The sequence below is a fragment of the Bacillus sp. GS3m_15504 genome (assembly GCF_055825275.1).
This window is the reverse complement of record NZ_JBVVNL010000008.1, coordinates 57,127-102,916: the sequence shown is the minus strand read 5'-3', so window position 1 is coordinate 102,916 and position 45,790 is coordinate 57,127. Positions and strand designations below refer to the sequence as shown.

Sequence of the window (45,790 nt, the reverse complement as noted above, 5' to 3'; positions counted from 1 at the left end):
TTCACGGCGGTAACACGGGTTCGAATCCCGTACGGGTCACCACTTTTGGAGGATTAGCTCAGCTGGGAGAGCACCTGCCTTACAAGCAGGGGGTCGGCGGTTCGATCCCGTCATCCTCCACCATATATATTTAAAATGTCGGAGGGGTAGCGAAGTGGCTAAACGCGGCGGACTGTAAATCCGCTCCTTCGGGTTCGGCAGTTCGAATCTGCCCCCCTCCACCATTTTCTTTAAAATAACCTGAGAGGGTTTATTTTTTTGAAAAGATAACCATACTAGTAAATATTAATGGGCTATAGCCAAGCGGTAAGGCAACGGACTTTGACTCCGTCATGCGCTGGTTCGAATCCAGCTAGCCCAGCCATTTACGAGCCATTAGCTCAGTTGGTAGAGCATCTGACTTTTAATCAGAGGGTCGAAGGTTCGAGTCCTTCATGGCTCACCATTTTCGCGGAAGTAGTTCAGTGGTAGAATACAACCTTGCCAAGGTTGGGGTCGCGGGTTCGAATCCCGTCTTCCGCTTAATTACTAAGGGGCCTTAGCTCAGCTGGGAGAGCGCCTGCCTTGCACGCAGGAGGTCAGCGGTTCGATCCCGCTAGGCTCCATCTAATAGAGAAAGCTTACATCATATGATGTAAGCTTTTTTTGTGTTTAAAAAGACAACTTTCATACTTGTCATTTAAAATGGAGAAAACGTGAAAATAAAGGATGGAGATAGTTATGAAAGTTGTTATTGCATCTGATTCATATAAAGAAAGCTTAAAAGCTATAGAAGTATGTGAGGCTATTGAAAGAGGTTTTGAAGCAATTTTCCCTAAAGCAGAGTATGTAAAAATACCAATTGGAGATGGAGGAGAAGGAACGGTTGATTCACTTGTTGATGCCGCAAGGGGGAGAATTATATCACTTCATGTAACAGGGCCGCTTAGAGAACGTGTACAAGCCTTTTACGGTATGTCTAAAGATAAAAAGACAGCGTTTATTGAAATGGCAGCAGCATCAGGATTACAACATGTTCCGGTTAAAAAACGAAATCCACTTGTTACAACGACGAAAGGAACAGGAGAACTTATACTACATGCGCTAGACGAAGGCGCTGAGCATATCATTTTAGGACTTGGAGGAAGTGCTACAAATGATGGAGGAGCGGGGATGTTGTCAGCTTTAGGAGTCAGGTTTATAAATGGAAAAGGAGAAGTAATAGATCCATCTGGTGGAACGCTACATTCGATTGTCTCTATTGATTTTTCACAAATGGATTCACGCTTAAAGCATATAAAGATAGAAGCAGCATGTGATGTAGATAATCCGTTAGTTGGAATAAGGGGAGCATCTTTCGTGTTTGGGCGACAAAAGGGTGCGGATGAAGAGATGATGAAAGAGCTGGATGAGAATTTAAAGCATTATGCGCATATTCTTAAACAATACCTATATTGCGACGTATCTAAAATACCTGGTGCAGGAGCTGCGGGAGGTATGGGAGCAGCTGTTATTGCAGTGCTAAAGGGAAACTTGCGTAGAGGAATTGAAATTGTATTAGATTATACAAATTTTGATAAGCATATAGAAGGTGCAGATTTAATTATAACTGGCGAAGGAAGAATAGATGAACAAACAGCATATGGAAAGGCCCCAGTAGGTGTTGCGGAGCGTGCAAAGCATTTTCACATTCCTGTCATTGCTATTGGAGGATCTGTATCTCCGAATTACACCGCTGTTCATGAAAAAGGAATTGACGCAGTATTTAGTATTACACCAAGTCCGATGACATTAGAGGAGGCATATAAAGTAGCAGAAGAGAATATCGAAATGACAGCGAAGAATATTGCAGCAGTGTGGAAAATAGCATCAGAAAAACACTTCTAAATGGGGGAGTGTTTTTTATTATTATTTAATAATAATGATGGTAGTTGCTTCATTAAGTTAACTTTATACATAGAATAGTCTTAACATTTGGATTTTTAAGCGGATATAAGTGAATAATTTGTATATCCATACAGAAAAATGTCGAGTTGAGTCAGACTATATAAAAGATTTAAAATATTTAGTGAAGGCACAGAAGGGGGATACTATCTATGAAAAAAGAAATTTCGGTTATTGGAGTTCCAATGGATTTAGGGCAGATGCGTCGTGGAGTTGATATGGGACCGAGCGCAATCCGTTATGCAGGTGTAATTGAAAGAATTGAAGAAATTGGATATGACGTTAAAGATATGGGAGATATATGTATAGAGAGAGAAAAAGAAGTAGATGTAAATACAAGCTTAAGAAACCTTACACAAGTTGCAACTGTATGTAACGAATTAGCAAGTAAGGTAGATCATATTATAGAAGAAGGGCGTTTTCCACTTGTATTAGGTGGCGATCATAGTATCGCTATTGGTACATTAGCTGGTGTGGCGAAACATTATAAAAACCTAGGTGTTATTTGGTACGATGCACATGGTGATTTAAATACAGAAGAAACTTCACCATCTGGGAATATTCACGGTATGTCACTTGCAGCAAGTTTAGGGTATGGACATCCCACGCTTGTAGATTTATACGGGGCATATCCAAAGGTGAAAAAAGAGAATGTTGTCATTATCGGTGCACGTGCATTAGATGAAGGAGAAAAAGACTTTATTCGCAATGAAGGTATTAAAGTATTCACAATGCACGAGATTGATCGTATGGGTATGACAGCTGTTATGGAAGAAACAATTGAATATTTATCTCATACTGACGGTGTGCATTTATCATTAGATTTAGATGGTCTTGATCCTCATGATGCACCAGGAGTTGGAACACCTGTAATTGGTGGCCTATCTTATCGTGAGAGCCATTTAGCAATGGAGATGTTAGCGGAAGCTGATATTGTTACATCTGCGGAGTTTGTTGAGGTAAATACGATTTTAGATGAGCGAAATAGAACGGCAACAACAGCGGTTGCTTTAATGGGTTCTTTATTCGGTGAAAAACTAAAATAAATGTAAGAAAAGCAACTGAGAAGTTGCTTTTTTTATTTGAAAATAGGCGTATAATAATGATTTATATTATACTGTACGATAAGAATGTTTGACATCTTACCAATTTAGACTAAAGGGGGTTGTTTGTAATTGTCGTTTGTTTCATGTATGGTATAATTAACTAGTTGTTGGAAATACATACAGATAGAGCATAAAACAATATTTCAATATATGGATAGAATTGCTCGTAAGTAGGAGGAAGGGTTAGCATGCCTTTTGAAGATACGACCATTTTGAAATATCTTAGTACGGCATTAGATATTGCCGTTGTATGGTTTATTATATATAAGCTAATTCTCATAATCCGAGGGACGAAAGCTGTTCAACTTTTAAAAGGGATTACAGTTATTATTGTCGTTCGGATGATCAGTATTTTCCTTGAATTGCGAACGCTATATTGGCTAACTGAACAAGTATTAACGTGGGGATTTTTAGCCGTTATTATTATTTTCCAGCCAGAATTGCGAAGAGCACTTGAGCAGTTAGGACGCGGGAGTTTATTTTCGCGTACTGGAACTCATGAGGATGATGAGCCTGAAATGGTTGCAACAGCGATAGCGAAAGCAACGGAATATATGGGTAAACGTAGAATTGGTGCGTTAATTACTTTGTCAAAAGAGACAGGTATGGGGGATTATGTAGAAACGGGTATTCCGCTAAATGCAAACGTATCATCGGAATTACTCATTAATATTTTCATTCCAAATACACCTCTTCATGATGGAGCAGTAATTATGCAAGGAAGTACGATTAAAGCAGCAGCTTGTTACCTTCCGTTGTCGGAAAGTCCATTTATCTCTAAAGAGTTAGGAACTAGGCATCGCGCTGCAATGGGGGTTAGTGAAGTTACTGATAGTATTACAGTAGTTGTGTCGGAAGAAACAGGCCAAATTTCTCTAACGAAAAATGGTAAGTTGCATCGTGATTTGAAGACAGAACAACTGAAAGATATGTTGTTAGCTGAATTTAGTGCGAACGAAAAAACGACTTCTTCGTCTTTATGGAATTGGAGGAGAAAGCGTCATGGATAAGTTAATGGAGAATCATTGGTTTTTAAAAGGAATCTCATTACTATTGGCGTGTATGCTTTTTATGTCAGCGACTTTAACTGAAAAAAATACGACATCGGGGATATTACCTTTTGCAAATGATGCGAAAGAAACACTAACTAATTATGCTATTAACGTTAAGTATGATGAAGAGAAATATATTGTAAGTGGTATTCCGGCAGAGGGCGTTAAGGTGAAGTTAGAGGGTCCAAAAGCAGCAGTTGCTACAGCAAAGGCGAAAAAACAATTTGATATACCAGTTGATTTGAGAGATAGCGAAAAAGGAACTTATGAAGTTTCTTTGAAAACGAACGGACTTCCAGATGATGTGAAAGGAACAGTTCAGCCATCAACAATTAAAGTTACTCTTCATGAAAAGGCGAGAAAATATGTTCATGTAGATCTGAAATTATCAAATGAGGATCAGATGCCAGCGGGGGCTATTCTCGAAAAATCAAGCCTTAAACCGGATACTGTTGAGGTAGTTGGGACGAAAGAAGAAATTGAAAGTATTTCATCTGCCAAAGCGTATGTTGATTTAAAAGGTGTTAATAAAACTGTTACAAAAACGCCCGAAGTTACATTATACAATAAAGAAGGAAAACGTTTAAATGTAAGAACAAGTCCATCTAAGATTAGTGTAACGTTGAATGTGGCGACGCAAGCTACGGCCAATAATACTGAAAAAACTGTTCCTATAGCATATACGAAAAAGGGGAGTTTACCGGAAGGATTGGCTGTTACAAATATTAGCGTTGAGCCGAGAGAAGTAACGATAGCAGGTCCAAAAGATATATTAGATAATATACAATCGATAGAGGGGATCGAAGTAGATCTTAGTCAATTGACAGAGTCTACAACATTCGATACCTCTGTTTTATTACCAAAGGGTGTAACAAGTGCGAAACCAAATCAAGTTAAGGTTTCAGTAGGCGTACAGAAAACAAAACAAACGAAAACAAGAACGATTGATGGTATATCAATTCAAAAAAATGGACTTTCGAAAGACGTTACGGCCCAGTTACTTTCGCCGCAAGATGGGAAGATAAGCGTTGATATTTCAGGAGAAACAAGTATAGTAGATAAAATAACAGCTAATCAAATAACAGCAGTGATTAATCTACAAAATGTGTCTCCTGGGACGAAGGATGTTGCCATTCAAGTGAGTGGCCCTAGTAATATTTCAATAGAGCCAAAACAAAAAAGTGCTAAAGTCACAATTGTGAAGAAAGAAAATCCCGATAAAGAAGTACAGGGTAATGGTGAACAACCAAATTCAAATAATAATCAAGATAATCAAACTGAAAAACCAAAAAATCCTGAACCAGAACCTAATCCTGATCCTGATCCGGAAAAGGAGAAGGAACCGGAACAAAATAAAGATAAAGAAACTAGCCAAGAGCCAACAGTAGATAATCAAAAAGAGCCAGAAAAAGGAGCGAATCATAATGGGTAAATATTTTGGTACAGATGGAGTACGCGGGGTTGCGAATAAGGAGTTAACACCTGAATTAGCGTTCAAAATTGGACGTTTCGGTGGTTATGTATTAACAAAGGATACAGATCGCCCAAAAGTAATTATTGGCCGTGATACACGTATATCAGGACATATGCTAGAAGGAGCTTTAGTAGCAGGTCTATTATCAACTGGAGCAGAAGTAATGCGTCTGGGTGTTATTTCTACACCAGGTGTTGCTTATTTAACAAAAGCGTTAGATGCACAAGCAGGTGTTATGATTTCTGCATCTCATAATCCAGTACAAGATAACGGAATTAAATTCTTCGGTTCAGACGGTTTCAAATTAACAGATGAGCAAGAAGCAGAAATTGAAGCTTTATTAGACAAAGAAGTTGATGAATTACCACGTCCAACGGGTACTAACCTTGGACAAGTGAGTGATTATTTTGAAGGTGGACAAAAATATTTACAATACATTAAACAAACTGTAGAGGAAGATTTCTCTGGTTTACATATCGCTTTAGATTGTGCGCATGGTGCTACGTCTTCTTTAGCTCCGTACTTATTTGCTGATTTAGAAGCTGATATCTCAACAATGGGAACTTCACCAAACGGTATGAACATTAACGATGGAGTAGGTTCTACACATCCAGAAGTATTAGCTGAATTAGTAAAAGAAAAAGGTGCTGATATTGGTCTTGCTTTCGATGGTGATGGTGACCGTTTAATCGCTGTAGATGAAAAAGGAAACATCGTTGATGGCGATCAAATTATGTTTATTTGTGCAAAGTACATGAAAGAAACTGGTCAACTAAAGCACAATACAGTTGTTTCAACAGTTATGAGTAACTTAGGTTTCTACAAAGCACTTGAAGCTAACGGTATTACAAGTGATAAAACAGCAGTTGGTGACCGCTACGTAATGGAAGAGATGAAACGCGGGGGATATAACCTAGGCGGAGAACAATCAGGTCACATTATCTTACTTGATTACATTACAACTGGTGATGGAATGTTAAGTGCACTTCAACTTGTAAACATCATGAAAATGACGAAAAAACCATTATCTGAGCTTGCAGGAGAAATGACAAAATTCCCACAATTACTAGTAAACGTTCGTGTAACAGATAAAAAACTAGCATTAGAAAACGAAAAAATTAAAGAAATTATTCGTGTTGTAGAGGAAGAAATGAACGGTGATGGCCGCATTCTTGTTCGTCCATCTGGAACAGAACCACTTATTCGTGTAATGGCAGAAGCACCAACACAAGAAGTTTGTGATGCATATGTGCATCGCATTGTAGAAGTTGTGAAAGCGGAAGTTGGCGCTGAATAATTTGATAAATTTATTGAAAAAGGAGCACAAAAAGTGCTCCTTTTTCATATGTTTTATAGATGATGAAAAAAATTTCATTGACGGTTTATCCATGTTTGTTATAAGATGGTCTTGTTCTTTTTCTCAAAGGAAATATTGTAAATTATAGAAGCGCCAGAACTACAAGTAGTGTAGTTGACGAGGTGGGGTTTATCGAGATTTCGGCGGATGACTCCCGGTTGTTCATCACAACCGCAAGCTTTTACTTAAATCATTAAGGTGACTTAGTGGACAAAGGTGAAAGTGTGATGAGAGAAAAGGAACGGATACAAACTAGCTGTATAAGTATATACGGACTTAAACCCAATCGAGAGGAAGGTGAAAGCCGTTACAAGCTTACAGGGCTAGCAATATGTAATCCGTTTTTTAGTATAAATAAAAATGGTATCGGACTATGTCGTTACATGTTCGCAGAGCAGTGTAAGCATTTGTAACGGCGACTAAACATGTGTGGAATCGTAGGATTTATTGGAGAGCAAGATGCAAAGGAAATTTTATTAAAAGGTTTAGAAAAGCTAGAATATCGTGGATATGATTCAGCAGGTATTGCAGTACAAGCAGAGAACGGTGTTGTTGTATACAAAGAAAAAGGCCGTATCGCAAAACTTCGCGAAATCGTAGATGAGAACGTAGCAGCAAGCGTAGGTATCGGACACACACGCTGGGCTACACACGGTGTTCCAAGTAAAGTAAACGCGCATCCGCATCAAAGTACATCAAAACGCTTTACACTAGTTCATAACGGTGTTATTGAAAACTATGAATTAGTGAAAAAGGAATATTTACAAGATGTAACGTTCGTAAGTGAAACGGATACAGAGGTTATCGTACAGCTTATGGAACAACAAGTGAGCACAGGACTAAGTGTAGAAGAAGCGTTCCGTAATACGCTATCTCTTTTACATGGCTCTTATGCAATCGGATTACTTGATGCTGAAAATCCAAACATGATTTATGTTGCTAAAAACAAAAGCCCGCTATTAGTAGGTGTTGGTGACAACTTTAATGTTGTGGCGAGCGACGCTATGGCGATGTTACAAGTTACAGATCAATTTATTGAATTAATGGATAAAGAAATCGTAATTGTAATGAAAGAAAGTATTACAATTAAAAACTTACAAGGTGAAACGATTGAACGTGCACCGTTTACAGCGGAATTAGACGCAAGTGATATTGAAAAAGGAACATACCCTCATTTCATGCTGAAAGAAATCGATGAGCAACCACTTGTAATCCGTAATATAATCCAAAAGTATCAAGATGAAAATGGCGAGATTGAATTAGATCAAGACATCCGCAATGCTATTTTAGATAGCGATCGTATTTACATCATTGCATGTGGAACAAGTTATCATGCAGGTCTTGTTGGAAAACAATTTATCGAGAAGTTTGCAAAAATGCCAGTTGAAGTGCATGTAGCAAGTGAATTCTCTTATAACATGCCATTATTAACAGAAAGACCATTCTTCATTTACATTTCACAAAGTGGTGAAACAGCTGATAGCCGTGCAGTACTTGTACAAACAAATGAAATGGGTCATAAAGCATTAACGATTACAAACGTACCTGGTTCTACACTTTCTCGTGAAGCGGATTATACACTTCCGTTATACGCGGGACCAGAAATCGCAGTTGCATCAACAAAAGCTTACACAGCACAGCTTGCAGTACTTTCAATTTTAGCTGCGGATATTGCTAAAGCAAAAGGTGAAGTTCTTGGTTTTGATTTAACACATGAACTAGGACTTGTAGCAAATGCAATGATAGAACTTTGTGATCAAAAAGAAGAAATGGACGCATTAGCAAAACAATTTTTAGCAACAACTCGTAACTGTTTCTTCATCGGACGTAGCGTTGACTTCTACGTAGGATTAGAAGGCGCGTTAAAGCTAAAAGAAATTTCTTACATCCAAGCAGAAGGATTTGCTGGAGGAGAATTAAAACACGGAACAATCGCTTTAATTGAAAATGGTACACCAGTTATCGCACTTGCTACACAAGAGCACGTAAACCTAGGAATTCGTGGTAACGTGAAAGAAGTAGTAGCACGCGGAGCTAACCCATGTATCATCTCAATGAAAGGCTTAGAAATGGAAGGTGACAGCTTCGTACTACCAGCTGTACACGAAGCACTAGCACCGCTAGTAGCCGTTATTCCATTACAACTTATCTCATACTACGCAGCACTTCACCGCGAGTGTGACGTTGATAAGCCACGTAACTTAGCTAAGTCTGTTACGGTTGAGTAGGAGATTAGTAGGTTAGTAAATATAGTGTAGTTTTGAAATAAAGTTAAGACGTTTATAAAAAAGGTGCGATGCTTTATCTCTTTAATCAAAGAATTGTAAATAAGCTATGATCAAACTTTTTTATAAAACATAAGCATACACCTGTTGGATAAGAAACCATTTTGATTAGACTTTTTCAAAATGGTTTCTTTTTATTCATCATAGAATACGGTTTAACACAATATTTTTAATCAAACTTTATTTTAAAGCCACACATTGCTTTTTCTTATGGTGAATTTGTTTCTTAGTTATTTCCTGCATTTTATATCGTTCACCAATCATGTAATGTTAAGGGAGATGACAAAAGAAAGGAAGAATGTACAAATGAGTATAGTAAAAAACGGAACATTGCAAGTAATTGGAGCAAGCATCTATTATGAGGTGCGTGGCTCGGGTCCAATTCTTCTTTTGATTCATGGTGGGGGTGGTGATGCCGACAAGTTCCATAATATCGCCGACCATCTTGCTAAATGGTATACCGTTGTTACTTACGATCGTCGTGGTCATTCCCGTAGCAATCTCGTCAATAAAAATGAGGATTACCATGTGCACACGCATAGCGAAGATGCTCATCGGTTGCTAGCTAATCTGACCAAAGAACCGGCTTATGTATTCGGAAGTAGTTCTGGTGCTGTTATCGGACTTGATTTGTGCATACGTCATCCTGAGCAGGTACAGTTACTAATTCCACACGAACCGGTTTTATTACAACTTTTATCTGAAAATGAGTTGAAGCAGGCTATAAATTTCCTGGAAGACCTTAAAGGGAATCATCAAAATGAGGTCATGAAGTTATTGTCAAATATTGATGATAGTAATTCCGAACCATCGAAGGATATGCTAACAGAGCGACTACTTGGCAATTCGATGTATTTCACTGAGTATGAAATCCCGGGAATTCTCAGCTATACTTTAAATATCGATGCATTAAAGTCCCTATTAAAACCTGCATCGATACAGGTACGTCCAGCTGGTGGAAGTATTTCAAGAGAAACTTTTCCTTATCATTGCGCATTCAACTTAGCAGAGCACCTCGGAACAGAATTCGCAGAGTTTCCAGGACATCATGTGGGTTATAACACAGTGCATCATAAAGAGTTTGCTGAGAGGTTACATGATGTTATTGAGAATTAATCGGGAAACTATCAATGAGCAGTATATAAACACAATAGCGCGAATAGATATTCATGGAGTTACAAGACAATACGTAATTTAGGGTTTTGCTTCTATGTCTAAATTGATTTCAAAGCATCAGCAGAATATGAACAACTAAAAAAGCAGCTACCTCTCCATTTAAAGGTAGCTGCTTCTTTTTACATAGATGCTATAATTATTTGTCTTTCATACCACTTGTTTAGTTTTCCATTCCCTAAATCTTCTTTATCAACAATAATAGTTTTGGGGTGACTTGTTTGTTAGCTTAATAATTATGGGCTTTCCTCTAATAGAACCAAAGTAAACGATAAAAGCGCTTGCATAATTGAAAATCCGAGTTATAATACTTGTATACAAGTATACTTGATTAACACGAGGTGGGTTTATGACGAAATCAATGGAATTTCTTTATCCTGAAAAATGGCTTTCAAAAGCTTCTACAGGTGATCGTGTTGCGAGCGAATTGAGAATGCGCATTATTGCAGGTGTGATTGAAAGCGGTACCATACTGTCAGAAAATAAAATAGCTGCCGATTTTTCTGTAAGTCGGTCACCCGTTCGTGAAGCATTAAAATTACTAGCTTCTGAAAATATTATTCGCTTAGAAAGAATGGGCGCAGTTGTCATTGGTTTAACCGAGAAAGAAATTGAAGAAATATATGATGTTCGTTTACTTATAGAAACGTTTATCTTTGAGCGACTTGGAAAGATGGACACAAATGATTTAGTAAGAGAACTAAATAAAATAATGGAAATGATGAAAATCGCCATTAAATATCATGATTCTGATGAATTTTCTTATCAAGATCTCTTATTCCATGAAACGATTATTCGAACCATTGAGCATTCCTACATCCTGATGATTTGGAATAATTTAAAGCCTGTTATGGAAAGCTTAATCCTTTTATCAATGCGTACTCGTTTCAAGGAAAAGTACGAAGACTTTGAACGGATTATTAAAAATCATGAGCTTTATATAAAAGCAATCGAATCAAAAGATCGAGCCCTCATGATTGAGGCCTTACATCAAAACTTTGATGATGTTCAAGGGAAAGTCGAAGACCTCTGGATGTCACAACAAATGTTATCTAAAGGAGTTGAGCAAGGACATGAGTAGCTATATGTTAGGTATAGATATCGGTACAACAAGTACGAAAGCAGTTTTATTTACTGAAAAAGGCGAAGTCATTCAAACCGAGAATATTGGTTATCCACTTCGCACACCGGATATATCCACAGCGGAACAAGATCCAGAAGAGATTTTCCAAGCTGTTTTACAAGCGATATCAAATATAACGAAACAGCATTCAGATAAAAAACCATCGTTTATTTCATTTAGCAGTGCTATGCATAGTGTCATTGCTATGGATGAAAATGATCAGCCGCTGACACCTTGTATCACTTGGGCAGATAATCGCAGTGAGGCATGGGCGCATAAAATCAAAGATGAACTGAATGGCCATGCAGTTTATAGACGAACAGGAACACCTATTCACCCAATGTCACCATTAAGTAAAATTACATGGATTGTGAATGCCCATCCGGAAATTGCTATTAGAACGAAAAAATATATTGGAATCAAAGAATATATCTTCAAAAAATTCTTTGATCAATATGTTGTTGATCATTCCATCGCCTCGTGCATGGGTATGATGAACTTAAAAACGCTAGATTGGGATGAGGAAGCTTTAAAAATTGCTGGTATAACATCAGCTCAATTATCTAAACTCGTACCAACCACCAAAATATTCAGCAACTGCAATCCAGATTTAGCCCAAAAGATTGGTATCGATTCCCAAACACCGTTTGTCATTGGTGCCAGTGATGGGGTGCTTTCTAATCTAGGTGTGAATGCAATTCGGAAAGGGGAGATTGCTGTCACAATTGGAACAAGTGGTGCTATTCGGACCATTATTGATAAACCACAAACAGATAAAAAAGGAAGAATATTTTGTTATGCCTTAACCGAAAAGCATTGGGTAATTGGTGGACCGGTAAACAATGGAGGGATGGTCCTTCGCTGGATTCGTGATGAACTTGCTTCATCAGAAGTAGAAACTGCGAAAAGACTAGGAATTGATCCATACGATGTATTAACTAAAATAGCAGAACGCGTGAGACCTGGTGCAGACGGATTATTATTCCATCCATACCTCGCAGGGGAACGTGCACCATTATGGAATCCAGATGTACGTGGCTCCTTCTTTGGTTTAACGATGTCACATAAGAAGGAACATATGATTCGTGCAGCTTTAGAGGGTGTTATATATAATTTATACACTGTATTTTTAGCATTAACAGAATGTATGGATGGTCCTGTAACTCGTATTCAAGCAACAGGCGGCTTCGCAAGGTCTGACGTTTGGCGACAGATGATGTCCGATATTTTCGCATCTGAAGTCGTTGTTCCAAAGAGCTACGAAAGCTCTTGTCTAGGTGCATGTATATTAGGTCTCTATGCCACAGGAAAAATTGATTCTTTTGAAATCGTTTCCGAAATGGTTGGTAGTACCTACAAACATACACCGAAAGAAGAAGCAACAAAAGAATACAGACAATTACTGCCTATATTTATTAACCTATCAAGGGCGTTAGAAGATGATTATACACGCATTGCAAATTATCAAAGAAATTTAATAAAGTAAAACTTTCATCAGTAACCTCCCACGCCTCGCTTCTATCTAAATCTCGAGGTGATGGGGGCCTTACTGCCCACGAATAGCGGGATAAATACAAATACAGCTAAGATTAGGGGGGAACTACGATGCCATTAGTCATTGTAGCAATTGGGATTTTAGCATTACTTTTACTGATTATGCGCTTTAAATTAAATACCTTTATTTCATTAATCATTGTATCCGTCGGGGTTGCTTTAGCACTTGGAATGCCACCAGAAAAGATTTTTAAAACCATTGAAGCGGGATTAGGCGGAACACTTGGGCACTTAGCACTCGTTTTTGGACTTGGTGCGATGTTAGGTAAGTTGCTTTCAGATTCTGGGGGTGCACAACGCATTGCCATGACCCTTGTGAAAAAATTTGGTGAAAAGAACATTCAATGGGCTGTTGTGACTGCCTCATTTATTATAGGGATTGCATTATTTTTTGAAGTAGGATTAGTATTATTAATTCCGATTGTATTTGCAATTTCAAGAGAATTAAAAGTTTCTATCTTATATCTCGGTATCTCGATGGCAGCTGCTTTATCTGTAACACACGGATTTTTACCACCACACCCAGGACCAACTGCTATCGCTGGTGAATTGCATGCAAACATCGGTGAAGTATTACTTTACGGTTTTATGATAGCGGTTCCAACGGTTGTGTTAGCTGGACCTGTATTTACTAAACTTGCAAAAAAACTAGTACCTGAGGCGTTCACAAAAACCGGTAATATCCAATCATTAGGTGAGCAGAAAGTATTTAAACTTGAAGAAACTCCTGGTTTTGGAATCAGTGTTTTTACCGCTTTACTGCCTGTTCTTTTAATGGCAGTCGCTACAATTATTACTTTGTTGCAAAAAACAATGGGATTCAAAGATAATAGTTTACTAGCAACGATCGAGTTTATTGGGAATGCGGATACTGCCATGTTGATATCCTTACTAGTTGCGATCTATACAATGGGATTGGCAAGAAATATTCCAATCAAAAGCGTGATGGAATCTTGTACAACAGCGATCTCGAATATTGGGATGATGCTCTTAATTATTGGTGGAGGCGGCGCTTTCAAACAAGTATTAATTGATGGCGGCGTTGGTAACTATGTAGCCGAATTATTCAAAGGAACTTCATTATCACCGATCTTGCTCGCATGGATTATCGCTGCCATCTTACGTATTTCATTGGGGTCTGCTACGGTTGCTGCATTAACAACTGTCGGTTTAGTGATTCCGATGTTAGGTCAATCTGATGTTAACCTTGCTTTAGTTGTCCTTGCAACAGGGGCTGGTAGTTTAATTGCTTCACACGTGAACGATGCTGGTTTCTGGATGTTCAAAGAGTACTTTGGTTTAAGCATGAAAGAAACATTTGCAACATGGACTTTACTTGAGACTATCGTTTCTGTAGCCGGATTAGGGTTTACTTTATTATTAAGTTTATTTGTATAGATCTTTCTAAACAGTAAAAGGGATACGGAAGCTGTTTAATGTGATTTTTCATAATTAACCAGTTATTTTTCATGATTGATTAATAAGGATGAAAATTTCTCTTTATTTTTTAACTTGATAGTGATGTGCCGTGTCCCTTTAACCTTTTGCACGAATACTGGCAGAGCCTATTGAAATGAAAAAGTTGGATTATTTGATTAAAATGTTATTTTAGGTATATATACTATAATACAGAGTAACATACATGGAAAGGAACGATAGAATATGGAAAAGTTACAAATTGGAGTTGTTGGTGTGGGTGTTATGGGAAAAAGCCTCGCACTTAACTTTGAGAGTAAAGGGTATTCTGTTGCCCTATATGATATTTCAAAGGAAAAAGTTGATGAAACCATTGAGGAAAACCGTGGTAAAAACTTAGTTGGTACTCATATAGTTGAAGAGTTTGTTAACTCACTCGAATCACCTAGAAAGATTTTATTAATGGTTAATGCGGGGGAAATTACAGATAAAGCGATTGATTCTCTAGTCCCTCACCTCGATAAAGGTGATATTTTAATTGACGGTGGTAATACATACTTTGTCGATACAATTCGCCGAAACAAACGTCTTGCCGAAGAAGGAATCAATTTCATCGGGGCAGGTGTGTCAGGCGGCGAAGAGGGTGCATTGAAGGGACCATCCATTATGCCAGGCGGACAGAAGGATGCATACGAAAAAGTAAAGGATATGCTTGAAAACATCTCTGCAAAAGTGAATAACGAGCCTTGCTGTTCTTATATCGGACCTAATGGGGCAGGACACTATGTAAAGATGGTTCACAATGGTATTGAGTATGGAGATATGCAATTAATTTGTGAAGCATATTTCTTCTTGAAACAAACACTAGATTTGACTGCAGAAGAGTTCCATGAAATATTTGCTGAATGGAATAAAGGTGAACTGAACAGCTATCTAATTGAGATTACAGCCGATATTTTCAAGAAGAAAGATGAAGAAACTGGTAAGCCATTAGTGGATGTTATTCTTGATACTGCAGGACAAAAGGGTACAGGGAAATGGACAAGTCAAAGCGCACTTGATTTAGGTATCTCTCTGCCTATTATCACGGAATCTGTATTTGCACGTTGCATTTCTGCTTTAAAAGAAGAGCGTGTGAACGCAAGCAAAGTTTTATCTGGCCCTAAAGATAAAACGGCAATTGGAGTTGAAAAAGCCGAATTAATTGAAGCGGTGCGCCAAGCTTTATATATGAGCAAAATTTGTTCTTATGCACAAGGATTCACGCAATTGAAGGCAGCTTCTGAGGAATATGATTGGAACCTTGATTTTGGCAGCATTTCTATGCTTTGGAGAGGTGGATGCATTATCCGTGCTGCCTTTTTACAGAACATTAAAGAGGCTTATGAGACTAACACTGACCTACCGAATCTTTTACTTGATCCATACTTTAAAGAAATTGTAGAGTCATATCAAGGTGGATTACGCCAAATTATCTCAATGGCGGTACAACAGGGCATTCCGATACCTGCATTTTCAGCAGCAATTTCTTATTATGACAGCTATCGTACTGCCAAACTACCTGCAAACTTATTGCAAGCGCAGCGCGATTATTTTGGAGCGCATACGTATAAACGAGTAGATAAAGAAGGTACATTCCATACAAAATGGATATAAAATAATAAATGGACTAAGATTAAATTCTTAGTCCATTTTTCATTCCATAATTCGTAGGCTATAAGACTCCCACTGATGGAAGTTCACTTTAAACGAATGTATGAATCAAGATGCGTTTATTTTTCCCCTTTAGATATTTTATCTAAAGGGGGTGTTTTTATGTCCAAAAAGAATATCTAAAATTGGTAAGTGGATAGAACCCTATAGATTAAAATTTTACTTTATCGGATCTACTTTTATTTATCTGAATTTTCCGTTACTATTTTAAGTGTCCGTGAACAATTTCCTTTATTATGAAAAAAAGAGACGAGAGATTTATGGACATTACAAGGGGGCATATTGATGAAAGTGAGTGAAAAAACATATTTAAGTATAGAAGAGATTATTTCATTACCAACCGTATTAAGTACAAATATAAGCGATGATGGCAAAAATGTAGCATTTGTTAAGAGAACAGCTAACTGGGAAGACAATACATATAGAAACCATGTATGGATATATGAAAAAGATAAAGGGAAGAGTTATCCACTAACAACTGGAGATATAGATAGTATACATCCATTATGGTCTCCAGATTCTAAGAGCATTGCTTACCTTAGCTCAGGTGGTGACGGGGATATGAAAAATCAGATCTTTGTTAAATCACTAGACGACTATAGTGAGGTTAAAATTACTGATGAGAAAGAGGGAGTCAGTAATTTTAGATGGGATCCTACCGGTAAAGGTTTTTATTATATTACACAGTCAAAAGAATGTGAAGAAATAAAGAAACGTAAGGAGCTATATGGAGATTTTCAACATGTAGGTAAGGAACATCAGAATAATTGTTTATGCTACATTGAAATAGAAAAAGTGATACAAAATGATAAAGAGGAACGAGAGATTAACGGTGTTTATCAATTAACTGGTGGTAAGGATTTTTATATCCATGGATTTGATATTTCAGATAATGGGAAAAAGGTTGTATGTATGGCTACACCAAGCCTAAACGATCATATGAATGGTGATCTATATATATTAGATGTCGAAGCCAGGGAACTACAACAGATGAATGTAGATAAGTTGTTGGGCGGGAGCGCTTGTTTTTCTCCAGAGGGCAACAAAATATGTTACTCAGCAAGCATAAGAGAGAAGGATTATTATAGAAACCATATACAAGAAAGTACATTAGAGATATATGATATGAATACTGGGGAGGTAATTCAGCCCTTAACAAACTTTGATAGTACGGTTATGCCATTACAGTGGACAGCTAAAGGAATTTTAATTCGATGGCAGGACAAGACGAATTACTTTATTGGTTTGCTAGCTGAAGATGGCACGGTAGAAACATTAAGGGAAAAAGTAGATGGCTTTATAATGGATGCCTCTATAACAAGAGATGGAAATCATATAACCTATAATAAGGCTATAACAAATGAAACCTTTGAAATCTATTTGGATGATAAAAAGATAACGAATGAAAATAGCCTTTTCGAGGGGAAGCTTAAAAGTAACAGGGAAATCATTTCATGGCGAAGTAGTGATGGTCTGGAAATAGAGGGGGTTTTATCAACACCAGTAGAGTTTGACGCAAATAAAAAGTATCCTTTATTAGTAGTAATTCACGGTGGTCCGGCTTGGGCATCCTTTCCGATATTTTCAAACTGCTTCAATGAGAAATATCCGATTGAACAGTTTGTTGAAAAGGGCTTTATCGTTTTAGAGCCAAACTATAGAGGAAGTTCTGGTTATGGTAATGAATTTTTAAAAGCAAACTATAGAAAACAAGGACTTGCTGATTACGATGATGTTATATCTGGAGTGGATGAACTAGTTGAAAAAGGGATGGTAGATAAAGATAGAGTAGGAGTTATGGGATGGAGTAACGGAGGATATATATCAGCTTTCTGTTCTACATTTAGTAGTAGATTTAAAGCTATTTCAGTTGGGGGAGGAATTACTAACTGGAGTACTCATTATGTAAATACAGATATCCCTTATTTTATTAGAATGTATTTAGGAAATACTCCATGGAATGATCCAGATATATATAAGAGAACATCACCAATGACATATATTAAATCAGCCTGTACGCCTACCTTAATCCAACATGGCGAAAAGGATGCAAGAATACCAATTACAAATGCATATGAATTACATCAAGGGTTAAAGGATATGGAAGTTGATACAGAACTCATTATATTTAAAGGAATGGCATATAGTTCTGACCAACCAGGAGTTCATGTGGCTATTATGAAGCAGAACTTGATGTGGTTTTCACATTATATTCTTGGAGAAAGTATGGAGGATTTTAGTACTATATAATGGATATCCGCACAGGGATTATTCGTTGTGCAATTGGGCCAGATTGTTGTAAACTGCAAGTAAACCATTATTGAGAAGATTTAAGTGGTTATAAGGAAGCTTAATTCGGAGGACGAATATGACAGAGAATAAAAATGAGTTATCTGTAGAACAACGTGAAGAACTATTAAAAGTATTACAAGACCGTTTTGAGAAAAACATGAACCGCCATGAAGGTCTTGAATGGGCTAAAGTTGAAACGAAGCTAGCTACTAATAATGAAAAATTGTGGACACTTAATGAAATGGAAGTAACAGGCGGTGAGCCTGATGTTGTTGGTTATGATGAAGAGAAGGACGAATATACTTTCTATGATTGTTCAAAGGAGAGTCCTAAAGGGCGCAGAAGTCTCTGTTATGATCTGGAAGCGTTAGAATCAAGAAAAAAACATAAGCCCGAAAATAACGTTATTGATGTTGCAAATGCTATGGGTATTGAACTATTAACAGAAGAACAATATCGGGAATTGCAAAAACTTGGAGATTTTGACATGAAATCATCAAGTTGGGTACAAACACCTTCAGATATTCGAGAACTCGGTGGTGCGCTATTTTGCGATTATCGCTTCGGGCATGTTTTCGTGTATCACAATGGGGCAGATTCTTATTATGCTGCCAGAGGTTTTCGTGGCTCGTTAAGAGTTTAAATTTGGAGTAAACAAAAAAGAGCCTATACGCAGGCTCTTTTTCTTATTTATATTTTAAGAGTAAACCGTTACTACGCAGTTTTGCTTAATTTATATGTTCCGTGGCTGTTTTTACGGAAAAGTTTTGGGAAAACATAGCCATCTAATCCAATACGTCCGGCGTTCTGTCCTGCAACTAAAATGAACATAGTTAAAATAAGCAGGTTTGGGTTTACACTAACAGTTCCGCTTAATAAAAATGCAAGATTCATTATGATTCCGAAAAATGCAGCTGTTTTTGTTAATCCGCCTAAAATCAAACCTAGACCTACTAAAATTTCTCCCCATTGAACTAAAAAGCTAAATAGGTCTGCATTTGGAAGAACAAAGTGTTGAAGGAAATCTGCCCACCAACTTTGTACGGCAGGGTGGTCACCTGATGCTTGAGCAATAGCGCCCTTTAGAAAACCACTTGCGTCAAAAGATTGTCCAAAGACTTTGCCGATTCCAGCAGCGAGCCATGTATATCCTATGTAAAGTCGTAAAAATAATAATATGAAAGCAGCACGTTTATCAGTTCTTAAAAAATTGATAACCATTGAAATCCCTCCAATATTGTATTTACAAGTTTATTATATATCCATTGTGAAAAAATTCACAATGGATATAATGTGAACAAATATATGATTTTTTATTTATAAAATTGCACCTAAAATATTATGAAGTTTATTTTTGAAAATTAAGCAATAAATGAGAGATGGGAGCTATCTATTGTAGCGGATAGCTCCCGTAGTAAACAGGTTTATGTGTGTTCTTTAAGTTCATCTGGGCGTTCCTTATTATTTCTCTGGTTTTATATAAGGAACAATTTGTGCAGTAACCCCTACAGAAGCACCACGAATAAAGTTTTGGTTTTCTAATGCCTTAAAGTTTTCCGTTTTTCCTGTTAGCATAACACCTAAAATTTTCACTTGATCAAATGGTTTGTTTTCATTTGATTTTAAAAACTTTTGAATGTCCTTGTCATACCCATCATTATATTGTTTAAGGGAATCAAAGAACCCTTTGTACGATTCTTCGAGAGGGGTTCCTGGCTCAAATCCATAAACTGGCATACCGGCAGGACCTCCGCTTTCATCTCTAATAGGTGAGACCATATATAGCCATACGATATTTAAGTTGTCTGGTATTTTTGTTTGAATTTCTTTTAATGTATAAGGTTGATCGAAAGAGATAGCGACTTCTGCAACATAGTTTTCCATTTTGGAAACTGCACTTAATTCATTTTTGACTCCATCGTAATATTCCTTGATAGCTGGATTATAAAATGTGGCAACTTTATTTTTCGTTTGTTTATCGTAATTATAAGACTCTGTATTAGACCTCCCCCAATGAGTTCCTGGTATTACCTCATTGTAATCGATGTTAGAGCGAAACCAATTGTAAGGGCTTGTCAGTGTATTCCATTTCACTACGTAACCATTAATATTTTTAGAACGATTTGATGTAATATTGCCGCCAAACATAGAGGAGCTACTCGTTACTTGAGAATCAATTTGTACATTCGGTTCTGCAATTGAATTATATAAAAAGAGTTGTTCGTGAAGCCTCATAGAGCCTTTCGCTGCGAAGTAATTACCTACTTTATAAATGATAGGGATAAGTATGATGACAACGAGAATAGAAGTAATGATGATTTTAAGTAACTGTTTCCTTTGCGCTTTTTTTAATGCATTTTTTAAAGAAGTATCCATTAAGGTTTTCCCCCTACTGTAGAATGAATTGTTTTACGTGCACGATGTAACTTTTGTTTGACGCTATTTACTCGAATATCTAGTATTAGTGCAATTTCTTCATATGTAAAATCGTAATAATACTTTAAAAAGAAGGCTTCTTTATATTCTAGTTTTATATCTTTTAATAGATAGAAAATCTCATCTTTATTTAAAACAGCATCCAGTTCTCGGTCTGTATATTGTAATTTTGAATAAATCTCTTCAGTTAAATAGATGTTCTGTTGCTCTTTTTTTCTCTTCAAGTCAATGTATTCGTTTAATGCAACCCTAAAAAACCATGGACGTATGTTATTCTCTGTTAGGTCATCTAGCAACGTATATACTTTATAGAAAGTATTTTGGATGATGTCTTCTGCGTCTTCTTTTATAGCCCCTTTCGCTAATAATAGTTTGAACACTTCCTCCCCTAAATTGATAAGATAGGAGGTCAATATATTTTCTTTTCCCATCATTTTTCCTCCCTACACTTATACAACGAATAGGTAATAGTAAATGTATACACTTAAATTAAAGTTTTGTTCTTGATACAAATAAAAAAGGCATATAACAATCATATGTTATATGCCTTTTCTATTATATATTTAGTAATTTATTTAGGTAATGTAAACTTAGCTTTTTTACCTTGTGAAATATCTTTAGCTTCTTTATTTCTCATAGGTCCTAACTCAATCTCGAAGCTTTTTTCCTTCCAAATCTTCTCATACTGCTCTTGATCTAAAATAAATACTTGCAGTAACTCTCCAGATGTTCCCGTTTTGACTGAAGCGTTATAGTCGTAATTTAGTAGCATACCTTCATTAATCGTATATTGTGTACCATCATTCACTCTCAATGTAGAGCTTATAGGAGATAGTGAAACGTCTTGAGTATCTTTGTTATCAAGCTTGAATTTCACCGTTAATAGAACAATACCGTTTTTGAAATTTGCAAAGCGCGGTGCTTCGACGGAATTTGGTGTGAATTGAGTAAATTGGTATCCATCTAATGTAACATTAACAGCGCCTAATTCTTGGCTGTTATTAATACTTGATTTCTCTTTTAACATTTTTTTATCGCCCATGTTATTAGCTGTAGCTTTATCTTGGTAGAAAGCTTTATCTGTTGCAACCTTTTCAGCACCTTGTTTGTTTAAACTTAATGAAAAGCTTCCGGGACTGCCGATTGGAGCATCGAATTTTCCTTTATTAGCTTGTGCAGTTGGGACTGTGACTGAGACTGTTGAGAGACTTGAAATTTTTGCTAGATCATCTTTTCCAAATGGATACGCGATATAACCAGAAATAGTTTCTCCTGCTTTTACTAAGTAATCATTCGTTGGAGCAAGCTTAGTTGGCAGTTGATCTTCTTTTGGAATTAAATCTTTATAGTTACTATATACTTTCTGCGCACCAGTAAACGATATGTCCAATGCTGGCATATAATAAATATCTTTAGCTGAACTATTTTTTACGCTATAGTTCACAAGAATAACTCCGCCCTCTGTTTGACGGTTAAATGGAATATTAAAGTCCGTATGGAATCCATTTAATTCAACTAATGTATAACTGTTCATCGATACTGAAACATCTTCAGATTTATAGACTTGTGGTTCCTTATTTTCAAAAAGAACTTTTGTTTTTCCGCCTGTTTCTTTTTCCATGTAGGAAATAAGTTTAGAATAATCGCTGGAGCTAGTAGCGGTATTTTCCGTCTTTTTATCTTCAGTTTTCTTGTCTTCGGATTTTTTTTCTTCAGGTTTATTTTCTTTTGTTGTATCCGTTTTTTCTGTTTTGTTTTCTTTGGCTGCATTTTCTTTTTGTTCTTTATTTGTCGTATCGCTTTGACCACAGCCGGTTATTACAAAAGCTGCTACGATTACTGCAGAAAATAAAGAAAGTAATTTTTTTGACATGTTTCTTCCCCCTATTTGTTTAAAACTAAACTCTCATATTAGCCCCACGTTTTATTATAAGAAGGCTAGTCAATATTTACCAGTGTTTTTTCTATTTATTTCCATTATTTAAATATTATAATATAATAAATTTGATAGAAGTTTGGAATGGAATATTGGTTTTTATTTTTTTATCATTTGAAATATTACACCATATTGTTATGATAGAAATAGAGGTATATGGAAAGGAGACAAGGACTCAATATGTGGATGAACTTGTAATGATTAGAAATTAGATAGATGAATTTTTCTCTCATAAGTGAGGGATTATTTGGCTATCTGTAAATCATGCAAGGACTGCATATTTGGCTTGTGCGTCCCCTTTGTAAGGATAGATACTTATGTGGGGAAATTCATATCTCTTATATAAAATATGCGTCCTTTAAAACTGGAGGAGTATATGATGAATCAATTAAAAGATAAAGTAGCAGTTGTTACAGGTGTAAGTCGTTTAGATGGTATAGGCGCAGCAATTTGTAAAGAATTAGCTGAGGCTGGATACAATATATTTTTTACGTATTGGACAGAGTATGATAAAGAGATGCCTTGGGGCGTTGATCAAAGTGAACAAATACAATTACAAGAAGAGTTACTAAAAAACGGTGTGAAAGTATCGAGTATGGAGTTAGATTTAACTCAGAATGATGCACCGAAAGAGCTTATAAATAAAGTTACTGAACAACTAGGCTACCCTCATATATTAATTAATAATGCAGCGTATTCTACGAATAATGATTTCTCTAATTTGACTGCTGAAGAATTAGATAAGCACTACATGGTCAATATTCGTGCGACTACATTATTAAGTAGTCAATTTGCCCGAGGATTTGATAAGAAATCTGGTGGTAGAATTGTGAATATGACTTCGGGGCAATTTCAAGGGCCTATGGTTGGAGAACTGGCGTATGCAACAACGAAGGGGGCTATTGATGCTCTTACTAGTTCGTTGTCAGCCGAGGTAGCTCATTTAGGAATAACAGTGAATGCAATTAACCCAGGTCCAACTGATACAGGCTGGATGACTGAAGAGATAAAGCAAGGATTAAAACCAATGTTTCCTTTTGGCAGAATTGGTGAGCCAAAGGATGCAGCAAGACTCATTAAGTTTTTAGTAAGTGAAGAAGCAGAGTGGATTACGGGACAAGTTATTCATTCAGAAGGTGGATTTAAAAGATAAGAAGAAGGTATCTCACCAGGGTGAGATACCTTCTTTTTTAATCTTTCTTCAATCTTCGTGCAATACCATTCCCTAAAGACTGTAATCCTTGAACGAGGATAATTAAAATAAAGACAGTTGCATACATTACTTCAGGTTCATAGCGTAAATGTCCGAAGCGATATGCTAAGTCCCCTAGCCCACCAGCGCCTACAAGACCAGCCATTGCTGTAGCACCGATTAAGCCAATCGTTGCAATTGTTAATCCAAGTACAAGGGAGGGACGAGCTTCTTTCACCATAACGTGCCAAATAATTTGTATAGTAGAAACGCCCATCGCTTGGTAAGCTTCAATCACACCACGATCGACTTCTAATAAAGCTGTCTCCATCAATCTTGCGATATAGGGAGCAGTGAAGACGACAAGCGGTACGATAACACCTTGCACACCAATGGATGTTCCCATTAGAAACTTTGTAAAAGGTAAAATGAAGAATAATAGAATGATAAATGGAAGAGAGCGAATGATATTAATAATTGTATTAAGAATTGAGTAAATGATTTTATTTTCGTGCTGCCCACCAGGTCTTGTTAAAACAAGTGTGACACCAAGTGGTAGTGCAATAAGGATAGAGATGAATAGTGAAATAGATGTCATTTGAAATGTTTGAATGGTTGCTTCCCATATGACTTTACCCCATTCATCCAAAAAGGACTTGTTTTCCATAGTCTGTTCTACCTCCTTCTACGATGATTCCTTGTTCTTGTAAAAATGATAAAGCGTGGTTGATTTCATTTTGTTCCCCTTGCATATGAATGACAAGTTTCCCGTATGCCTCATGTTTTAATTGAGTAATATTACCGGATAAAATATTTGGATATACTTGGAATCGTTTTGTGGCAACAGCTAATGCTGGTTCACCAGAAGAATTTCCTATAAAAGAAAGAGTTACGATTTCTCCGGTTCTTTGTAGTTCTTTTTGTACTTCAGCTGGGATTTTTGCTGCAAATGCACTATTTACAAATTTCTTCGTTGTTACATGTTGTGGGTTTGTGAATATATCCTTCACAGTCCCGCTTTCGACTACTGCTCCATGTTCCATAACAGCAACTCTGTCGCATATACGCTGGATAACGTTCATTTCATGTGTAATTAATAAAATTGTGATTCCGATTTCCTCATTAATCTTTAATAATAGGTCAAGAATAGAATCAGTTGTTTCTGGATCTAAAGCACTCGTTGCTTCGTCGCTTAATAACACTTCCGGTTCATGTGATAGTGCACGGGCGATAGCCACACGTTGTTTCTGGCCACCAGAAAGTTCACTCGGATAGGCATCTTTTCGATTAAAGAGATCGACAATACGTAAATACTTTTCTACCCTTTTTTCAATTTCTAATTTTGGAACGCCAGCAAGGCGTAACGGTAATGCGATATTTTCATAAACGGTAACAGTTTTAAGTAAATTGAATCCTTGAAAAATCATCCCGATTTTTTGTCGTGCTTTTGCTAGTTCTTTTGTAGACAGTGTTGTTAAATCTTGCTCGTTTACAATAATATTTCCTGTCGTTGGTTTTTCTAATAAATTTACACAGCGAATTAATGTACTTTTGCCAGCGCCACTATATCCAATGATTCCAAATACTTCGCCCTTTTTTACTTGGAGGGAAGTAGACTTAAGAGCTTCCACATTCCCCTTTTTTGTTGTAAATACTTTGGATACATTTTTTAATTCAATCATTATCGTCAGCTCCTACCAAGACGGTAAAACAGAACCATCAAATTTTTTCTCAATAAATTCTTTTACTTCTTTAGATTGATAAGCTTTCTTTAATTTATTTACAACCGCATCATCTTTATTTTCAGTACGAACAACGACCCAGTTTACATATGGTGAATCTTTTCCTTCACGGAAGATAGAATCTTTCGCAGGGCTTAATTTTGCACCTAATGCAAAGTTTGTATTAATTGCAGCTGCTTTTACTTCACTTAGTTGTGTTGGTAATTGAGATGCCTCTAATTCAACGATCTTTAAATTTTTTGGATTTTCAATTACATCTTTCGCAGTCGCTTTTTCTGTCGCTTTTGGATCCACTTTTAAAACTCCTGCTTTTTCAAATAGTTTTAAAGCTCGAAGTTCATTCGTTGGATCATTTGGTACAGCAATTGCATCACCATCTTTTAAGTCTTTTACATCCTTTAAGCTTTTTGAATATACGCCCATAGGGAATGTTACTGTTGAAAATACTTCGGTTAATTTCATATTACGTTCAGCTTTAAACACGTCTAAATATGATTTTGTTTGATAGCTATTTACATCAAGGCTTTTTTCATCGAGGGATACGTTCGGTGCTACATAATCATTAAATACTTTTACATCAATTTCGAGACCGTCTTTCGCTGCCACTTCTTTTACCTTTTCAAAAATTTGTTCATGCGGCCCGCCTGTTACACCGACAGTAATCTTTTTCTCATCTAACGCTTTTACTTCTTTATCCGAACCAGCGCTACATGCGCCTAATAATAGTACCGCTCCGCTTACAATGCTTAATAATACTTTTTTCATCTATAGTTCCCCCTTCATATATGTTCCAAAATAAAAAGCACCTCTCAAAAATAAGAGAGGTGCCGAATAGACAAAATAGGATCCTCTCTTATCTTCCAAAACGAAAACTCGTTTTGCAGGAATTAGCACCTTAGCTTATACGTCATAAGCTCGGTTGCCGGGCATCATCGGGCCAGTCCCTCCGCCACTCTTGATAAGAGTATGTGTATGTAGTTTTTAATATGGTACTAATAGTAAATCTTACAAAAAGAATTGTCAATGTTATTTTCTGAATATATTTTATTTTAAGGTAATCGAAACGTTCCCTTTTTTATGCCCTATTTCCACATACATATGAGCTTCAGCAATTTCTTCTAATAGGTAAGTTCTATCAATAACAGGTTTTAAATGTTCTGTTTCAGTTAGTTTTTTTAGTAGAATCATATCCTCTTTACTTACTTTTGCCATCATTCCATTCACAGATACATATTTTCCATTAGGCGCTAATACTTGTTTACAAAGGGATTTTTTATGCTTTCCAACTGCATCAAATATAATATCGTAGCGCTCGCGCCGCTTAGTAAAATCTTCTTTCGTATAATCAATTACTTTATCCGCTCCTAAAGATTGCACGAGTTCAAAATTTGAATTACTACAAACAGCTGTAACGGTCGCACCAAAATATTTAGCGAGTTGTATGGCAGCTGTTCCTACTGATCCAGACGCACCATATATGAGAACTTGTTGCCCCTTTTTTATCCGGCCTTTTCTCAGAAAATGCAAAGCTGAAGTTCCACCAAAAGGAATAACTGCCGCTTCTTCATACGTTACATTGGTAGGTTTTAATGTTATTAATCCACTTTCATGCACGCATGTGTATTCGGCATAACCACCAAGATTGAGTTCTGTTAATGCAAAAATTTGATCCCCTTTTTTAAATTGAGTTACATCTGTCCCGATATCCTCTATCTCTCCTGCTAATTCTACGCCAAGTATAGGGTTTCTCGGTTTTCTAAGTCCTAATATAAGTCGCATAGGAATCCAAAATAATAGAGGGCTATTAAATCCGCGTATTCTACAATCTCCAGTCGATACACTTGTTGCGTGAATTTTAACTAATACTTCGTTCTTTTTAGGTATAGGTTTCTCTATATTTTGAAGCTGAAGAACGTTAGGTGGTCCATACTGTGTGCAAATGATTGCCTTCATAATGTCCTCCTGAAATGAGTTGTCGTTATTTACATCATATTTAAGATCTTCATTAAACATGTCGCTATATAGCGAGTATAGATTAAAAATTATATAGATTTCATAGGAAAAGAGGTGATATTATTTTGGGAAAGGGGGCAACAGTATGAAAAAAATTATTTTTGTTTCAAGTTTAGTACTTGCAATCAGTCTAGGGGTAGGGTGTAGTAATGAGAAAACAGCAAAGACGGATGAGCCGAAAAAAGAATCCGTTCAAAAAGAAAAGGAATTAACGGCGAAAGATGTTTTCAAGAAAACGAATGAAGCTTTTAAAAATGAAGAACATGTAACGATGACATATGGTGTAGGGGTAAAAGCTGAGGGAACAGAGATGGATATAGTAAAGGCTAAGATGCAATTAGAGCCAAAGACAAAGAATTCTCGTTCTGAAATGAATATTTCCGGTACAGATGTTGTAGTGTATACTGTGGATGGTAAAGTTGCTGGTGAGGTAAAAAACCCTAATACAGGAGAAGTTATAACCGTACCAGAGGAGCAATTAAACGCTGGTGGAATGAAAGCGACTCAAGATATTATAGATAAGTTAGAAGTACCGGAAGTAGTTTTAGATAAAATGAAGTTGGAGAAAAGCGGAGATAAATATAAACTGAAATTTACATTAAAAGGGCAAGAAACAGAAAGTATGTTAACTAGCATGGATGAAACGCAGAAGAAAATGTTACAAGCACAAAATGCGAAGATAGAAGAAGTGGATGCAGAATATATCATTACAAAAGATTTTAAATATGAATCAGCAAAGATAGACATGATTATGAGTAATAATGGAAAGGATAAAGCACACATTATTACGAACGCAAAATATACGTCGTATGAAAAGTTTGACCCAATACAATTGCCAGCAGCAAAGTAACAGTTTTGATGAGGAGGGACCTAAAATAAGGTCCCTCTTTTTTGTATTCTTTCTTCATAGGAAAATAGGTACAATATAAAGAGGAAAAGATGTAGAAGAGGAGAGTGTCATTTGAAAAAAGGAAAGATAGCGGTGGTCATTGTAGCATATACAGTGTTGCTTGCAACGTCTGTACATACATATAAAAAACAACTCGATCATCCTATTATGAGTGATGTAGGTAAATTGCTTCCGACAAAAATAAAACGTGTTGAAAGTGCTACTGATGAGCACTCGTTAATACAATTAGTGCAAGATGCAAATGTTTCTGGAGAGAAAATTTCTATTGCTGGTATGCAACATAGCCAAGGCGGACAGACATACTATCCACATGGTACGATGCTTGATATGAAAGGATATAATAAAATATTAGAATTTGATCCAGAGAAGAAGCGCATTACAGTTCAAAGCGGCGTCACGTGGAATGATATTCAGAAGAAAGTAAACCCATATGGTCTTGCTGTTCAGGTGATGCAATCGCAAAATATTTTTACGGTTGGTGGTTCATTAAGTGTAAATGTACATGGTCGTGATATTCGTCATGAGGCATTGATTGATACAGTCGAATCATTTCGATTACTAATGGCAGATGGCACTGTACGTAATGTAAGTAGAGAAGAGAATGCGGATTTATTTCCTTACGTCATTGGCGGTTATGGGTTATTTGGTGTCATTTTAGATGTGACTTTAAAGTTAACAAATGATGAATTATATGAAACGCATACGAAAATGCTAGATTATAAAGAATACACGTCTTATTTCAAAGAAAAAGTGAAAAAAGATGCTAATGTTCGTATGCACTTAGCTCGTATTTCTGTTGCTCCAAATTCATTCTTAAGAGAAATGTATGTGACAGATTATACATTGGCACAAAATCAAAATATGAGGGAAGAGTATAGTGAACTAAAAGAAGAAACTATTATAGCAGCGCCGAAATTTTTACTTGGATTATCACGCTATAGTGATTGGGGAAAGAATACGTTTTGGGATATACAAAGAAGTTATTTTGAACGTACAGATGGAAAGTATGAGACGCGAAATAATGTTATGAGGTCAGATAGTGCATTTATGGAATATGAAAACCCGAATAGGACAGAGGTGTTACAAGAATATTTTGTGCCTATAGATTCTTTTACGGAATACATAGATGATTTACGTAACGTATTAAATGAAGAAGAGTTTAATTTGCTCAATATTACGATTCGTTACGTGGAAAAGAATGAAAATGCAGTTTTATCCTATGCGAAAGATGATATGTTTGCACTGGTTCTTTTAATTAATCAAGGGCGTTCTGAAAATGAGATAAAGAAAACAGAGGATGTTATTCAGAAGATGATTGATGTTACGTTAAAGCATAACGGTAGTTATTATTTACCGTATTATTCTTATCCAACGAAAGAGCAGTTAAAGAGAGCATACCCTCGTATAGAAGAATTTCTTGGGAAGAAAAAAGAAGCGGATCCAAAAGAGAGATTTGTGAATTTATTTTATAGGGAGTATACGAAATGACATATAGAAGATTTATAGCTTCACAAAGCATTATTATGATGGCGGGAAGTATGGTGTTTCCTTTTTACATTCTATTGCTCCGGAATGTTGGAAATAGCTTCTCGCAGTTTGGCTGGGCTTATGGTTTATTTGCCTTAACTTCAGCGCTTGTGTACCCGTTAGTAGGAAAACTGTCTGATCGAGTAGGCGATCAAAAATTATTAATTATATATGCCTGGACCATGGCAATATTAATGCTTTGTTTTCCTATTGCAACAGAAGTATGGCATGTATACATTCTTCAAATTTTAATGGGAGTTTTAGGGGCTGTGCAGCGTAATACGGAGAAGACGTCGTTAGCACGAAAAGTTGTACAAGAAAATGCTGGTTATGAGATTGGAAAATATCATGTGTGGACATCGATTGGTGGAGCAGTTGCGATTATTGCAACGGGATATTTAGTAGACTTCTTTACGATTGGTACAATTTTTTATATAGCATCTATCTTATATGTAGTGAGTGGAGTTGTATTAAGTAGTAAAAAAATATAACCATTCCCATTTTTACCTGAATAACCTTTATTTGTTATACTAAAGGGGAAGACAAAAGAAAAGGGGACATTGCCTTTGATGAAATTTTTAATTTTAGCTATTCTCACTTTGTTTTTGATTCCATGGACAAGAAGAAGCGGTAGTAAACTTCGAGCAGTGGATAAGAAAGGGGATGAGAAGGTTGTAAAGGGTAAGAAATCATCCATTTTAGTTATTCCAGTTTTATTTTGGATAGGTATCGCAATCTATGAATATTTTTGGTTAATCGATGATCGAGCAGATTCAATTCTTACTCATTATTCTGTTGCAGTAGCAATTTTAATTGGGCTTGTTTTATTTTCACAAGATCAAATAGGAAAATTAGAAGGTACGTTAAAAGGACTTCTAATGTTTGTTTTACTTGCAAGTTACGGCTACTTTGGTTATTTGCACGATATAGTAATCTCGCAAACGAAATATGATTCTGTTGTAAAGATAGAGAAAGATATTTCAGAGCCATTTACTGAAAATGATCAGCCGTTTACAGTGCCGCCAAAGACAGCGGAGAATAAGATGAAAAAAGTATTTGGGGATATTCCAAAAGTAGCTTATTTTGAGCTAGGAGAATTAACGCCACAAATGGTAAATGGTGAGGCTTTATATGTAGCACCGATTGAAGTTTCAGGATTTTTTAAAGCACGTAAAGCGGAGACAATTCCAGGGTACGTAACGATGTCAGGTACGAATCCTGATGCAGAAGCGAAACTGCACCTCGGTTATAAAATGAAATACGTGCCAAGCATGTTTTTCGGAAATAATTTAGAGCGTGTGGTAAGGCAAGCGGAACCAAATTTAATCTTTAAAGGAAAACCGAAATTTGAAGTCGATGATAAAGGGAAACCGTATTATACAATGACGTACGGTGAATTTATTTCAGGAAGATCTGGATTTGAGGTAGAGGGCGTTGTAGTAGTAGATGCACAAACAGGTGAAGTGAAAAGATACGATAAAGGAAAAGCACCGAAATTTATTGATGGCGTATTAAATCACGAGACTGCATCTACGTTAAATACGTACTTCGGTAAATATATTCACGGATTTTGGAATACGAAATTCTCACAAACTGATATGAAGATTCCGACTGAGTGGGGAACGAAAGAAGGAGTTACACCTATTTTTGGTAAGGATGGAACGCTATATTACTTTACTGATTTCACTTCTCCGAAAGAAGGAGTAGATTCTGCGTTAGGTTACTCACTCATTGATGCACGTACAGGTAAGTTGTATTACTATAATGGAAAAGAAGTAAAGGGAATTATGGATGGTTCGGCTGCCTCGGAAGTCGTGGATAATTCCTTTAAGAGAGAAAAGTGGCATGGAACGATGCCGGTTATTTATAATGTGTACGGTAAACCTTCTTGGATTGTACCTGTTATTGATGACGGAGGGTTAGTACGTGCCCATACTGTTATCTATGCTTCCAATGCGAAAATATTTGCAACAGGTTCGACGCAAAAAGAAGCGCTTGAGAATTATAAAAATGCGCTGAGCGGAAGTGGAGATTCATTTAGACCAACTTCAAGTGGTAAAGAGGCACAAAAAGAAGGCGTTGTACAACGTGTGTATAAAGAAAAAACAGGTGAAAATACAATTGTTTATGTACTGTTAGAGAACGAACAAAAAGTGTTTATGATACCTGCGAAAAAGTTCCCATATGCTATGTTTACAGAAGTGGGAGATCCAATTCAAATCACATATTTAGATACAGGAGAGGCGATGTCTTCCGTATCCAAATTTACAAATAGTAATTTGAACAAGTAAAGCGATAGAGATTCTATCGCTTTTTTTTACAAAATTAAACAGGAAAATGCGCTATACTTGACGTATGTGTATGTTGTAACTATAATTGTTACGATTTAGTATGTATAGGAAAGGGTGAACGAAAAAAGTGAATGAAGTTAATCAGGAAATATATAAGCCTGTAAAGACAAACAGGTTATGGATGATTCTTGTATTAGGGACACTTACGGCAATTGGGCCGTTATCTATTGATATGTATTTGCCTTCGTTACCGAAGTTAACGGATGACTTGCAAACGGGTGCATCTCTAGCACAGCTTACATTAACAGCTTGTTTGCTTGGGCTTTCAGTAGGACAATTATTTGTTGGCTCAATTAGTGATATTTACGGAAGACGCAAACCTCTTATTATTGCTCTTATTATTTATGTTGCTTCTTCTTTACTTTGTGCTGTTGCACCATCTATTTGGACTTTAGTGTTATTACGCTTCCTACAAGGAGCTTCAGGATCAGCCGGAATTGTTATATCACGTGCAATGGTACGTGACATGTATTCAGGTTCTGAAATGACGAAATTCTTCTCACTGCTTATGTTAGTAAACGGAGCAGCACCTATTTTGGCACCGATTATAGGGGGACAATTATTACAGTTCACAACGTGGCGCGGTGTCTTTATCGTTCTCGGAGCAATAAGTGTATTTATGTTAATATCAGCTACTTTCGTATTACGTGAAACATTACCTCCTGAAGAAAGAGAAACAGGCGGTTTGTCAGGGACGTTAGCGACGTATGGAAAACTGTTAAAGGATCGTTTGTTTATGGGATATGCATTGTCACAAGGATTAGTAACGGCGGCAATGTTTGCATACATTTCGGGCTCACCATTTGTGTTGCAGAACATATACGGAGCATCACCACAGCAATTTAGTTTATTCTTTGCAATCAACGGTATCGGTATTATTATTGCGAGTCAGGTTACGGGTCGTTTAGCAGGGAAAGTGAATGAGAAGACATTATTTGTCTCTGGTATCGTTATTGCAGCTGTTGGTGGTTTATCTTTACTACTAACAATCTTATTAGGAATAGGGTTAATTGGTGTTTTATGTTCATTATTCCTTGTTGTATCAAGTGTTGGGGTTGTCTCAACAACTGGGTTCTCATTAGCGATGAGAAATCAAAAACAAGCTGCGGGAACAGCATCAGCTTTATTAGGCTTATTACAGTTCATTTCAGGAGCGCTTGTTGCACCGCTAGTAGGTATTGGTGGAAGCAACACCGCATTACCGATGGGTGTTGTAATAGCCCTTTGTGAAATTGGTGCGGTACTATGCTATTTATTTATGGCCAGAAGAAGTGAAAAGCAGTTTGAACTGCAAGCAAGACAAAATTTAGAGGTTTAATGTATAAAGAAGAGCTGATTCAAATATTTTTTGAATCAGCTCTTCTTTCATTTCTTTGAAATAACTCATACAGTGTTGTAAGGTGATGCAAAAGTTATTTGTATAAAGTGACGATACTGTGACAAACATGTTGGTATATATATTACGATGTCGTCTTAAGTGTAAAAAGTAGGGTGTTCTCGGTATAATAACAAGTGGAGATAAAAGAAACTATAATGAGTAGTAGTTGTAGATAAAAGGAGAAGAAGAGATGAAGAAGGTTTTGGGTATTGCTGTAATGGGAAGTATGATCCTTCTAGCAGGATGTAATGGAAGTAAAGATACGAAAGAACCGAAAGAAAAGGTAGAGCAGTCTACTGAGCAAACAGAAGAGATGAAAGTGTATCGTGAAGTACATGAAAAGTACGATATGAAGATAAATAAAGAAATCAATAAAGCATTACAGCTATGGGAAGTAGCAAAAGAAAAGGGCGGTAAGGAAATAACAAATGCTACATATAAAGAAGACGTGCAAAAGGTAACAACGAACATGTTAGAGGATATTGATCATATACGTAAAGAAATCCGTGTACCGAAATCCAAAGAGCAAGAGCACGAATTATATGTCGGTTTCTTGAATGAAGCAGAACAAGCGATAAAAAAATTACAGAAACTAGCTAAAGAAGAAGACTCATCATTAATTCGGGATATAGAAATTAATTTTTCAACAGCATCGACATACTATAAACGTTTTCAAGCAGAAACGAAAAAATAACCTTGCCTGTGCAAGGTTATTTTTTCTTCTTGCCATCGCCGTCTTCATCCTCAGATACTAATACCTTCTGTTCTTCGTGAAATTCGGAAATTGTTTGTCCGGTAATATTATCAAAGGGTGTGTAAAAAGAGGTAATGCTTTTCTTTTTAATGAAAAGTTTATAAAATCCAATGATAACAAGTATAACGATTGTTAATGGTAATCCTATAGTTGCTAGAAGTAAGGGATCCATCATATAACTCCTTTAATATCGTTTTTTTTATTATAAGCGAGAAACTGTAATTTAGATAAATATACTATCAAAAAACTGATTTTTCTAAATATATCCAATTTGATTGACTTTTCATTTTTTCAGAATTATAATTCGAAATATACAATTTGAACCAAATAATAATATAGCAATTTACTTATCCAGAGAGGTAGAGGGACTGGCCCTATGACACCTCAGCAGCGGGTTCTGCAAGATGAACACCGTGCTAATTCCAGCAAGCAAGTCTTGAAAGATAAGTGATGGGCCTTTGTTTATTAAGCCTTGATCTTATTTTTTAGGATCAAGGCTTTTTGTATTCTAAAAAGAGAAAAGGGAGTAATGGAAAAAGTACGTTCATAAAACAAAGTAAATTCATGTGTTTAGGGGGTTATTGAAGTGTATGTAATTAAAAAATTATCGGTTATGGTGTTCACACTATGGGTTATTACGACAGTGACATTTCTAATTATGCATATTATTCCGGGAGATCCATTTTCATCAGATGCAAAAATCTTTCCTGAAGAAGTGATCCAAAACATGAGGGCGAAGTATCACCTTGATGAACCGTTATGGAATCAATATGTTGCTTATTTAGACGGTGTAGTTCATTTTGATTTTGGTGAATCCGTTCAGTCGACGGGGCAAGGTGTATCAGAGATTATAACGACCGGATTTGGTCCATCAGCGATTATTGGTTTACAAGCACTTATTATTTCATTATTAGTTGGAATTGCTGCAGGTACATTTGCTGCTCTATATCATGGGAAAGTAATTGACTATAGTGTGAGCTTACTTGCGATTCTCGGTATTTCTATTCCAAGTTTTATTTTAGCACCATTATTTATACAAGTATTCGCTATACAGTTTGAACTTTTACCAGTAGCGTCTTGGGGCACCTTCGAACATACGGTATTGCCATCCTTTGCATTAGCACTAGGACCAATCGCGGTTATTACAAGATTTGTTCGTTCTAATATGATCGAAGTTTTGCAGAGTGATTATATTAAGCTAGCGAGAGCTAAAGGTATACCAATTAAGAAAATCATTATAAGACACGCTCTTCGAAATGCAATTGTTCCAGTACTTACATTTGTTGGACCGTTAATGGCTGGACTTTTAACAGGTACTTTCGTTATTGAAAAGATTTTTTCAATTCCTGGTCTCGGGAAATATTTTGTAGATAGTATTTTTAATCGAGATTATCCAGTGATTATGGGAACAACCATTTTTTATAGTGCACTTTTAATCTTATGTATTTTTATTACAGATATTATTCACCGTATTGTTGATCCACGTATTCGTTCTATTACGTAAGGAGGGGGATGTTTAGATGGGGGCTTATGAAATTAATAATCAGTTATTAACGAATGAAGAGAAAAAAGAATTAACGATAAATAAAGATCAGCAAAAGATTAGCCGAAAGAAAGAAGTGTTTCGTAAGTTTGTATCGAATCCAATCGCAGTTTTAGGATCAGTGACGTTATTACTCATTATTGTTTTCTCGCTTATTGGTGAAAGTTTAACGCCATTTACTGCGAGTGAACAGGTAAAAGAGGCAACAAACTTACCACCGAGTAGTGAGCATTGGTTCGGAACCGATGATTTAGGTAGAGATATTTGGGCGCGTACTTGGGCTGGCGGGAAAATTTCACTAACAGTTGGGTTAGTAGCAGCAGCTCTAGACATAGGGCTTGGTGTGCTAATTGGAGGTTTTAGTGGATATGTAAGAGGACGTAATCGTCTTGGAACGTTAATTGATGAGTGGATTATAAGAGGGATTGAAGTGCTATATGGCATCCCATATTTATTAATTGTTATTTTACTATTAATCGTTATGAAACCAGGACTCTTTACAATTATAATCGCTCTTGCGTTGACGGGGTGGATTGGCATGGCACGTCTCATTCGGGCGCAAGTCTTATCTTTAAAGCAAAGAGAATTTGTTATTGCAGCAGAACGATTAGGCACATCTCATATGAAAATTATATATGGACATTTAATTCCAAACTTAACAGGAATTATTATCGTAAATTTATCATTTACAATTCCAGCAGCTATTTTCTCAGAATCATTTTTAAGCTTTATCGGACTGGGAGTACAATCACCAGCGGCAAGCTGGGGAACAATGACGAATGATGCGCTTGGGACATTATTAAGCGGAGAATGGTGGCAACTTTTCTTCCCAGCAATCATGATTGCACTCATCATGTTCGCATTTAATGCAATTGGTGATGGTTTGCAAGATGCAATTGATCCGAAAATCATAAAACGTAATCGAAAGGAGAAAAAACATGGCGCAAGTCTTATCTTTAGAAAACGTAACATTAGCCGTTGAAAAAGAGAATAGTAAGCAAGCGATTGTGAAACATGTTTCCTTTTTTATTAACGAAGGTGAAATAGTGGCACTTGTAGGAGAGAGTGGCTCTGGAAAAAGTGTTACAGCGCAATCTATTATCGGCTTAAATCAAGAATCAATTCAATTTGATGATGGAAATATATCTTTCGAGTCAAAGGATTTAACTAATTTACAAGAATCAGAATGGAATCAAATTCGTGGGAAAGATATTTCGTTTATCTTTCAAGACCCACTTTCATCTTTAAATCCGACGATGAAGGTGGGAAGGCAAATTACAGAAGTGATTTTGCAGCATGAAAAGAAATCGAAAAAAGAGGCAAAAGAAATTGCGATTAATTTATTAAATGATTTAGGGATACATGAAGCAGAGAAACGTTTTGAACAGTACCCACATCAATTAAGTGGAGGTATGAGGCAGCGTATTTGTTTAGCAATTGCATTTGCGTGTCATCCGAAGCTTGTTATTGCAGATGAACCTACAACGGCATTAGATGTAACAATTCAGAAACAAATTATGGGGTTATTAAAAGAGCGGAAAGAAAAACAAAATACGAGTATTTTGTTGATTACACATGATTTGGCACTTGTACGTGAAGTGGCTGACCGAGTAGTTGTCATGTATGGAGGACGTATTGTTGAAAAAGGAACAATACAGGAAGTAATAGGTTCTCCTAAACATCCATATACGAAAAGCTTATTGCAAGCTATTCCGAATATGGATGATGCTGAAAAGGTACTTAGAGCAATTGAGGGAACAACACCATCAATTGAAACATTGAACAGCTTTGGGTGCCCATTTGTAAATAGATGTCTAGTAGCAATACAAGAATGCATTCATCGTTTCCCAGAGAGAACAACATATTCCGCGGAACACAGTTCACATTGTTGGCAGCATGTTCTAGAGCATGATAGAGCGAAATCAAAAGAGAAGGTGAATGCCTCATGACGAGAGATTTAATTACTGTAAAGCAAGTAACGAAAACGTATGGAAGTAAAAATAAAGAAATCGCAGCGTTAAAAGACATATCACTTGCGATCCCGAAAGGAACAACGCTTGGCATTATTGGAGAAAGTGGTTCAGGAAAAACAACACTTGGTAAGCTCATAGCTGGGATCGAGAGCCCAACGTCTGGTGAAATTGATTATAACGGTCAAGTCGTTCACAAGCTGAAGGCAGCTCATAAACGTGATTTCTTACAGAAAGTACAGTTTATTTTTCAAGATTCCACAGCAGCATTAAATCCGCGCTGGAAAGTACGCGATAGCGTAACAGAAGGCTATATTTCATTCGGTTTAGGCGATAAAGGGCTGAAAGATAAAGTCGCAGGTGATGCGCTAGAACGTGTTGGACTAGATAGACGATATATTGATCGTTACCCGCACGAATTTAGCGGAGGACAACGTCAACGAATTGCTATTGCAAGAGCGTTATTGTGTGAGCCAGAAGTATTGATTCTTGATGAACCAATTTCAGCGTTAGATGTTTCATTGCAAATTCAAATTGTACATCTGCTACAAAAGATTCAAAGGGAACAAGGCTATACATATTTATTTATCGCGCATGATTTGCCAATGGTTCACTACTTGTGTGAAAAGGTGGCTGTCTTATATAAGGGAGAACTTGTTGAATTTGGAAATACGGACGAAGTATTCCGTAATCCACAACATTCTTATACAAAAACATTATTAGCATCAACACCAAAAATTTCAGGGTAAAGGGGAATGTAAGATGAAGAAGTTTTTATTATTTGTCATTATGACCGTATTAGCAATTACTTCTGTCGCTTGCGGTAAGAAAGAGACGCAAAAAGCAAGTGCTGGTAAGGGAGAAGGAGATCGATTAGTAACGAATATTAGTAGTGATCCATATACTCTTGATGCTGCTATTTCGACAGATAGCACGTCAGGTTATGTAATTGGACATTTATTCTCAAGCTTATATACGCAAGATAGCGATGGGAAATATCAAAATGAATTAGCAGAGAAAGAAGAAGTAAATGCTGATGGAACGGAGTATACAATTCATTTAAAGAAAGATATTAAATGGTCAGATGGTTCTCCTATTACAGCAAATGACTTTGAATTTGCATGGAAGCGATTATTAAATCCGAAAACGGGTTCTATGAATGCTACAGAAATGTATTTTATTAAAGGGGCAGAGGCATATAATACTGGAAAAGGTGAAGAAGGCCAAGTTGGTATTCAAGTTGTTGATCCTCAAACATTAAAGATAACACTTGAGCACCCTGTTTCTTCTATTAAACAAAAGCTAGCAAGTTCATTATTTATTCCATTATCTAAAAAATCAATTGATGATAATAATAAATTAAAAACAAATCCAAAAGAGTTAATTACGAACGGACCATTCACGTTAAAAGAATGGAAGCATAACCAAGCTATTACAGTGCAAAAAAACAAAGAATATTATGATAAAAAGGTGACATTAAAAGAAATTGAGTTTCGCATTATTCCAGACTCTAAAACAGCGTACCAATTGTACAAATCAAAAGAATTAGATTTACTAAGTGGTTTACCACAAGAGATGATTGAGAAAGAAAAAGGAAATAAAGAATATAAGCGTGTTGCAGGATTCTCATCTTATATTTATTCGTTTAACGTAGAAAAAGAGCCATTCACAAATGCGAAAGTGCGTAAAGCCTTTTCATTAGCAGTTGATCGTAAGTTTATCGTTGAAAAACTGTATAAGAATAATGCACAAGAAGCATATGCATTCGTTCCAGAAGGAGCAAAAACACAAGGTGGTCGTGATTTCCGTAAAGAAAAAGGCGATTATGTTAAATTCGATCCGGCAGAAGCGAAAAAATTATTAGAAGAGGGTATGAAAGAACAAGGTTGGTCTACATTACCTGCAGTAACATTGAAATTCACTACAGATACACAACATAAAAAAGTAGCAGAAGCAATGCAAGAAATGTTTAAGAAAAATCTTGGCGTAGATATTAAGTTAGAAAATAAAGAGTGGAAGAGTTACATCGATACATATAAGCAAAGTGATTTTCAATTAGCTTATATGGGATGGGGAGGTTCTTTACTAGATCCAATTACTAAACTAGATTTATATGCAGGTGATGGTCCCAATAACTATGCAAAATGGCATAATAAAGAATTTGATGCTTTAGTAAAAGAAGCCGAAGTTGAACAAAATGAAGATAAACGTTTTGACTTATTGCATAAAGCAGAAGATATTATGTTTACAGATTCACCGTTAATCCCAATTATATTCCCTTCTGATTCTTATTTACAAAAAGAATCAGTATCTGGACTTCAATATTATGTTGGATCTAAACCAGATTTAAGATATGTAAAAATAAAGAAGTAGGCAACCGCCTACTTCTTTATTTTATTTCTCTTTTATATTCTTTTTTCGTTCCATCAGAGAAGACAACTTCTAACTCGAATTTTTGATAGTCTTTATCAAGTTTGAACACGTTTAAGACTTGATCGATTACTTCTTGGTCAGGAGTATCTTTATCAAATTTCAATTCTTGTAGAAGTGGGCTTAATTTTGTGATAGCTTCGTCTCCTGTTAAATTTACATCTGCTTTATGATCTTCAATTTTTGCTTCCATTTTCTTATCAGCCGCTACATTTTTATAATCAGCTTCGTAGTCTTTCTTCGTATCTTGATAGTCTGCATCTAAACTAAATTCATTAAAATTAAGTTTTAAATCTGCAGGAGTCTCATTTTTTGCTTCTTCAGTAGTCTTTTTATTAGAAGTTGTATCTTCTTTTGCAGGAGCTTTACATCCCGTTAATGCAGGTACTAGCATAAGAGCTAATAAAACTGATAGTAGAGTTCTCATTGAAAATTCCTCCTTATGTAAATTCGTTCTATACAAGTTTTTCCCAAAATCATGTAATTATGTATGCGTTGAAAATAAATTATTATCCTGTAGCTACAAGGGTTAATCCGCAATTTAAATCAAAAAAAATTTGTATGTATATGGTAAATTTAAATTGTGAGGAGGGACTAAAATGCATGAAGAATATAAAGAGATGATAAAAAAAGCTATTGAATATATAGAGAATCACTTACATGAGGAGCTTACAACAGAAAGAGTAGCATCTCACAGTGCAGTATCGATGTACCATTTTCATCGTATTTTTCAAAGGTATATTGGGATGAGTGTAACGGATTATATTCGAAAGAGAAGGTTAACTCATGCTGCGCAGGTTTTAGTGTCGACCGAGAGAGCTGTTATTGATATTGCGATGCAATATGGTTTTTCCTCACAAGAGGCGTTTACGAGAGCTTTTAAAAGAATGTTTCAATTGCCACCAAAGAAATATCGAAAGTACTTCCAGTCATTTTATATAGAAAGAGAGGGTGTTTCAATGCAAAAGGGTATACCGAAAGGATGGATCTTAAGTGGAAGTCATCCTGCTGAATATGAGATGGGTTTAGATTATGAAGTTGTCCATCAAGGGAAGGTATCTGCATACATAAAAGCAAAAGAGAATGTTACGCACGGAGGATTTTCAACATTAATGCAAATGTTCCGAGCGGATAAATATGTAGGGAAGAGATTACGTTTTACAGCATTTGTTAAGAGTGAAAATGTAAGAGATTGGGCAGGATTGTGGATGCGAGTAGACGGAAAAGAGACAGAACCGCTTGCTATGGATAATATGCAAAATCGTCCCATTAAAAATACGAATAATTGGCAATCGTACTCGGTTGTATTAGATATAAAAGAAGGAGCGCTTGGTATTGCATTTGGTGTTTTATTATCAGGAGAAGGTTGTGTGTGGCTAGATAGTATTCGATTTGATGAAGTAGATGAAAAAATTCCTACAACAGATTTGGCAGAGAACTTTTATGAAACACTTTTAGAAGAACCGGTGAATCTACAATTTGAAGAAGTAGAAAAATAAAAAACAAGGAGAAAAGATATGCTCAAATATGTAAAACTAATAAGTATTAGTTTAGTAATATCGTCTTGCATTATGGGAATTAATTATTTAGTTAGCTATATTTGGTCAGGGCATACACCTTCTTTGACATGGAAAACATATTTGATGTTTTTGTTTATATTTATGATGAGTTTTAGTTCAATGCAAAAAGAAGGGGAAGAGGATTATTGACAATTGTTAGAAAAGTTATATAATCTAAATGTAAGTGATCACTTGCATGAGGAAGAGAGGATTTTATGGCGCGCTCAAAGACAGCAGAAAAAATTATTCAAGCAGCGATTGAACTAGTGAAAGAAAAAGGATATACAGCAGCGACAACGAAAGAAATTGCAATGCGTGCGGGTGTTAATGAAGTAACGATATTCCGCAATTTTAAAAGTAAGAAGGGTGTTATTGAAGCGGCGGTTGCTGAATTTTCATATGTACCGCATTTAAAACAGTTTTTACAAACAGAAATTGTGTGGGAATTAGAAACGGATTTAAAAAATTTAGCAAGGCATTATCATAATTTTTTAGATGGGGTAAAAGATATTATTGCTATTGGTATACGTGAGGCTGGAGAATTTCCTGAATTAGACGGGGAAATTGCTAAAATACCACAAGGACTAAAAGAAGAATTAAGTATCTATTTTGCAAAAATGCAGGAAAAAGGAAACATTATTGATACGAATATTGAAGCGCAAGTAATGAACTTTATCTGGATTAATTTTGGATACTTCTTATCTAAATTACGTTTTGCCGATCGTCTGACAGAAGTTGATGATGAGAAATTTATTGAAAATAATATTGTTTTATATGCTAGGGCATTAAGACCCTAGTATTTATTTAAAATAAAATGCAAGCATGTACTTGCTTGCTAAATAGGAGAGTGAGAAGATGGAAGCATTAAAACAATTTTTAAAACGACCTGGTACGTATGTAGGAATGGTAGTGGCATTATCGTTCCAACTTATTTTCTTTTGCGTTTGGTTAACGGCGTATGATGGAGTGAATGAAAGAGCTGATCAAATGCGTATCGCTATTGTGAATGAAGATGTCAATATAGGTAGTAAAATAGCAGAAAGCTTACAGAGAAATTTACCATTTCAAGTGAAAGCAGAAAGGTCTGTAGAAAAGGCAACTAAAGAAATGAATGACCATGTGTACGATATGATCATTGAAATTCCAGCTTCTTTTTCAAAAGATATAAATGGAACAGGAAAGACAAATTTACACTTCCATATTAATCAAGCGAATGCCATGATGGCAAAGCAAATGATGGAAGGAGCTGCAAAACAAATTCAAGATAATGTAAATAAAGAGATAGCAAATTATAAGAAACAAGCGATTGTTGGAAAGCTACAAGCTGTAGGACCTGAGAATGTAGAAGTGATAAGAGGGTTAACCGAAGATTCAATTGGTTTTACAGTTCATAAAGTAAATGATGCAAAAGGATTTTCAGTGAATATGGTACCGCTAATGATCGTATTAGCTTCATTTGTAGGAGCAATGATTATGAGTATGGAACTATCAAAAGTTGCAAAAGAAGTAAAGGGCGGTTGGAGTAATTTCTTATCAAGACAAATCATAAACGGTACAGTATCAATTTTACTTGCATGTATTACAATTGGTTTAATGAAAGGGTTCCAAATCGAAATGCACGAAACGGTATGGAGTGTATGGATATTTCAAGCGATAGTTTTCTTTGCATTTCTTTCATTAACACAAATGTTTCTAACTGTGTTTGGAAACGCAGGTATGATTTTTAATATTATCTCGCTATCACTACAACTTGTAAGTTCGGGTGTAATCGTACCACATGAGATGCTTTCTAAAACATATCAAACAATTGGCGAGTTATTTCCCGCAACATATGCAGCAAATGGCTATTATACAATAATATTTGGAGGAGTTAGTTTAGAGAGAAATATTATTTCATTATTAGTTATTGTATTGGTTACACAATCAGTAGCAGTGATGACTTTAGCTATAAAAGGAATAGTAAAGGGGAGAAGCTCTGTAGTTAAAGAAGCATAAAATAAAAAGGTATCCTCGGTGGGATACCTTTTTATTAGCACTTATTATTTTGCAACTTCTGTCCACTTGTAGTTAAACTCACCACCGAAGTCAGTTGTTACAAGTCCTTTAATGAAAGAGCGTTGTAAGTAAGAACGACCTTGTTGGTATAAAGGAGCGACAGCACCGTCTTGTAATAGAATTTTTTCAGCTTGCTTCATTGCTTCAAACCGTGCCTTTTCATCACCAGCTAAATCTGTTTTTACTTTATGAATTAGCTCATCGTACTCTTTGTTAGAGTATTTATCGAAGTTGTAAGCACTATCTGTTGTAAATAAATCTAAGAATGTAATTGGATCAGCGAAGTCAGGGCCCCAGCCATCAATACCGATTTCGTAGTCACCACTTAATAGTAGTTTTAACTGTTGTTTACGTGGTTGTGGTTTTAAATTCACTGTTAATCCATCTAAGTTCTTTTCTAGTTCACCTTTTAAATATTCACCAGTTTTTTTAGCTAAAGCATTATCACTTGTTAAGAGTTCAATTGTTACTTTGTCAGTACCAAGTTCTTGCTTCGCTTTTTTCCAGTTTTCTTTCGCTGTTTTCACATCATCCTTGACTAGATTGCCATTTTCTTTACGGAAGTCGTTGCCATCAGGACTTTTTGCAAATTTCGCAGGAATCATTCCTTCAGCTGGAACAGCGCCGTTATTTAAAATTGTTTCTACGTAGGCTTTTTTATTCATTGCGCCGTTAATAGCAAGGCGCGCATGCTGATTTTTTAATGTTTCATTTTTTTGATTGAGTCGTAAAAATTGAATGCCAACTTCAGCGCGTTCTTTGAAGTTTGGATCGCCTTTATATTTATCAACAAACTCCGCAGTTAAAGCAACGCGATCAATTTGTCCTGAATCATATAAGTTCACTTCTGTAGACTTATCTTTAACGACATTGAAGTTGATTTCTTCTAATTTTACAGTTTTAGCATCCCAATAGTTAGGATTCTTCTTCAATTGGAAGCTTTGCTCATGTTTCCAGTTATCTAATGTGAAAGCACCGTTGTAAATTAAATGATTTGTTTCTAAACCGTATTTATCGCCTTGAGACTTTAAGTACTCTTCATTAATTGGCAAGAATGTTGAGAATGTCGTTAAGCTTAAGAAGTAGGGAACAGGACGATCTAGTTGTACTTCTAACGTTTTATCATCAACAGCTTTAATACCTAATTGATCAACCGGTAATTGTTTTTGGTTTATTTGTTTCGCATTCTTTATATCGAAGAATAAGAATGCATATTCAGCTGCTGTATCAGGGTTTACGGCACGTTGCCAAGCAAAGACGAAATCCTTTGCTGTAACAGGAGTACCGTTTGACCATTTTGAATCACGCAGGTGGAATGTATATTTCGTTTTATCGGCACTAACGTCAACCGACTCAGCAACACCAGGAATCGGTTTATTATCTTCTCCCATTGCATATAACCCTTCAAAAACATTGCGCATTACGTTCATGGATTCCCCATCCGTTGCTTTTGCAACATCCATTGTTGGAATTTCTGAAGCAAATGATAAGTTAATTGCCTGTTTATCAGGTGCTTTATCATTTGC

General features: G+C 36.2%; 41 protein-coding genes, 6 tRNA genes and 2 riboswitches (1 of these 49 cut by a window edge). Of the genes, 36 read left to right on the top strand and 11 right to left on the bottom strand.

Translation table 11 applies throughout. From position 1 onward, the window contains the following. The first annotated feature begins 47 nt into the window (after positions 1-47). The 20 genes from AC0L0O_RS28405 (at position 48) to AC0L0O_RS28310 (ending at position 19,111) form a co-directional block, all read left to right on the top strand. A tRNA-Val gene (locus tag AC0L0O_RS28405) sits at positions 48-123 on the top strand. 17 nt (positions 124-140) lie between these two features. Further along, positions 141-224, top strand: a tRNA-Tyr gene (locus AC0L0O_RS28400). Positions 225-289: 65 nt separating this feature from the next. Next, positions 290-364: transfer RNA gene (locus tag AC0L0O_RS28395), tRNA-Gln, on the top strand. A 5-nt stretch (positions 365-369) separates the two neighbouring features. Then, positions 370-445 (top strand) — tRNA-Lys (locus AC0L0O_RS28390). A gap of 5 nt (positions 446-450) precedes the next feature. After that, positions 451-522, top strand: a tRNA-Gly gene (locus AC0L0O_RS28385). A 10-nt stretch (positions 523-532) separates the two neighbouring features. After that, positions 533-605, top strand: a tRNA-Ala gene (locus AC0L0O_RS28380). A 115-nt stretch (positions 606-720) separates the two neighbouring features. Continuing rightward, entirely contained in the window at positions 721-1,866 is a 1,146-nt protein-coding gene (locus AC0L0O_RS28375) for a glycerate kinase (RefSeq protein ID WP_000869552.1), read from the top strand. A 209-nt stretch (positions 1,867-2,075) separates the two neighbouring features. Next, the gene (rocF, locus tag AC0L0O_RS28370; protein WP_000711572.1) at positions 2,076-2,969 is read left to right on the top strand and encodes an arginase; all 894 of its coding nucleotides are present in this window, start codon (positions 2,076-2,078) and stop codon (positions 2,967-2,969) included. Positions 2,970-3,217: 248 nt separating this feature from the next. Beyond that, complete coding sequence (gene cdaA, locus AC0L0O_RS28365; protein ID WP_001115700.1) at positions 3,218-4,039, top strand: diadenylate cyclase CdaA; 822 nt, start codon at positions 3,218-3,220, stop codon at positions 4,037-4,039. Continuing rightward, positions 4,032-5,513: a CdaR family protein gene (locus AC0L0O_RS28360; protein ID WP_473786215.1), complete on the top strand. Its 1,482-nt coding sequence runs from the start codon at positions 4,032-4,034 to the stop codon at positions 5,511-5,513. Before cdaA ends, AC0L0O_RS28360 begins: the two co-directional genes overlap by 8 nt. Further along, complete coding sequence (gene glmM, locus AC0L0O_RS28355) at positions 5,506-6,852, top strand: phosphoglucosamine mutase (protein ID WP_000521474.1); 1,347 nt, start codon at positions 5,506-5,508, stop codon at positions 6,850-6,852. The genes AC0L0O_RS28360 and glmM overlap by 8 nt, the downstream gene beginning before the upstream one ends. A 287-nt stretch (positions 6,853-7,139) precedes the next feature. Then, a complete protein-coding gene (locus AC0L0O_RS28350) occupies positions 7,140-7,325 on the top strand; it encodes a hypothetical protein (protein ID WP_001208183.1) in 186 nt (61 codons plus the stop codon). A gap of 12 nt (positions 7,326-7,337) precedes the next feature. Beyond that, positions 7,338-9,140 carry a glutamine--fructose-6-phosphate transaminase (isomerizing) gene (gene glmS, locus AC0L0O_RS28345; RefSeq protein WP_000334159.1) on the top strand — a complete coding sequence of 601 codons (1,803 nt, stop codon included), beginning with the start codon at positions 7,338-7,340 and terminating at the stop codon, positions 9,138-9,140. Between the two features lie 363 nt (positions 9,141-9,503). Then, complete coding sequence (locus AC0L0O_RS28340) at positions 9,504-10,313, top strand: alpha/beta fold hydrolase (RefSeq protein ID WP_000029406.1); 810 nt, start codon at positions 9,504-9,506, stop codon at positions 10,311-10,313. 406 nt (positions 10,314-10,719) lie between these two features. Continuing rightward, entirely contained in the window at positions 10,720-11,451 is a 732-nt protein-coding gene (gene gntR, locus AC0L0O_RS28335; RefSeq protein WP_000167475.1) for a gluconate operon transcriptional repressor GntR, read from the top strand. Continuing rightward, positions 11,444-12,979: a gluconokinase gene (gntK, locus tag AC0L0O_RS28330; protein WP_000100531.1), complete on the top strand. Its 1,536-nt coding sequence runs from the start codon at positions 11,444-11,446 to the stop codon at positions 12,977-12,979. Before gntR ends, gntK begins: the two co-directional genes overlap by 8 nt. Before the next feature lie 119 nt (positions 12,980-13,098). Next, on the top strand, positions 13,099-14,445 hold the full coding sequence (gene gntP, locus AC0L0O_RS28325; protein ID WP_001131724.1) for a gluconate permease GntP: 1,347 nt from the start codon (positions 13,099-13,101) through the stop codon (positions 14,443-14,445). Between the two features lie 264 nt (positions 14,446-14,709). After that, entirely contained in the window at positions 14,710-16,119 is a 1,410-nt protein-coding gene (gene gndA / locus AC0L0O_RS28320; RefSeq protein ID WP_000413557.1) for an NADP-dependent phosphogluconate dehydrogenase, read from the top strand. Positions 16,120-16,461: 342 nt separating this feature from the next. Continuing rightward, a complete protein-coding gene (locus AC0L0O_RS28315) occupies positions 16,462-18,426 on the top strand; it encodes a S9 family peptidase (RefSeq protein WP_075396296.1) in 1,965 nt (654 codons plus the stop codon). Positions 18,427-18,544: 118 nt separating this feature from the next. Then, complete coding sequence (locus tag AC0L0O_RS28310; protein ID WP_075396297.1) at positions 18,545-19,111, top strand: DUF4256 domain-containing protein; 567 nt, start codon at positions 18,545-18,547, stop codon at positions 19,109-19,111. Positions 19,112-19,182: 71 nt separating this feature from the next. Here AC0L0O_RS28310 and AC0L0O_RS28305 read toward each other — a convergent pair whose 3' ends face one another. The 4 genes from AC0L0O_RS28305 to AC0L0O_RS28290 form a co-directional block, all read right to left on the bottom strand. Beyond that, positions 19,183-19,689 carry a DoxX family membrane protein gene (locus AC0L0O_RS28305; protein WP_000236340.1) on the bottom strand — a complete coding sequence of 169 codons (507 nt, stop codon included), beginning with the start codon at positions 19,687-19,689 and terminating at the stop codon, positions 19,183-19,185. Positions 19,690-19,929: 240 nt separating this feature from the next. After that, positions 19,930-20,844 (bottom strand): sigma factor regulator N-terminal domain-containing protein, encoded by a 915-nt coding sequence (locus AC0L0O_RS28300; protein ID WP_000381499.1) that lies wholly within the window; start codon positions 20,842-20,844, stop codon positions 19,930-19,932. Further along, entirely contained in the window at positions 20,844-21,335 is a 492-nt protein-coding gene (locus tag AC0L0O_RS28295) for an RNA polymerase sigma factor (RefSeq protein ID WP_000514137.1), read from the bottom strand. Before AC0L0O_RS28295 ends, AC0L0O_RS28300 begins: the two co-directional genes overlap by 1 nt. Positions 21,336-21,475: 140 nt before the next feature. After that, on the bottom strand, positions 21,476-22,777 hold the full coding sequence (locus AC0L0O_RS28290) for a DUF5068 domain-containing protein (protein WP_000038591.1): 1,302 nt from the start codon (positions 22,775-22,777) through the stop codon (positions 21,476-21,478). Between the two features lie 439 nt (positions 22,778-23,216). On the opposite strand from AC0L0O_RS28290, the gene AC0L0O_RS28285 reads away from it, so the two are divergent. After that, complete coding sequence (locus AC0L0O_RS28285; RefSeq protein ID WP_002157696.1) at positions 23,217-23,993, top strand: SDR family oxidoreductase; 777 nt, start codon at positions 23,217-23,219, stop codon at positions 23,991-23,993. A gap of 37 nt (positions 23,994-24,030) precedes the next feature. Here AC0L0O_RS28285 and AC0L0O_RS28280 read toward each other — a convergent pair whose 3' ends face one another. The 4 genes from AC0L0O_RS28280 to AC0L0O_RS28265 form a co-directional block, all read right to left on the bottom strand. Beyond that, the gene (locus AC0L0O_RS28280; protein WP_000428869.1) at positions 24,031-24,699 is read right to left on the bottom strand and encodes a methionine ABC transporter permease; all 669 of its coding nucleotides are present in this window, start codon (positions 24,697-24,699) and stop codon (positions 24,031-24,033) included. Next, positions 24,674-25,714: a methionine ABC transporter ATP-binding protein gene (locus tag AC0L0O_RS28275; RefSeq protein ID WP_000571358.1), complete on the bottom strand. Its 1,041-nt coding sequence runs from the start codon at positions 25,712-25,714 to the stop codon at positions 24,674-24,676. The genes AC0L0O_RS28280 and AC0L0O_RS28275 overlap by 26 nt, the downstream gene beginning before the upstream one ends. Positions 25,715-25,726: 12 nt before the next feature. Then, positions 25,727-26,539 carry a MetQ/NlpA family ABC transporter substrate-binding protein gene (locus tag AC0L0O_RS28270; RefSeq protein ID WP_000756974.1) on the bottom strand — a complete coding sequence of 271 codons (813 nt, stop codon included), beginning with the start codon at positions 26,537-26,539 and terminating at the stop codon, positions 25,727-25,729. Between the two features lie 85 nt (positions 26,540-26,624). Further along, a riboswitch (SAM riboswitch) is annotated at positions 26,625-26,739 on the bottom strand. A gap of 79 nt (positions 26,740-26,818) precedes the next feature. Continuing rightward, positions 26,819-27,727 (bottom strand): NAD(P)-dependent alcohol dehydrogenase, encoded by a 909-nt coding sequence (locus AC0L0O_RS28265; protein WP_000643875.1) that lies wholly within the window; start codon positions 27,725-27,727, stop codon positions 26,819-26,821. A 145-nt stretch (positions 27,728-27,872) separates the two neighbouring features. Here AC0L0O_RS28265 and AC0L0O_RS28260 point away from each other — a divergent pair, with 145 nt between their 5' ends. The 6 genes from AC0L0O_RS28260 (at position 27,873) to AC0L0O_RS28235 (ending at position 34,647) form a co-directional block, all read left to right on the top strand. Beyond that, entirely contained in the window at positions 27,873-28,637 is a 765-nt protein-coding gene (locus AC0L0O_RS28260) for a DUF6612 family protein (RefSeq protein ID WP_000720099.1), read from the top strand. A gap of 111 nt (positions 28,638-28,748) precedes the next feature. After that, entirely contained in the window at positions 28,749-30,185 is a 1,437-nt protein-coding gene (locus AC0L0O_RS28255) for an FAD-binding oxidoreductase (protein ID WP_000715446.1), read from the top strand. Beyond that, a complete protein-coding gene (locus tag AC0L0O_RS28250; protein WP_000222346.1) occupies positions 30,182-30,715 on the top strand; it encodes an MFS transporter in 534 nt (177 codons plus the stop codon). Before AC0L0O_RS28255 ends, AC0L0O_RS28250 begins: the two co-directional genes overlap by 4 nt. A gap of 78 nt (positions 30,716-30,793) precedes the next feature. Continuing rightward, positions 30,794-32,515: a DUF3981 domain-containing protein gene (locus tag AC0L0O_RS28245; RefSeq protein WP_000670262.1), complete on the top strand. Its 1,722-nt coding sequence runs from the start codon at positions 30,794-30,796 to the stop codon at positions 32,513-32,515. A 127-nt stretch (positions 32,516-32,642) separates the two neighbouring features. Continuing rightward, entirely contained in the window at positions 32,643-33,893 is a 1,251-nt protein-coding gene (locus tag AC0L0O_RS28240; RefSeq protein ID WP_001006754.1) for a multidrug effflux MFS transporter, read from the top strand. A gap of 250 nt (positions 33,894-34,143) precedes the next feature. Beyond that, entirely contained in the window at positions 34,144-34,647 is a 504-nt protein-coding gene (locus tag AC0L0O_RS28235; protein ID WP_000756540.1) for a hypothetical protein, read from the top strand. 16 nt (positions 34,648-34,663) lie between these two features. Here the strand turns inward: AC0L0O_RS28235 and AC0L0O_RS28230 are convergent, their stop codons facing one another. After that, positions 34,664-34,879: a DUF3951 domain-containing protein gene (locus AC0L0O_RS28230; protein WP_000371390.1), complete on the bottom strand. Its 216-nt coding sequence runs from the start codon at positions 34,877-34,879 to the stop codon at positions 34,664-34,666. 172 nt (positions 34,880-35,051) lie between these two features. Then, positions 35,052-35,157: riboswitch (SAM riboswitch) on the top strand. Between the two features lie 136 nt (positions 35,158-35,293). On the opposite strand from AC0L0O_RS28230, the gene AC0L0O_RS28225 reads away from it, so the two are divergent. The 5 genes from AC0L0O_RS28225 to AC0L0O_RS28205 are packed head-to-tail and all read left to right on the top strand — an operon-like array spanning position 35,294 to position 40,593. Continuing rightward, entirely contained in the window at positions 35,294-36,211 is a 918-nt protein-coding gene (locus AC0L0O_RS28225) for an ABC transporter permease (RefSeq protein ID WP_000289314.1), read from the top strand. A 16-nt stretch (positions 36,212-36,227) separates the two neighbouring features. Beyond that, complete coding sequence (locus tag AC0L0O_RS28220; RefSeq protein WP_000501551.1) at positions 36,228-37,232, top strand: ABC transporter permease; 1,005 nt, start codon at positions 36,228-36,230, stop codon at positions 37,230-37,232. After that, positions 37,189-38,199, top strand: coding sequence for an ABC transporter ATP-binding protein (locus tag AC0L0O_RS28215; protein WP_000079888.1), 1,011 nt, complete (start codon positions 37,189-37,191; stop codon positions 38,197-38,199). Before AC0L0O_RS28220 ends, AC0L0O_RS28215 begins: the two co-directional genes overlap by 44 nt. Further along, on the top strand, positions 38,196-38,969 hold the full coding sequence (locus AC0L0O_RS28210; protein WP_000196361.1) for an ABC transporter ATP-binding protein: 774 nt from the start codon (positions 38,196-38,198) through the stop codon (positions 38,967-38,969). The genes AC0L0O_RS28215 and AC0L0O_RS28210 overlap by 4 nt, the downstream gene beginning before the upstream one ends. Before the next feature lie 13 nt (positions 38,970-38,982). Continuing rightward, a complete protein-coding gene (locus tag AC0L0O_RS28205; protein WP_000714120.1) occupies positions 38,983-40,593 on the top strand; it encodes a peptide ABC transporter substrate-binding protein in 1,611 nt (536 codons plus the stop codon). A 16-nt stretch (positions 40,594-40,609) separates the two neighbouring features. Here AC0L0O_RS28205 and AC0L0O_RS28200 read toward each other — a convergent pair whose 3' ends face one another. After that, entirely contained in the window at positions 40,610-41,077 is a 468-nt protein-coding gene (locus tag AC0L0O_RS28200) for a YusW family protein (RefSeq protein WP_001259647.1), read from the bottom strand. Positions 41,078-41,249: 172 nt separating this feature from the next. Between AC0L0O_RS28200 and AC0L0O_RS28195 the strand changes: the two genes are divergently transcribed. From AC0L0O_RS28195 to AC0L0O_RS28180, 4 genes are all read left to right on the top strand, one after another. After that, positions 41,250-42,149, top strand: coding sequence for a helix-turn-helix transcriptional regulator (locus AC0L0O_RS28195; protein WP_000544219.1), 900 nt, complete (start codon positions 41,250-41,252; stop codon positions 42,147-42,149). A gap of 18 nt (positions 42,150-42,167) precedes the next feature. Next, the gene (locus tag AC0L0O_RS28190) at positions 42,168-42,359 is read left to right on the top strand and encodes a lipoprotein (protein ID WP_000922543.1); all 192 of its coding nucleotides are present in this window, start codon (positions 42,168-42,170) and stop codon (positions 42,357-42,359) included. Between the two features lie 65 nt (positions 42,360-42,424). Beyond that, the gene (locus tag AC0L0O_RS28185) at positions 42,425-43,006 is read left to right on the top strand and encodes a TetR/AcrR family transcriptional regulator (protein ID WP_000124366.1); all 582 of its coding nucleotides are present in this window, start codon (positions 42,425-42,427) and stop codon (positions 43,004-43,006) included. A 58-nt stretch (positions 43,007-43,064) separates the two neighbouring features. Continuing rightward, positions 43,065-44,204 carry a YhgE/Pip domain-containing protein gene (locus AC0L0O_RS28180; RefSeq protein WP_000387729.1) on the top strand — a complete coding sequence of 380 codons (1,140 nt, stop codon included), beginning with the start codon at positions 43,065-43,067 and terminating at the stop codon, positions 44,202-44,204. Positions 44,205-44,248: 44 nt separating this feature from the next. Here AC0L0O_RS28180 and AC0L0O_RS28175 read toward each other — a convergent pair whose 3' ends face one another. Continuing rightward, on the bottom strand, positions 44,249-45,790 hold the 3' portion of the coding sequence (locus tag AC0L0O_RS28175; protein ID WP_000731071.1) for a peptide ABC transporter substrate-binding protein. It continues 99 nt past the right edge of the window; the window shows 1,542 of its 1,641 coding nt (coding positions 100-1,641); the start codon falls outside the window, past its right edge — the gene reads right to left on this strand; it ends in the stop codon at positions 44,249-44,251.

Bases quoted from the DNA above. Each gene is read 5' to 3' on its own strand.
- AC0L0O_RS28280 (WP_000428869.1), bottom strand. From the start codon at position 24,699: ATGGAAAACAAGTCCTTTTTGGATGAATGGGGTAAAGTCATATGGGAA.
- rocF (WP_000711572.1), top strand. From the start codon at position 2,076: ATGAAAAAAGAAATTTCGGTTATTGGAGTTCCAATGGATTTAGGGCAG.
- AC0L0O_RS28270 (WP_000756974.1), bottom strand. From the start codon at position 26,539: ATGAAAAAAGTATTATTAAGCATTGTAAGCGGAGCGGTACTATTATTA.
- AC0L0O_RS28200 (WP_001259647.1), bottom strand. From the start codon at position 41,077: ATGAGAACTCTACTATCAGTTTTATTAGCTCTTATGCTAGTACCTGCA.
- AC0L0O_RS28190 (WP_000922543.1), top strand. From the start codon at position 42,168: ATGCTCAAATATGTAAAACTAATAAGTATTAGTTTAGTAATATCGTCT.
- AC0L0O_RS28310 (WP_075396297.1), top strand. From the start codon at position 18,545: ATGACAGAGAATAAAAATGAGTTATCTGTAGAACAACGTGAAGAACTA.
- AC0L0O_RS28340 (WP_000029406.1), top strand. From the start codon at position 9,504: ATGAGTATAGTAAAAAACGGAACATTGCAAGTAATTGGAGCAAGCATC.
- AC0L0O_RS28235 (WP_000756540.1), top strand. From the start codon at position 34,144: ATGAAGAAGGTTTTGGGTATTGCTGTAATGGGAAGTATGATCCTTCTA.
- glmS (WP_000334159.1), top strand. From the start codon at position 7,338: ATGTGTGGAATCGTAGGATTTATTGGAGAGCAAGATGCAAAGGAAATT.
- glmM (WP_000521474.1), top strand. From the start codon at position 5,506: ATGGGTAAATATTTTGGTACAGATGGAGTACGCGGGGTTGCGAATAAG.
- cdaA (WP_001115700.1), top strand. From the start codon at position 3,218: ATGCCTTTTGAAGATACGACCATTTTGAAATATCTTAGTACGGCATTA.
- AC0L0O_RS28185 (WP_000124366.1), top strand. From the start codon at position 42,425: ATGGCGCGCTCAAAGACAGCAGAAAAAATTATTCAAGCAGCGATTGAA.
- AC0L0O_RS28195 (WP_000544219.1), top strand. From the start codon at position 41,250: ATGCATGAAGAATATAAAGAGATGATAAAAAAAGCTATTGAATATATA.
- AC0L0O_RS28295 (WP_000514137.1), bottom strand. From the start codon at position 21,335: ATGGGAAAAGAAAATATATTGACCTCCTATCTTATCAATTTAGGGGAG.
- AC0L0O_RS28250 (WP_000222346.1), top strand. From the start codon at position 30,182: ATGACATATAGAAGATTTATAGCTTCACAAAGCATTATTATGATGGCG.
- AC0L0O_RS28375 (WP_000869552.1), top strand. From the start codon at position 721: ATGAAAGTTGTTATTGCATCTGATTCATATAAAGAAAGCTTAAAAGCT.
- gntP (WP_001131724.1), top strand. From the start codon at position 13,099: ATGCCATTAGTCATTGTAGCAATTGGGATTTTAGCATTACTTTTACTG.
- AC0L0O_RS28265 (WP_000643875.1), bottom strand. From the start codon at position 27,727: ATGAAGGCAATCATTTGCACACAGTATGGACCACCTAACGTTCTTCAG.
- AC0L0O_RS28315 (WP_075396296.1), top strand. From the start codon at position 16,462: ATGAAAGTGAGTGAAAAAACATATTTAAGTATAGAAGAGATTATTTCA.
- gndA (WP_000413557.1), top strand. From the start codon at position 14,710: ATGGAAAAGTTACAAATTGGAGTTGTTGGTGTGGGTGTTATGGGAAAA.
- AC0L0O_RS28245 (WP_000670262.1), top strand. From the start codon at position 30,794: ATGAAATTTTTAATTTTAGCTATTCTCACTTTGTTTTTGATTCCATGG.
- AC0L0O_RS28300 (WP_000381499.1), bottom strand. From the start codon at position 20,844: ATGGATACTTCTTTAAAAAATGCATTAAAAAAAGCGCAAAGGAAACAG.
- AC0L0O_RS28260 (WP_000720099.1), top strand. From the start codon at position 27,873: ATGAAAAAAATTATTTTTGTTTCAAGTTTAGTACTTGCAATCAGTCTA.
- gntR (WP_000167475.1), top strand. From the start codon at position 10,720: ATGACGAAATCAATGGAATTTCTTTATCCTGAAAAATGGCTTTCAAAA.
- AC0L0O_RS28180 (WP_000387729.1), top strand. From the start codon at position 43,065: ATGGAAGCATTAAAACAATTTTTAAAACGACCTGGTACGTATGTAGGA.
- AC0L0O_RS28290 (WP_000038591.1), bottom strand. From the start codon at position 22,777: ATGTCAAAAAAATTACTTTCTTTATTTTCTGCAGTAATCGTAGCAGCT.
- AC0L0O_RS28285 (WP_002157696.1), top strand. From the start codon at position 23,217: ATGATGAATCAATTAAAAGATAAAGTAGCAGTTGTTACAGGTGTAAGT.
- AC0L0O_RS28230 (WP_000371390.1), bottom strand. From the start codon at position 34,879: ATGGATCCCTTACTTCTAGCAACTATAGGATTACCATTAACAATCGTT.
- AC0L0O_RS28215 (WP_000079888.1), top strand. From the start codon at position 37,189: ATGGCGCAAGTCTTATCTTTAGAAAACGTAACATTAGCCGTTGAAAAA.
- AC0L0O_RS28220 (WP_000501551.1), top strand. From the start codon at position 36,228: ATGGGGGCTTATGAAATTAATAATCAGTTATTAACGAATGAAGAGAAA.
- AC0L0O_RS28210 (WP_000196361.1), top strand. From the start codon at position 38,196: ATGACGAGAGATTTAATTACTGTAAAGCAAGTAACGAAAACGTATGGA.
- AC0L0O_RS28350 (WP_001208183.1), top strand. From the start codon at position 7,140: ATGAGAGAAAAGGAACGGATACAAACTAGCTGTATAAGTATATACGGA.
- AC0L0O_RS28305 (WP_000236340.1), bottom strand. From the start codon at position 19,689: ATGGTTATCAATTTTTTAAGAACTGATAAACGTGCTGCTTTCATATTA.
- AC0L0O_RS28275 (WP_000571358.1), bottom strand. From the start codon at position 25,714: ATGATTGAATTAAAAAATGTATCCAAAGTATTTACAACAAAAAAGGGG.
- AC0L0O_RS28360 (WP_473786215.1), top strand. From the start codon at position 4,032: ATGGATAAGTTAATGGAGAATCATTGGTTTTTAAAAGGAATCTCATTA.
- AC0L0O_RS28205 (WP_000714120.1), top strand. From the start codon at position 38,983: ATGAAGAAGTTTTTATTATTTGTCATTATGACCGTATTAGCAATTACT.
- gntK (WP_000100531.1), top strand. From the start codon at position 11,444: ATGAGTAGCTATATGTTAGGTATAGATATCGGTACAACAAGTACGAAA.